Source organism: Draconibacterium sp. IB214405 (assembly GCF_033963885.1).
GTDB lineage: Bacteria > Bacteroidota > Bacteroidia > Bacteroidales > Prolixibacteraceae > Draconibacterium.
Genome location: NZ_JAXBMA010000004.1, coordinates 865,070 through 921,144, shown reverse-complemented (window position 1 = coordinate 921,144; position 56,075 = coordinate 865,070). Strand labels below are relative to the sequence as shown.

At 40.6% G+C, this 56,075-nt stretch carries 66 protein-coding genes (2 of these 66 running past the window's edge); 50 read left to right on the top strand and 16 right to left on the bottom strand.

Annotation, left to right across the window (positions count from 1 at the left end):
• A protein-coding gene (locus tag SLH46_RS16420; RefSeq protein WP_320282290.1) for a DUF7544 domain-containing protein crosses the window boundary here: on the bottom strand, positions 1-835 show its 5' portion. Its footprint begins 104 nt before the window's first position; the window shows 835 of its 939 coding nt (coding positions 1-835); it begins with the start codon at positions 833-835; the stop codon falls past the left edge of the window.
• Positions 836-1,169: 334 nt separating this feature from the next.
• On the opposite strand from SLH46_RS16420, the gene SLH46_RS16415 reads away from it, so the two are divergent.
• Positions 1,170-1,772 carry a hypothetical protein gene (locus tag SLH46_RS16415; RefSeq protein WP_320282289.1) on the top strand — a complete coding sequence of 201 codons (603 nt, stop codon included), beginning with the start codon at positions 1,170-1,172 and terminating at the stop codon, positions 1,770-1,772.
• A 214-nt stretch (positions 1,773-1,986) separates the two neighbouring features.
• Here SLH46_RS16415 and SLH46_RS16410 read toward each other — a convergent pair whose 3' ends face one another.
• Together SLH46_RS16410 and SLH46_RS16405 are read right to left on the bottom strand one after the other, a co-directional pair.
• Complete coding sequence (locus SLH46_RS16410) at positions 1,987-2,223, bottom strand: putative signal transducing protein (RefSeq protein WP_320282288.1); 237 nt, start codon at positions 2,221-2,223, stop codon at positions 1,987-1,989.
• A 266-nt stretch (positions 2,224-2,489) separates the two neighbouring features.
• Complete coding sequence (locus tag SLH46_RS16405) at positions 2,490-4,646, bottom strand: elongation factor G (RefSeq protein WP_320282287.1); 2,157 nt, start codon at positions 4,644-4,646, stop codon at positions 2,490-2,492.
• 627 nt (positions 4,647-5,273) lie between these two features.
• Here SLH46_RS16405 and SLH46_RS16400 point away from each other — a divergent pair.
• The 6 genes from SLH46_RS16400 to cobA all read left to right on the top strand — a co-directional run bounded on the left by SLH46_RS16400 (position 5,274) and on the right by cobA (position 11,277).
• Positions 5,274-5,525: a DUF2061 domain-containing protein gene (locus tag SLH46_RS16400; RefSeq protein WP_320282286.1), complete on the top strand. Its 252-nt coding sequence runs from the start codon at positions 5,274-5,276 to the stop codon at positions 5,523-5,525.
• Between the two features lie 5 nt (positions 5,526-5,530).
• Complete coding sequence (locus SLH46_RS16395; RefSeq protein WP_320282285.1) at positions 5,531-5,983, top strand: precorrin-2 dehydrogenase/sirohydrochlorin ferrochelatase family protein; 453 nt, start codon at positions 5,531-5,533, stop codon at positions 5,981-5,983.
• A 39-nt stretch (positions 5,984-6,022) separates the two neighbouring features.
• Positions 6,023-7,837, top strand: coding sequence for an assimilatory sulfite reductase (NADPH) flavoprotein subunit (locus SLH46_RS16390; RefSeq protein ID WP_320282284.1), 1,815 nt, complete (start codon positions 6,023-6,025; stop codon positions 7,835-7,837).
• A 146-nt stretch (positions 7,838-7,983) separates the two neighbouring features.
• Positions 7,984-9,684, top strand: coding sequence for an assimilatory sulfite reductase (NADPH) hemoprotein subunit (gene cysI / locus SLH46_RS16385; protein WP_320282283.1), 1,701 nt, complete (start codon positions 7,984-7,986; stop codon positions 9,682-9,684).
• 25 nt (positions 9,685-9,709) lie between these two features.
• Complete coding sequence (locus SLH46_RS16380; protein WP_320282282.1) at positions 9,710-10,549, top strand: NAD(P)H-binding protein; 840 nt, start codon at positions 9,710-9,712, stop codon at positions 10,547-10,549.
• 2 nt (positions 10,550-10,551) lie between these two features.
• Positions 10,552-11,277 carry a uroporphyrinogen-III C-methyltransferase gene (gene cobA, locus SLH46_RS16375; protein WP_320282281.1) on the top strand — a complete coding sequence of 242 codons (726 nt, stop codon included), beginning with the start codon at positions 10,552-10,554 and terminating at the stop codon, positions 11,275-11,277.
• On the opposite strand, the gene SLH46_RS16370 is transcribed toward cobA, so the two are convergent.
• The 8 genes from SLH46_RS16370 to SLH46_RS16335 all read right to left on the bottom strand — a co-directional run bounded on the left by SLH46_RS16370 (position 11,274) and on the right by SLH46_RS16335 (position 20,447).
• Positions 11,274-11,726, bottom strand: coding sequence for a hypothetical protein (locus tag SLH46_RS16370; protein ID WP_320282280.1), 453 nt, complete (start codon positions 11,724-11,726; stop codon positions 11,274-11,276). The genes cobA and SLH46_RS16370 overlap by 4 nt on opposite strands.
• A 142-nt stretch (positions 11,727-11,868) precedes the next feature.
• Positions 11,869-12,900, bottom strand: a complete 1,032-nt coding sequence (gene hemE / locus SLH46_RS16365) for a uroporphyrinogen decarboxylase (RefSeq protein WP_320282279.1) — start codon at positions 12,898-12,900, stop codon at positions 11,869-11,871.
• 136 nt (positions 12,901-13,036) lie between these two features.
• Positions 13,037-14,332, bottom strand: coding sequence for a glutamate-1-semialdehyde 2,1-aminomutase (hemL, locus tag SLH46_RS16360; protein WP_320282278.1), 1,296 nt, complete (start codon positions 14,330-14,332; stop codon positions 13,037-13,039).
• A gap of 3 nt (positions 14,333-14,335) precedes the next feature.
• Complete coding sequence (gene hemB / locus SLH46_RS16355; protein ID WP_320282277.1) at positions 14,336-15,319, bottom strand: porphobilinogen synthase; 984 nt, start codon at positions 15,317-15,319, stop codon at positions 14,336-14,338.
• Between the two features lie 10 nt (positions 15,320-15,329).
• Entirely contained in the window at positions 15,330-17,042 is a 1,713-nt protein-coding gene (hemC, locus tag SLH46_RS16350; RefSeq protein ID WP_320282276.1) for a hydroxymethylbilane synthase, read from the bottom strand.
• Entirely contained in the window at positions 17,039-18,292 is a 1,254-nt protein-coding gene (hemA, locus tag SLH46_RS16345) for a glutamyl-tRNA reductase (RefSeq protein WP_320282275.1), read from the bottom strand. Before hemA ends, hemC begins: the two co-directional genes overlap by 4 nt.
• Positions 18,293-18,455: 163 nt before the next feature.
• On the bottom strand, positions 18,456-19,739 hold the full coding sequence (porY, locus tag SLH46_RS16340) for a sensor histidine kinase (protein WP_320282274.1): 1,284 nt from the start codon (positions 19,737-19,739) through the stop codon (positions 18,456-18,458).
• Positions 19,740-19,763: 24 nt separating this feature from the next.
• A complete protein-coding gene (locus tag SLH46_RS16335) occupies positions 19,764-20,447 on the bottom strand; it encodes a response regulator transcription factor (protein WP_320282273.1) in 684 nt (227 codons plus the stop codon).
• A gap of 91 nt (positions 20,448-20,538) precedes the next feature.
• Between SLH46_RS16335 and SLH46_RS16330 the strand changes: the two genes are divergently transcribed.
• Complete coding sequence (locus SLH46_RS16330) at positions 20,539-20,829, top strand: hypothetical protein (protein ID WP_320282272.1); 291 nt, start codon at positions 20,539-20,541, stop codon at positions 20,827-20,829.
• A gap of 85 nt (positions 20,830-20,914) precedes the next feature.
• Here SLH46_RS16330 and SLH46_RS16325 read toward each other — a convergent pair whose 3' ends face one another.
• Both SLH46_RS16325 and SLH46_RS16320 read right to left on the bottom strand, forming a co-directional pair.
• Complete coding sequence (locus tag SLH46_RS16325) at positions 20,915-21,415, bottom strand: hypothetical protein (protein WP_320282271.1); 501 nt, start codon at positions 21,413-21,415, stop codon at positions 20,915-20,917.
• Positions 21,416-21,462: 47 nt separating this feature from the next.
• On the bottom strand, positions 21,463-21,942 hold the full coding sequence (locus SLH46_RS16320; RefSeq protein ID WP_320282270.1) for a hypothetical protein: 480 nt from the start codon (positions 21,940-21,942) through the stop codon (positions 21,463-21,465).
• Positions 21,943-22,170: 228 nt separating this feature from the next.
• Here SLH46_RS16320 and SLH46_RS16315 point away from each other — a divergent pair, with 228 nt between their 5' ends.
• The 34 genes from SLH46_RS16315 to rplQ all read left to right on the top strand — a co-directional run bounded on the left by SLH46_RS16315 (position 22,171) and on the right by rplQ (position 43,240).
• Positions 22,171-24,360 (top strand): peptidase domain-containing ABC transporter, encoded by a 2,190-nt coding sequence (locus SLH46_RS16315; protein ID WP_320282269.1) that lies wholly within the window; start codon positions 22,171-22,173, stop codon positions 24,358-24,360.
• Between the two features lie 13 nt (positions 24,361-24,373).
• A complete protein-coding gene (locus tag SLH46_RS16310) occupies positions 24,374-25,678 on the top strand; it encodes an HlyD family secretion protein (protein WP_320282268.1) in 1,305 nt (434 codons plus the stop codon).
• Between the two features lie 274 nt (positions 25,679-25,952).
• Complete coding sequence (gene rpsL, locus SLH46_RS16305) at positions 25,953-26,327, top strand: 30S ribosomal protein S12 (RefSeq protein WP_297089561.1); 375 nt, start codon at positions 25,953-25,955, stop codon at positions 26,325-26,327.
• Positions 26,328-26,462: 135 nt separating this feature from the next.
• The gene (gene rpsG / locus SLH46_RS16300) at positions 26,463-26,939 is read left to right on the top strand and encodes a 30S ribosomal protein S7 (protein ID WP_320282267.1); all 477 of its coding nucleotides are present in this window, start codon (positions 26,463-26,465) and stop codon (positions 26,937-26,939) included.
• Between the two features lie 43 nt (positions 26,940-26,982).
• Positions 26,983-29,097 (top strand): elongation factor G, encoded by a 2,115-nt coding sequence (gene fusA, locus SLH46_RS16295; protein WP_320282266.1) that lies wholly within the window; start codon positions 26,983-26,985, stop codon positions 29,095-29,097.
• Positions 29,098-29,116: 19 nt separating this feature from the next.
• On the top strand, positions 29,117-29,422 hold the full coding sequence (rpsJ, locus tag SLH46_RS16290) for a 30S ribosomal protein S10 (protein WP_038558987.1): 306 nt from the start codon (positions 29,117-29,119) through the stop codon (positions 29,420-29,422).
• Between the two features lie 22 nt (positions 29,423-29,444).
• The gene (gene rplC / locus SLH46_RS16285) at positions 29,445-30,074 is read left to right on the top strand and encodes a 50S ribosomal protein L3 (protein ID WP_320282265.1); all 630 of its coding nucleotides are present in this window, start codon (positions 29,445-29,447) and stop codon (positions 30,072-30,074) included.
• The gene (gene rplD, locus SLH46_RS16280) at positions 30,065-30,694 is read left to right on the top strand and encodes a 50S ribosomal protein L4 (protein WP_320282264.1); all 630 of its coding nucleotides are present in this window, start codon (positions 30,065-30,067) and stop codon (positions 30,692-30,694) included. The genes rplC and rplD overlap by 10 nt, the downstream gene beginning before the upstream one ends.
• Positions 30,695-30,707: 13 nt before the next feature.
• Positions 30,708-30,998: a 50S ribosomal protein L23 gene (rplW, locus tag SLH46_RS16275; protein WP_320282263.1), complete on the top strand. Its 291-nt coding sequence runs from the start codon at positions 30,708-30,710 to the stop codon at positions 30,996-30,998.
• Positions 30,999-31,020: 22 nt separating this feature from the next.
• The gene (gene rplB / locus SLH46_RS16270) at positions 31,021-31,845 is read left to right on the top strand and encodes a 50S ribosomal protein L2 (protein ID WP_320282262.1); all 825 of its coding nucleotides are present in this window, start codon (positions 31,021-31,023) and stop codon (positions 31,843-31,845) included.
• A 16-nt stretch (positions 31,846-31,861) separates the two neighbouring features.
• Complete coding sequence (gene rpsS / locus SLH46_RS16265) at positions 31,862-32,131, top strand: 30S ribosomal protein S19 (protein WP_038559002.1); 270 nt, start codon at positions 31,862-31,864, stop codon at positions 32,129-32,131.
• Positions 32,132-32,157: 26 nt separating this feature from the next.
• Positions 32,158-32,577 (top strand): 50S ribosomal protein L22, encoded by a 420-nt coding sequence (rplV, locus tag SLH46_RS16260; protein WP_038559005.1) that lies wholly within the window; start codon positions 32,158-32,160, stop codon positions 32,575-32,577.
• 6 nt (positions 32,578-32,583) lie between these two features.
• Entirely contained in the window at positions 32,584-33,300 is a 717-nt protein-coding gene (gene rpsC / locus SLH46_RS16255) for a 30S ribosomal protein S3 (RefSeq protein WP_320282261.1), read from the top strand.
• Between the two features lie 28 nt (positions 33,301-33,328).
• Complete coding sequence (rplP, locus tag SLH46_RS16250; RefSeq protein ID WP_320282260.1) at positions 33,329-33,751, top strand: 50S ribosomal protein L16; 423 nt, start codon at positions 33,329-33,331, stop codon at positions 33,749-33,751.
• A gap of 13 nt (positions 33,752-33,764) precedes the next feature.
• Positions 33,765-33,968: a 50S ribosomal protein L29 gene (gene rpmC, locus SLH46_RS16245; protein WP_320282259.1), complete on the top strand. Its 204-nt coding sequence runs from the start codon at positions 33,765-33,767 to the stop codon at positions 33,966-33,968.
• 7 nt (positions 33,969-33,975) lie between these two features.
• Complete coding sequence (gene rpsQ / locus SLH46_RS16240) at positions 33,976-34,239, top strand: 30S ribosomal protein S17 (protein WP_038559018.1); 264 nt, start codon at positions 33,976-33,978, stop codon at positions 34,237-34,239.
• A gap of 2 nt (positions 34,240-34,241) precedes the next feature.
• On the top strand, positions 34,242-34,607 hold the full coding sequence (rplN, locus tag SLH46_RS16235) for a 50S ribosomal protein L14 (RefSeq protein ID WP_320282258.1): 366 nt from the start codon (positions 34,242-34,244) through the stop codon (positions 34,605-34,607).
• Between the two features lie 17 nt (positions 34,608-34,624).
• Positions 34,625-34,948, top strand: a complete 324-nt coding sequence (rplX, locus tag SLH46_RS16230; RefSeq protein ID WP_320282257.1) for a 50S ribosomal protein L24 — start codon at positions 34,625-34,627, stop codon at positions 34,946-34,948.
• Positions 34,948-35,505 carry a 50S ribosomal protein L5 gene (rplE, locus tag SLH46_RS16225; protein WP_320282256.1) on the top strand — a complete coding sequence of 186 codons (558 nt, stop codon included), beginning with the start codon at positions 34,948-34,950 and terminating at the stop codon, positions 35,503-35,505. Before rplX ends, rplE begins: the two co-directional genes overlap by 1 nt.
• Positions 35,506-35,507: 2 nt before the next feature.
• On the top strand, positions 35,508-35,777 hold the full coding sequence (gene rpsN, locus SLH46_RS16220; protein WP_320282255.1) for a 30S ribosomal protein S14: 270 nt from the start codon (positions 35,508-35,510) through the stop codon (positions 35,775-35,777).
• A gap of 20 nt (positions 35,778-35,797) precedes the next feature.
• Entirely contained in the window at positions 35,798-36,205 is a 408-nt protein-coding gene (gene rpsH / locus SLH46_RS16215; protein ID WP_320282254.1) for a 30S ribosomal protein S8, read from the top strand.
• Between the two features lie 15 nt (positions 36,206-36,220).
• Complete coding sequence (rplF, locus tag SLH46_RS16210) at positions 36,221-36,775, top strand: 50S ribosomal protein L6 (RefSeq protein ID WP_320282253.1); 555 nt, start codon at positions 36,221-36,223, stop codon at positions 36,773-36,775.
• Between the two features lie 22 nt (positions 36,776-36,797).
• Positions 36,798-37,154, top strand: coding sequence for a 50S ribosomal protein L18 (gene rplR, locus SLH46_RS16205; protein WP_320282252.1), 357 nt, complete (start codon positions 36,798-36,800; stop codon positions 37,152-37,154).
• A gap of 6 nt (positions 37,155-37,160) precedes the next feature.
• Positions 37,161-37,676, top strand: a complete 516-nt coding sequence (rpsE, locus tag SLH46_RS16200) for a 30S ribosomal protein S5 (RefSeq protein WP_320282251.1) — start codon at positions 37,161-37,163, stop codon at positions 37,674-37,676.
• Between the two features lie 5 nt (positions 37,677-37,681).
• A complete protein-coding gene (gene rpmD / locus SLH46_RS16195) occupies positions 37,682-37,864 on the top strand; it encodes a 50S ribosomal protein L30 (RefSeq protein ID WP_320282250.1) in 183 nt (60 codons plus the stop codon).
• Positions 37,865-37,953: 89 nt separating this feature from the next.
• Entirely contained in the window at positions 37,954-38,400 is a 447-nt protein-coding gene (gene rplO / locus SLH46_RS16190; RefSeq protein ID WP_320282249.1) for a 50S ribosomal protein L15, read from the top strand.
• 6 nt (positions 38,401-38,406) lie between these two features.
• Positions 38,407-39,744 (top strand): preprotein translocase subunit SecY, encoded by a 1,338-nt coding sequence (gene secY / locus SLH46_RS16185; RefSeq protein WP_320282248.1) that lies wholly within the window; start codon positions 38,407-38,409, stop codon positions 39,742-39,744.
• A 62-nt stretch (positions 39,745-39,806) separates the two neighbouring features.
• Positions 39,807-40,028 carry a translation initiation factor IF-1 gene (infA, locus tag SLH46_RS16180; RefSeq protein ID WP_038559066.1) on the top strand — a complete coding sequence of 74 codons (222 nt, stop codon included), beginning with the start codon at positions 39,807-39,809 and terminating at the stop codon, positions 40,026-40,028.
• Positions 40,029-40,096: 68 nt separating this feature from the next.
• Positions 40,097-40,213: a 50S ribosomal protein L36 gene (gene rpmJ, locus SLH46_RS16175; RefSeq protein ID WP_074780216.1), complete on the top strand. Its 117-nt coding sequence runs from the start codon at positions 40,097-40,099 to the stop codon at positions 40,211-40,213.
• Between the two features lie 23 nt (positions 40,214-40,236).
• Positions 40,237-40,614: a 30S ribosomal protein S13 gene (gene rpsM / locus SLH46_RS16170; protein ID WP_320282247.1), complete on the top strand. Its 378-nt coding sequence runs from the start codon at positions 40,237-40,239 to the stop codon at positions 40,612-40,614.
• Positions 40,615-40,626: 12 nt separating this feature from the next.
• Positions 40,627-41,016 (top strand): 30S ribosomal protein S11, encoded by a 390-nt coding sequence (gene rpsK / locus SLH46_RS16165; protein WP_045032531.1) that lies wholly within the window; start codon positions 40,627-40,629, stop codon positions 41,014-41,016.
• 18 nt (positions 41,017-41,034) lie between these two features.
• A complete protein-coding gene (gene rpsD / locus SLH46_RS16160) occupies positions 41,035-41,643 on the top strand; it encodes a 30S ribosomal protein S4 (RefSeq protein WP_320282246.1) in 609 nt (202 codons plus the stop codon).
• Positions 41,644-41,662: 19 nt separating this feature from the next.
• The gene (locus tag SLH46_RS16155; protein ID WP_320282245.1) at positions 41,663-42,655 is read left to right on the top strand and encodes a DNA-directed RNA polymerase subunit alpha; all 993 of its coding nucleotides are present in this window, start codon (positions 41,663-41,665) and stop codon (positions 42,653-42,655) included.
• 6 nt (positions 42,656-42,661) lie between these two features.
• Positions 42,662-43,240, top strand: a complete 579-nt coding sequence (gene rplQ / locus SLH46_RS21730) for a 50S ribosomal protein L17 (protein ID WP_442873564.1) — start codon at positions 42,662-42,664, stop codon at positions 43,238-43,240.
• Positions 43,241-43,361: 121 nt separating this feature from the next.
• Here rplQ and SLH46_RS16145 read toward each other — a convergent pair whose 3' ends face one another.
• Together SLH46_RS16145 and SLH46_RS16140 are read right to left on the bottom strand one after the other, a co-directional pair.
• Positions 43,362-44,630 carry a replication-associated recombination protein A gene (locus SLH46_RS16145; RefSeq protein WP_320282244.1) on the bottom strand — a complete coding sequence of 423 codons (1,269 nt, stop codon included), beginning with the start codon at positions 44,628-44,630 and terminating at the stop codon, positions 43,362-43,364.
• A gap of 267 nt (positions 44,631-44,897) precedes the next feature.
• Positions 44,898-46,877, bottom strand: a complete 1,980-nt coding sequence (locus tag SLH46_RS16140; RefSeq protein ID WP_320282243.1) for a tetratricopeptide repeat protein — start codon at positions 46,875-46,877, stop codon at positions 44,898-44,900.
• Between the two features lie 138 nt (positions 46,878-47,015).
• Between SLH46_RS16140 and SLH46_RS16135 the strand changes: the two genes are divergently transcribed.
• The 8 genes from SLH46_RS16135 (at position 47,016) to SLH46_RS16100 (ending at position 54,732) form a co-directional block, all read left to right on the top strand.
• Positions 47,016-47,579 carry a DNA-3-methyladenine glycosylase I gene (locus SLH46_RS16135; RefSeq protein ID WP_320282242.1) on the top strand — a complete coding sequence of 188 codons (564 nt, stop codon included), beginning with the start codon at positions 47,016-47,018 and terminating at the stop codon, positions 47,577-47,579.
• Positions 47,580-47,719: 140 nt separating this feature from the next.
• Complete coding sequence (locus tag SLH46_RS16130) at positions 47,720-48,925, top strand: aminopeptidase C (RefSeq protein ID WP_320282241.1); 1,206 nt, start codon at positions 47,720-47,722, stop codon at positions 48,923-48,925.
• A 163-nt stretch (positions 48,926-49,088) separates the two neighbouring features.
• The gene (locus tag SLH46_RS16125) at positions 49,089-49,988 is read left to right on the top strand and encodes a hypothetical protein (RefSeq protein WP_320282240.1); all 900 of its coding nucleotides are present in this window, start codon (positions 49,089-49,091) and stop codon (positions 49,986-49,988) included.
• A 118-nt stretch (positions 49,989-50,106) separates the two neighbouring features.
• Positions 50,107-51,054, top strand: coding sequence for a glycosyltransferase family 2 protein (locus SLH46_RS16120; RefSeq protein WP_320282239.1), 948 nt, complete (start codon positions 50,107-50,109; stop codon positions 51,052-51,054).
• Between the two features lie 75 nt (positions 51,055-51,129).
• The gene (locus SLH46_RS16115; RefSeq protein WP_320282238.1) at positions 51,130-51,816 is read left to right on the top strand and encodes a TonB-dependent receptor plug domain-containing protein; all 687 of its coding nucleotides are present in this window, start codon (positions 51,130-51,132) and stop codon (positions 51,814-51,816) included.
• Between the two features lie 30 nt (positions 51,817-51,846).
• The gene (locus SLH46_RS16110; protein ID WP_320282237.1) at positions 51,847-52,281 is read left to right on the top strand and encodes an SRPBCC family protein; all 435 of its coding nucleotides are present in this window, start codon (positions 51,847-51,849) and stop codon (positions 52,279-52,281) included.
• Between the two features lie 10 nt (positions 52,282-52,291).
• Positions 52,292-52,519, top strand: a complete 228-nt coding sequence (locus tag SLH46_RS16105) for a DUF2007 domain-containing protein (RefSeq protein WP_320282236.1) — start codon at positions 52,292-52,294, stop codon at positions 52,517-52,519.
• Between the two features lie 89 nt (positions 52,520-52,608).
• Positions 52,609-54,732, top strand: a complete 2,124-nt coding sequence (locus SLH46_RS16100) for a prolyl oligopeptidase family serine peptidase (protein WP_320282235.1) — start codon at positions 52,609-52,611, stop codon at positions 54,730-54,732.
• A 9-nt stretch (positions 54,733-54,741) separates the two neighbouring features.
• Here SLH46_RS16100 and SLH46_RS16095 read toward each other — a convergent pair whose 3' ends face one another.
• Positions 54,742-56,075 carry the end of a S9 family peptidase gene (locus tag SLH46_RS16095; RefSeq protein ID WP_320282234.1) on the bottom strand. Its footprint extends 1,414 nt past the window's final position, so only the last 1,334 of its 2,748 coding nucleotides appear in the window; its start codon lies off the right edge, out of view — the gene reads right to left on this strand; its stop codon occupies positions 54,742-54,744.

The following is a 56,075-nucleotide window of genomic DNA, read 5'->3' as shown; positions in this document are numbered from 1 at the left end:
ACGTGTAGCTGATGGGAAGTAGCACCACTGCACCAATGTATGGAATTGCGATAAGCAGGAGGCCAATACAACAAGTCATTACTGCAAATAATATTACTGCAATCATTACTCCAATTCCAAGTACAAAAATAAAAAGACCGTAAATAATAAACGGCAGTGCTCGTTTACTAAATAGAATCAGGAATTTCCCCCAGGCTCGGATAACACCCACCTTTTGTTTATACATAATTTGTACTACAAAGTCTTTTAACAGCAGCGAGATATATCCAAATACCACCATGTAGGCTATAAAAAGCAGTACCATTTGTGTTATACCTGCAAAAATCACCGCCTTTGGAGCGTGTGTTTCATAAAGGTTTTTGCCGGTAACAAAACTATAAACTAATATCAATGCAAATACAGCAAAGGCAAACCAGCCAAAAAAGAACTCGAAGAAAAAGAGTGAATTTCCCTGTTTGCGGAATTCGTGCCACGGTTTGCTGATTTCGGCTTTATCGTGAATAACATTGTGCAGAAACATAAACTTGCCCCGCGAGCTCAGCCATAAACACACCGTAATAATCAGAAAAAGGATAATTAATCCAACAATAATGAGGTTTGCCCACAGCGGATTGTCGAGCAGCCAGTCTTTTGCTGTTTGCGGAAAACTGAAAAATTCATCCCAGTTGTTTTGCCCACTGTTGTTTCCCGAACCGTTTCCTTTGCAGTCGGTGAGTCCGGCCAGCCAGGCAGTAAATCCTACCCGAATCCATTTGTTTAAATCGAAAGGTTGAAATAAGGCTTTTTTCATGCGGTTCCAGCCCGCTGAAAGTGGTTGGCTGTAGCTGATTTGCATGGCAGTAGTTTTTGGTTTCCTGCAAGTTATAGTATTCGGGAAAAAATACCAAACACCTAAGAATTAAATCCGGCTAAAAAATTGCCGCTTCAGCTTGCAAAAGTTTATTTGTAATAACTATATTTGGCCCCTCAGGCAAACCTTATTTAATTTTTTATGCTTTTATAAGCGGAAGGTGCTATTATTGTAATCGTACGGTCCGTTTTAATCTTTACATGTAAAATAACAAGTGTAAGGATTCTGCGTTAGTTGAATAGTTTTTCTAATTTTAGAAATTAATCAGATTATGGGTCATTAAAGACAATTGGCCGGTTAATCGAAATTTAGTGATTTTATGAAGAAGATGTTTGCTGTGGTGGTGCTGATGTTTATGGTTTTCAGTACGTTTGCGAAAAAGGACGTTAATGCCTGGAAGAGGGAGCAATCCATGTCGGATCAGTATCGGGTTTTTAAGGAGAATCTGAATTTCTGGAACGGATCGTACTTTATGAAGGAAGATCAGTTGGATGATTTGTACGATGCACTTACCGATACCATTGATGTGTTGAACAAAAGTGTTGAACAGAGAAATGCACAAATAGGAAACCTGAACAATGAAATGAGCTCGAAAGATGAGCAAATGAATACGTTGCAACAAGAGCTCGACGAGAGTTTAAAATTGCAAAACTCTATCGTGTTTTTGGGGATGAAAATTAACAAAAGTGCCTACTCGGTAACCATGTATATACTCATTGCCGGAGTGCTGTTACTTGCCGGATTTGTTTTTCTGTTATACAAACGAAGTCTTGTTGTTACCAGCCGTACCAAAAAAGATTACAACGAATTAAAAGAGGAATACGAAGTGCACAAAAAGAATGCCTTGGATCGTTATACCAAAATAAATATGGAATTGCATCAAACGCGTTTGGAGTTGAAAAAAGGTTCGATAAAATCGTAATTCGTATCAACGAAAAGTAAGATATTATTAAAACACAAAGTCCTGCACTGTTTTCGTGCGGGACTTTGTATTTGGTAACGGTCACCTCTACGTGGTCGGGCGGTCCCGATGAAATCGGGAGTGTCAGACCCGCAGGAAAGAGGGCTCAAGGTCCGACTTGTCAAACTAAAAAAATCCCGACAATCGTATTACAGGTGGTTGTCGTCAGTGATGCTTATTGTTTCTTCTCCATCAAGCCATTGATTATCGGAGTGGCTTTCTCAATATCGCTACTTTCAATATAAAGGTCAATCGCAGAAGGAACTCCTCCCGAGAATCCGGCAGCCACTCCGGAATTGAAATCACTTTTAATTAATGAGCTTATGCCTTGATTTTCCAATTCTCCTTTTATCAAGGCTATCTGTACCTCACTGCCGGTAAATACTTTAATTGTTTTATTCATTTGTGTCATGTCAGGAATTTTGAATTAGTTACAAATTCGGTTGTTATTTTGATTCTTTTCTTGTGCTCTCTAATAAACTGTGATCAGAAGTCTGGTTTCCAGATGCGTATTCAACGATTATTAGCTCCTTAAAGTTAATATTCCTGTTCAAGAAAAACAATATGTTATATAGTGGGCAAAGTGGAAGTGGATTCAGGTCCTTAAAAACAAAACCCCGATCCGTCAGCTGACGAACCGGGATTTTTTAGTTATAGTAAAATGGATTAGAAAATGGTCTATTCTTCTTCCTGCTCGGCTTCGTAAGCTTTAAGCAGTTCGTCCTGTACATCGGCAGGAACTTTTTCGTAGCCATCGAAACTCATGCTAAATACGCCTCTACCACCGGTAATAGAACTCAGCGATGTGGTATATTTAAACATTTCTTTCTGTGGTACTTTGGCCGTAATTTTTTCCAGGCCTTTTTCCGAGCCCATACCCATAATCATAGCGCGGCGTCCCTGCAGGTCACTCATGGCATCACCCATTCGGTCAGAAGGTACCCAAACATCCAGATCAAAGATCGGTTCCAGAATTTTAGCTCCGGCATTTTTAAAGGCCATACTAAAGGCATTACGTCCGGCCAGTTTAAACGAAATTTCATTCGAGTCAACCGGGTGCATTTTTCCGTCGTACACATAAACGATAATATCGCGGGCATACGAACCGGTTAGCGGACCTTCTTCCATTTTTTCCATAATCCCTTTCAGGATAGCCGGCATAAAACGGGCATCAATCGATCCACCAACAATACAGTTGCAGAAAATGAGTTTTCCACCCCACGCCAATTTGTGTTCTTCAACGTTACGAACAGATAATTTCTGTTCTTTCTCGCCAAACTTGAACATATTTTTCGGAGCAGCTCCTTCTTCGTAAGGCTCAATAATCATGTGTACCTCACCAAACTGGCCCGATCCACCCGATTGTTTTTTGTGGCGGTAATCAGCTTGTGCAGGTTTGGTAATTGTTTCGCGATAAGGAATCTTTGGTTTTAGGTATTCAACTTCCAGTTTGTGTACGTTGTCGAAATACCATTTCAAGATATTCAGGTGATATTCACCTTGTCCGTGTACCAACAATTGTTTTAACTCGCGTGAGTATTCAACAACATAGGTTGGATCTTCGTATTTTATTTTGCTTAAGATTTCGCCTACTTTTTCATCGTCAGAGTCGGCAGCAGCTTTTACTGCAACGGTGTGACGCGGAGTAGGGAATTCGATCGGAGCAAATACAGTTCCGGCTTCTTTAGTAGAAAGCGTTTGGTTGTATTTGGTTTCTTTAAGTTTAACGGTACAACCTAAATCGCCGGCATGTAGTTCGTCCACTTTTTCGCGGCTTTTTCCATCCGGAACAAATACCTGCGATAAACGTTCTTTGTTGCCCGATTTTGAGTTGATGAGGTCGAGTCCTTCTTTTACTACACCCGACATTACCTTAAAATAAGTAATCTCTCCAACGTGTGGCTCAACTGCAGTTTTAAAAACGAAAAGGCTGGTAGGCTGCGAGGAATCCATGGTTACCTCTTTTCCTTTTACAATTTTACCCATTTTCTTTTCGCTTGGTGCCGGTGCAATGTTTGTAATAAACTCGAGCAAACGACCGATACCTACACTTTTTTTGGCGCCTGTACAAAATACAGGATACAAGGTACGGTCTAACATTCCCAGTTTAATCCCTTTGCGCATTTCGTCTTCGGTAAGCGTTCCTTTGTCGAAATAAAGCTCCATTAAAGCTTCTTCGTTTTCGGCCGCCTTTTCAACCAATTCGTTGTGCAATTCTTCTGCTCTTTCCTTTTCTGATTCCGGAATGTCAGAGATCTCAGGTTTTCCACTATCATCTTTAAATGTGTACATTTTCATTTTTAACACATCGATGATGGTGGAAAAATTAGTTCCTGCATCAACCGGGTATTGTATAATTGTGGCTTTGCTGCCAAATGTATTTTTACACTGATCTAATGTGCTGTCGAAATTTGAGTTTTCGTGGTCGAGTTGGTTGAACACCAAAACGAGAGGAGTTTCGGCATGGTCGGCATGGCGTGCAGCTGCTTCTGTTCCGGCTTCGATACCGTTTGATGCATTAACAATAAGCAAGCCCAGTGCGGTAACACTTAACGACGAAACAACACCTCCGCAAAGATCGTCCATCCCGGGGGTGTCCATTATATTTATTTTTTTTCCGTTGTATTCAGTGTGCATCAGGGTTGAAAAAACAGAATTGCCATAATCTTGTTCAATTGGGTTGTAGTCTGATACGGTATTCTTTGCACCTACATCTCCTTTACGTTTTATAACTCCACCCTCGAACAGCATAGCTTCTGCAAGGGTGGTTTTCCCACTGCCGGCATTACCAACTAAAGCAATGTTCCGAACTTCATCGGTTTTGTAAACTTTCATATTATCTCAGTTTTATTGATTTATTAGTCTCGTAATCTTCGTTATTTTGAAGCGAGGTCACCAAATTTAGTAATAATTTGTTAACAATCAAGAGGTAGAAATCAGCTCGGAAAATTATATTATCCGGCCCCTGTTTTTGGAGGGTGTTAATGCTCATCAATCCAGCTGTTTAAGCCGCTTTTGTTAATAATTGTTATAGGCTGAAATCATTCTAAATAAGGGCTTGTGATGAATCATTAGAATAGGATAACAGTTATGTCAATTAAAAAACAGTTTCAAGTATTTACAGGTGATAAAATTAGCGTCAGTGTGTTAACTTATTTAGACTGATTTTAAAAAACTTCAATAAAAGTCTTTTTAGTCTGAAATATTCATTTATATTTGCGGTGTGTGACAAAGGTCACATTGAAACAATTCGAAAAAATAATGGTGAAAAGTTTTTCTAAAATAACAATGAACGAAATGACATGTATGATGTGTATGTGTTGTGATGATATTGTTGTGCAGAGGAACTGACCATAGATTGAAAATATAACTCGATTTGAAAGGCTCTTCTGTATTTGCAGAAGAGCTTTTTTTTTGAGGATAACGAACAAGGGAGATAATGATTTTACAGGATTAAGTCGTATGGCAAGGGAAAAAGGAAATACGGTTGAGCGAAAACGAAGAAGTATCGTAAAAACGATTTCGTGGCGCACCATCGGCACCATCGATACCATTTTGATTTCGTGGTTGGTGGTGGGCGACATAAATTTTGCAGTAACTATTGGCGGCGTTGAGCTCTTTACAAAAATGACCTTGTACTTTTTTCACGAGCGTGCCTGGAACAAAATCAGCTTCGGAAGGGTTAAAGATACACCTATTGAATACGAAATTTAAAGAGCATGGCAGACAAGAATTTTTTACCGATTGCAATTGATATTGCCAACCAGAAAATACTGATCGTTGGCGGCGGACAAAGTGCTTACAGTAAACTTAAGATTTTGCAGCGCCACAATGCCGAGGTTGAAATTCTGGCCATTACAATTTGCGATGAAATAAAAAACAGCGGGGTGAAATATACAGAAGCAGCATACGACAGAAAATATTTAAAAGACTATTTAATGCTTTATTCCTGCTCGAATAACGAAGAGCTCGACCGGCAAATTGAAAAAGATTGTCGCGAAGAAAAGGTATTAGTTAATATTCACGATAAACCATCTCGCTGCCAGTTTGTTTCTCCTGCTATCTACCGGCATGGAAATATTTCGGTGGCGGTGAGCTCGAATGGCGAGAATGTTTATGAATCGATTCGAATAAGAAATTTAATAAAAGATAAGTTGCAACTTAAAGATTGACTTGAATTATCAACTCAGTCTCTTAATTAAAAATCAAAAATGAGTTTAAAAACAAATCCATTAAATGATGCACAGCTAAGTGCTTTAAGTCAGTTGGTTGAAGGCTTGAATAAAGAGCAAACCATTTGGCTGAATGGTTATTTTGAAGGGAGATTGGCAGCCCTTGGAGGTGTTGAAGTTCCAACTGCGGTTAGTACATCCGCAGCTGCTCCGGCACCTCAAAGTTCGATAAACCTTACAGTTTTGTATGGTACCGAAACCGGACATTCGCAGGGTCTTGCCGAAAAATTGGGAGAGAAAGCTTCGTTTAAAGGAATTAATGCCCAGGTGTTGAGTTTGTACGATTACAATTACAAAAAGCTGAATGAAGAAGACAATGTAGCGATAATTGTGAGTACGCACGGCGAGGGCGATCCGCCGGATATGGCTGAAGATTTTTACAAATATGTAACCGGACCGCGTGCTCCTCAACTCGAAGGAGTAAACTATTCGGTGCTGGCTTTGGGCGACAAAACCTACAAGCATTTTTGTAAAACAGGCGAAGAAATTGATGAGGCATTAAAAAGCCTTGGAGGTTACCGTGTTACGCAAGCTGCAAAATGCGATGTGGATTATGAGCAGCCGGCAGAGACGTGGATGAACCTCTTTTTGTTGAACCTTACTCCTGCTGAAACTCCGGAACCGGTAGTTGCAAGTGCGCCGTCAGTAGCTACACCATCAGTAAGCACAGGTGGTTTTGGAGAGGAGTTCTCGAAATCAAATCCATACATGGCAACAGTGTTGGAGAAAGTACGGATTACCGGAGATGGTTCGGACAAGGAAGTGTACCATGTTGAACTTTCGCTGGAAGGTTCGGGACTGGAATACGAGCCGGGCGATTCGTTGGGAATTTTCACAAAAAATCCTGAAGCTTTGGTAGAAGATATTCTTGCCTTTACAGGTTTCGATCCTGAGCAGAAAGTTGATGTTGGTGAAGAAGAGATGAGCATAAAAGAGGCTTTGTCGCATCACCTTGAAATTACAATGCTGACTTTCGATCTGCTCAAAAAATACCAGGAGAAAACAAAGAATGCCGAGCTGGCAAAACTACTTGCCGACGATGAGGCGCTCGACGAATATTTGTATGGCCACGATGTGCTCGATTTGTTGGAAGACTTCCCGTACGAGTGGAATGCACATAAACTGGTAGAGGTTTTGCGTCCGATACCGCCACGTTTGTATTCAATTTCATCGAGTATGGAAAGTGTTGGCGAAGAAGTTCATGTAACTGTTTCGGTTGTTCGTTACGAACGTAAGAACCGCAAACGCAACGGCGCATGTTCGTCGCACCTTGCCGACAGTATTGAAATTGATGAGCAGATTCCGGTTTACATCGACAAAAATCCATCATTTAAATTACCGGCCAACGGTTCAAAAATTATCATGGTTGGTGCCGGAACGGGTGTAGCTCCGTATCGCGCATTTATGCAGCATCGCGAGAGTTTGGGCATTAAAGGCGAGTCGTGGTTGTTTTTTGGAGACCGTCGTTTTAACTCCGATTTCCTTTACCAAACCGAGTGGCAAAAGCTATTAAAGAACGAAACACTAACCAAAATAGATGTAGCTTTTAGTCGCGACCAGGAAGAAAAAGTTTACGTACAGCACAAACTGAAAGAGCAACAAAAAGAGGTGTTCGACTGGCTGGAAAACGGTGCACATCTTTATTTGTGTGGCGACATGAAATACATGGCTAAAGATGTAAATAAGGCTTTGCTTGATATCATTCAGACTCAGGGTGGAATCAGCGAGGAACAAGCCGAAAAATATGTAAAGAATTTGAAACGTGAAAAGCGTTTCCAGACCGATGTTTATTAGTGAGACTCAACTTTTAAAAGTGTAACGAATTAAAAGTTGCCAATCGAACTAATCCCGATAATAAAGTTAATCGGGATAAATTAAAATAGCAGGAACGGCTGCAACCACCTTCATGTGGTCGTTCCTGAAACTATAACCCAAAAATTATGAGTGAAAGTATTAACTGGCTTGAGCTTTCAGAAGTTGAAAGACTCAAGTACGATAGTAATTACCTACGCGGAACTTTGCCCGAAAGCCTGGCGGATCCGATCACCGGGGCCATCTCGCAGGGCGACACGCAGATCTCGAAATTTCACGGAATCTACCAGCAGTGGGACCGCGATGTTGACAAAGTACGTAAGCGACAAAAGCTTGAACCAGCTTTTTCTTTTCTGATCCGGTTGCGCATGCCTGGCGGGAAATTCACTTCGCAGCAGTGGCTGGCAATGGACGAATTGTCGGAGAAATATGCTAACGGTACGTTAAAACTGACTACACGTCAAACCTTTCAGTTGCATGGTGTGCTGAAGCGGAACCTAAAGGCGACTATTAAAGAAATGAACGACAGCCTGATGGATACCATTGCAGCTTGTGGCGACGTAAACCGTAATGTGATGAGCCATGCCAATCCGGCGCAGTCGCCATTTCACGCCGAGGTGATTGAGACCGCTAAAAATATCAGTACGCATCTTTTACCCAAAACAGGTGCGTATCACGAAATCTGGCTGGATAAAAAACTGGTTGCCGACAGTAAAGAAGAAGTGGAGCCTTTGTATGGTAATCGTTACCTGCCGCGTAAGTTTAAAATCGGGATCGTTATTCCTCCACATAACGACTGCGATGTGTTTTCGCAGGATTTAGGTTTTATTGCCATAATTGAAAACGACAAAATTGTTGGCTACAATGTTGCTGTTGGTGGCGGTTTGGGAACTACTTTCGGAAAATCTGAATCCTATCCGAGAACCGGAACTGTAATTGGATTTTGTACGCCCGATCGAATTATTGACGTTGCTGAAAAAGTAGTTGCAGTACAACGCGATAATGGTAACCGCAAAGATCGTAAACAGGCCCGTTTGAAATACACCATCGACAGGATGGGAGTGGAGGAGTTTGTGGCAGAATTGACAAAATATTTGGGTTATGAGCTGGAGCCAGCACGCGAATACATTTTAGACCGAAACGGCGATGATTTTGGCTGGATAAAAGGTAGCGATAAAAAGTGGCATCTCACTTATTTCGTTGAAGGCGGACGTGTTCTTGATCGGGGTGAATTCAAACTCAAAACTGCCCTTCGCGAGATTTCAAAAGTGATCGACGGTGATATTATTCTTACCGGAAACCAAAACCTGATCATCTCGGGAGTGAGCACAAAGGTGAAAAACCAGGTTGATGCTTTGCTGAAAACTTATGGCGTATCACCTGAAGATATTTCCGGCTTACGAAAGAACTCTATTGCCTGCGTTGCCCTGCCAACTTGCCCACTGGCTTTTGCTGAAGCCGAACGTTACTTACCTGATTTAGTTTCGAAAATTGAAACAATACTGAATGAACACGAGTTGGGTAAAGAAGAAATTGTAATTCGCATGACGGGCTGCCCGAATGGTTGCGGGCGACCTTATTTAGCCGAAATTGGCCTAATCGGGAAATCGCCTGGTTACTACAACTTATACCTTGGTGGAAGTTTTAACGGATCGCGTTTGAATACGCTTTACAAACAAACCATCAACGAGGAAGAGATACTAAACGAGCTGCGTCCGATTATTTCTGATTTTGCAGCAAATCGTGAGGACGGCGAGCATTTTGGCGACTTCGTAATCCGCAAAAACTACGTGGAGGAAATCAAAGAAGGCCGGGAGTTTAAACACTAATTTCAAAACTTAAATTCAAGAGAACATGAAAACAAACGTATCGATATTAGGTTGCGGATGGTTAGGAACAGCGTTAGGACGATCATTACTCCGAAAAGGATGGAAAGTTAAAGGTTCTGTGGCATCTACGCAAAGTTACAACCAGCTTGAAATGAGTGGGATTAGTGCGTTTTATGTGAAGGCCAAAGCACAATCGCTTACGGTGGATTACAATAGCTTTTTTAATACAGATGTGCTGATTATTTCTATTCCGCCAACGCGAACAGATTGTGTGGAAGACTCATTCCCTAAGAAAATTGAGCAGGTGATTGCCAAAGTTGAGGAGCTGAACATCAAAAAAGTACTTTTTATTTCTTCAACATCGGTGTACGAATCGAAAAATGCAGAAGTGAAGGAAGGTGATGAGGGAACTCCTGAAAAAGCAAGTGGCAGGGCTCTTTTGAAAGCTGAAAAATTGTTGTTGGAGAATCCGGAATTTCAAACTACTGTAATTCGTTTTGGAGGGTTGATCGGTTACGACCGAAATCCGGCACGTTTTGTTCAGAACCGAAATACTGCGGTTTTTGATGCACCTGTAAATTTGATCCATCGCGACGACTGTGTAAATATCATCACTCAAATAATTGAAAAGGATATTTGGGGCGAGGTGTTTAATGCATCTAGTCCGGAGCACCCCGGGAGAAATGAGTTTTATGCAAAAGCGGCAAAGATCAGTGATTTGCCAATTCCGGTGTTTTCAAAAGACAAAGGAACTTACAAGGTAATCAACAGCGATAAACTTATTGAAGCCCTGGATTATAAGTTCGTGTATCAAAGTCCAATGGACTATTTAAAAGAAGTGGAAGAGTGGGCCTACAGAATTTAGCGATGGAGCAGATTGGAAAAGTATATATTGTAGGAGCTGGCCCCGGACCGGCAGATTTGCTTACCGTAAAAGCGCATAACTGTATAAAAGCGGCGGATATTATTCTGTATGATGCCTTGATATCGCGCGATGTTCGGGAGCTTTTTCCTGAAGAGGCAGAACTTATTTTTGTGGGGAAACGTGCCGGCGATGGCGTTGATGTGACAGAACGGCAAAACTCAATCCACCAAAAAATAGAAAAGTACGCGAAACTCGGGAAAGTGGTGGTGAGGGTGAAATCGGGTGATCCGATGATCTTTAGCCGGGGTGCAGAAGAAACCTCGTTTCTAAAAGAAAGAAATATTCCTTTTGAAGTAGTACCGGGAATTTCGGCGTTTAATGCTGCGTCGGCAGAGTTTGGTATTCCGTTAACTGACCGACGAGGAAGCAATTCGCTGCACCTGCTTTCGGGGCGCGATGTTGCCGGGAAGCTTCTTAGCGTAAAACAACTGATAAGTATTGTTGGGAACCGTGGAACGGCAGTAATTTACATGGGTACCAAAGTGTTGGAGGAAATTTACGAGGCGCTGGATACTGTTCACCGCGAATGTATTCAGACTACAATTGTGTCGCGCTCCGGCCGGTGGGATGCGCAAAAGTTTAATGGAACCTTGGAGGAAATGGTTACTTTGAATAGTGAGACTCCGGTTAAAACACCGGCTTTGATTTATCTCCGGATGGAATGTTAAGCGTAGATTGATAGCAACGAAATCGCGATAAGAACTACCGCTATAGAATAATAGATCAAAACTTTCTTAAACCGGCTCTGGCTTTGTTCAGTAAGAAACGATGATATCAATCCAAGGTTGGCAATAAAAAGAGCAAACAGCATAAGAACGATGTGCTCAACCGGCCAAAGCCTTTTCGATACCATGTTGGTGCCTTCGTCGGGGACGTATTGAAAATCGAAGCCCGCACCGAGGTTGGTAAACATTATTAGTCCTAAAATAAGTTGCAGGTACAAAGCCACAATAAAAGCAATGGCAACATACTTGTCGGTTTTGGTGTAGGGGAGGTGGTTTTTTATACCACGAACCGAGCGGTAAATCAAAGTCACCGCAAGAAGTAAAAATGATACACTAACAATGTCGTGTATTATTTTTACTACGTCGGATGTGATTATAGCGCTCAGATTCATTGTTCTTAGTATTCAGTCTCAGTTTACAGTCGCAATTTTTAAATTCTCAAATTAATTGTTTGGTATCCTGTTGCCGGTTTTCATTGGTGAAACTTTTCTCTTATCCTTCGCCAATCGAAAATCGTTAATCTTCATTCACAAATCAACTGTTCCAGTTTGCACTTTTGATCCAGTCGACAACGAATTTAGCATTTTCAACCGGAATGCCGGGAACAAAGCCGTGACCAACATTAAAAATCCATTTGTCATTCTCGGCTCCAAACGAAAGGTATTCCTGCAATTTTGCTTCAATTACTTCCTGGCTGGCAAATAAAATACGCGGATCCAAATTTCCCTGGATTCCCATATCCGCCGGAATCATTTCGCGTGCTTCTTTAATTGGTACCTGCCAGTCGACACTAATAAAGTCGGCGTCGCCAGGTTGCAGCTGTTTTAAACCCGTTCCCAAACCTTTTGGTAAGAAAATAGTTGGCGTGCCCGTTTCCATTACTGCCGCCGATATTTTTCGGACAAACGGCATAATCAATTCCATGTACAAATCGGCAGGAATAAGTCCGGCGTGCGTTTCAAAGATCTGAAAAGCTGCAATGCCGTGTTTTACCTGATTCAGCGCATATTCAATCGAAAGTTCTGTAATGGCACCAAGCAGTTGTTTTGCCAGTTTTTTGTCTTTATATAACAGCGAAACTGCATCAGGGAAAGTGTGGTTAGTTCCCAATCCCTGCACCATATAACAAAGCGTTGTAAATGGCGCTCCGCAAAATCCGATCAACGGAAAGTCCGCAGGTTTCGTTTCCTGTATTTTATCGATAACATCGTAAATGTATTCCAGTTTTGTGGCGTCGGGATTGATGAGTGACATCGGATTGTCAAGATCTTTCAGGGCCGTAGCAAACCTTGGCCCTGAATCGGTGAATGTCAATTCCATTCCCATCGCCTCTGGAATAACAAGAATGTCGGAAAAAAGAATGGCTGCGTCAACACCCAAATCGTAAACCGGGAGCAACGTAACTTTGGCTGCCAGTTCCGGATCGCGCATGAGTTCTTTAAAACTGTATTGCTTCCGCATTTCAAGATACGACGGCAAAACTCTTCCCGCCTGACGCATAAACCACACCGGTGGCCGTTCTGTTTTTTGCCCTTCAAGTGTTTTTATAAATATTCCTTTTTCCATCTATTTTGGTATTTCTTTCTTATCTACAAGATTTGTGTAACTGTCTGCAAAATATTTCCAACTGGTTTTAGATTGAAATGATTGAATGGATTGAAGAGATTGAGCCAATCTCCATCAATCTGTTTTCAATCTTCTCTCAATCTTTTAGTTCTTTTAAGGCGTTTAAATTGGCGCTGATGATGTTGTCAATGTCTTCTTCGGTGTGTGCATACGATACAAACAAACACTCAAACTGCGACGGTGCAATGTACATTCCACTCTCCAGTGACATTTTGAAATATTCTGCATAACGTGTTGTGTCTGCACTCATCGCTTCTTCATATGTGCTCACTTTTTCTTCGTTGGTGAAGAACAAGGTCATCATCGATCCAACACGGTTCAACACTGCTTTGATACCTGTTTCTTTCAGGTTGTTGAGAATTCCTTCTTCCAGCTTTTTAGCTTTTCGTTCCAGCTCAGGGTAGAAGTCCGCATTGTTCTTGATCAATTTCAGCATTGTGCTTCCGGCGGCCATCGCCAGCGGATTTCCCGACAGGGTTCCTGCCTGGTAAATTGGGCCGTTTGGCGCCAATTGATCCATAATTTCTTTTTTACCACCGTAAGCCCCAACCGGAAGTCCTCCGCCAATAATTTTACCCAGCGTGGTAATATCGGGCATTACATTAAAGTATTCCTGAGCACCACCTTTGGCCAAACGGAAACCGGTGATCACCTCGTCGAAAATTAGCAATGCTCCATTTTTAGTGGCAATTTCGCGCAGGCCTTCCAAAAATCCTTTTTCAGGAAGAACAACACCCATATTTCCGGCAACCGGTTCAACAATAATTGCTGCTATATTTTCTCCGTCTTCATTGAAAAGTTGTTCAACAGAAGCCAGATCATTATAGTTGGCCAGTAATGTATCTTTTGCATTTCCGGCAGTTACTCCCGGGCTGTCGGGTAATCCCAAAGTGATGGCTCCTGATCCTGCTTTGATCAGGAAACTGTCGCCATGTCCGTGGTAGTTTCCAACAAACTTTACAATTTTCTCGCGGCCTGTGTAGCCGCGTGCCAAACGAATGGCGCTCATTGTGGCCTCGGTTCCCGAGTTCACCATTCGCACTTTCTCAATCGAAGGCACCATTTCAACGATCAGTTCTGCCATCTCGGTTTCGTACAATGTTGGAGCGCCGTAACTGGTCCCTTTTTGTGCAGCTTCGTTAATAGCCGAAACAATTTCAGGGTGTGCGTGACCAAAAATCAGAGGTCCCCACGACGACACAAAATCGGTGTATTGATTCCCGTCGAGATCAACAACTTTTGCCCCCTTGGCACAGTCGATAAAAACCGGATTTAAGTTTACACTTTTAAAAGCCCGAACCGGAGAGTTTACGCCTCCCGGAATACTTTGCTGAGCTTGTTCAAATGCTTCTATACTTTTTGAAAACTGCATGTCCTATCCTTTTATTCCATTCAAAATTTTCGCTGCGTCAACAGCTGAATACGTAATAATAATATCGGCACCGGCTCTTTTTATCGAGGTAAGAATTTCCATCATAACGCGCGGTCCGTCGATCCAGTCTTTCTCTTCAGCTGCTTTAAGCATCGAGAATTCGCCACTAACATTATAGGCTGCTGTTGGCATTTTGAATTCTGTTTTTACGCGGTAAATAATATCGAGGAAAGAGAGCGCCGGTTTTACCATAACAATGTCGGCACCTTCAGCAATGTCGAGTTCTACCTCGCGCATAGCTTCGTCTGAATTGGCCGGATTCATTTGATAAGTGGCACGGTTGCCGAATTTTGGCGCACTTTCGGCAGCTTCGCGGAATGGCCCGTAAAAACCCGATGCATATTTAGCTGAATAAGCCATGATCGGTATTTTTTCGAATTTATTGTCGTCAAGCGCTTCACGAATTCGTCCAACGCGTCCGTCCATCATGTCACTTGGTGCGATCATATCGGCACCGGCTTCTGCCAACGATACTGATTGAGCAGCCAGCGTTTCGAGTGTTGTGTCGTTATCTACGTCGCCGTCAATTATGGTTCCGCAGTGTCCGTGTGTGGTGTACTCGCAGTTACACACGTCGGCAATAATATACAATTCCGGAAGTTCAGCTTTTATGGCACGAATGGCTTGCTGTACAATCCCGTTGTGCTGACAGGCAACTGTTCCGTCCTCATCTTTTTCGGCGGGAATACCAAACAAAAGAACTGCCTTCACGCCTGCTGAAACAACATTTTTACATTCTTCAACCAGGTTCTCAACCGACAATTGAAAGTTGCCCGGCATTGAGCTGATCGGGTTGCGAATATTGGTTCCGGCACAAACAAAAAGTGGCATCACCAAATCGTCAACCGATAGTTTCGTTTCGGTTACCATCTCGCGTAAAATTGAATTATATCTTAATCTTCTTAATCTTGTTTCAGGAAACATCATAGCGTAGTTTTTATTTGGTTTGATAATAGTCGATTATTGCTTTGTAAAGTCCTTCAGCATTTGAATTTTCTGCTGTCACCAACGGTTCTGTACCACCTTGTCGGATAGCTTCTGAAGTTACTTCTCCAATGCTGGCCATTTTTACTTTCGAAATGTTTTCAGTGCCATAAAACTGGCAGAAATTAATAAAAGTGGATGGACTTGTAAATACGATAAGATCGTAATTGTCTGCTGAAATCGCATCCAGTATTTTCGAATCAGCACCCGAAGGTTTTACCGTTTGATAAGTATTGATACGGGTAACTGAATTTGTTTTTGATAATTCTGTTTCCAGTTTATTACCGGCCAGGTTTCCAAGGGCCAGTAAAATATTTTGGTTTTGCAGATTGTGCTTCTCTGCTAATTCCTTTAGCAGGCCGTCAGAAGAATTTTCATTGGCTGTAAAATACGGAGCATAACCATAATAGTCCAGTTCGGCCGCAGTGTTTTTGCCGATGACAGCAATCTTTAAATCGTTGGGCAAAGTCGTATTGCCTACTGTTTCAATCAGTTGTTTAAAGAAACTTACAACGCCATTTTTGCTGGTGAAAATAACCCACTGATACTGATCAAGATTCTGTATCGATTGCTCTTCTGTAGCAGTAAGTTTTGTCTGCTCAATTTGAATCATGGGTAGCGAAACAACCGAAGCACCGGCTTTTGTTAGTAGCTCAGGAAGATCATCGTGAATATCGGCCGGACGTGTAGAAATTATAACCTTGTCTTTTAACGGAAGCGCTGTTTTAGTAACAGGTAAATTCTCCGTGTGAATGGCATCAAGAATTTCTTTTCCGCCGGCATTGAATAATTTGTTGGCCAGGTTTCTCGCCATTTCATTGGCATTTTCAACCGGTCCGCTTACTGTTTCTTTCAGGAATTTACTTCCGTCGATGCTGGCAACAAAACCGGTAATTATTACCTGATCGCCTTCAACTTTACAAGTACTTCCAACCGGAATCTGGCAGCCACCTTCCAGCGTGTTCAGAAATACACGTTCGGCCGAACTGGTTATCATCGTTTCTTGGTGATTGATCTGAGCAATTATTGCTTCAATCTCCGGATCGTTGTCTTTTATTTCTATGGCAATTGCACCTTGTCCACAAGCCGGAATCATAGTTTCCGGATCCAGAATTTCGGTGATCGCTTCAGCCATTTCAAGGCGTTGTAATCCTGCACCTGCCATAATCATGGCATCGCAGTAACCTTCATTCATTTTGCGGATACGCGTGTTTACGTTGCCTCTGATCTCAACGATGTTAAAATCCGGATTCAAGCGCAGTAGTTGTGCTTTGCGTCGTAAACTTGATGTTGCGATTGTGTGCTCCAAAGTGAGTTCCGAAAGTTTTAGATGATCTTTGCTGACCAATGCATCGTTAACGGTGCCTCTTTCCAATACGGCACCCAGTTTTGTTCCTTCAGGAAAAATGGTGGGAAGGTCTTTTAAACTGTGCACGGCCATGTCGATTTCGTCGTTGAACATCGCCACTTCCAGCTCTTTTGTAAAAAGTCCTTTATCGCCAATTTTTGACAACGGGACATCCAAGATTTTGTCGCCTTTTGTTTTTATAACGACAATCTCAAATTGCTTTTCAGGGAATTTTGGTACCAGTTCGTCTTTTACCCTATAAGCCTGATATAAGGCAAGCTTGCTGCCTCGTGTACCAATGCGAATCGTATTTTTCATGGAGCAATCTTGAACAGGTCGTTAACCAATTCGATGTATTCTTTTTTACGCCCGTTATCGGTGATCGATTTTACGTTTTTGATCATCAGGCGAATAAATTTATTGGTAATATGATCGGCATACATCGAAGCTTCATCGGTATTGTCTTTCGACTGACGTTTGATAAAACCTTCCAGTTCTGCTTCATTTATTTTTTTGAAATTATCGCTGATGCTTTGGAAAGTCGGAGTAAGATTACGGGTGTGTTGCCAGTCGCTAAAATCAGTAACAAACTCGGCAATAATTTTTTCTGCCTTTTCGATTTCACCTTTGCGAATGTCAAATGTTTTATCCACAACAGCATTTAAATCATCGATATCGTTAACAAAAACATTTTCAATTTCGGCTACGTCCGGTGCAACATTATGCGGTACGGAAAGATCGACAAAAAACATTGGTTTGTTTTGACGCTCGGTCATCACTTGTTCCACCATTTCTTTTGTAATAAGTGGCTTTTTCGACGCGGTTGATGTAACTACAATATCGTTGTGAACCAGTTCGTTTTGTAATTCCGAAAACTCTTTTGCAGCTCCCTTGTAGCGTTTTGCCAATTCCTGAGCTTTTTCCGCAGTACGGTTAATGATAGTGAATTTGTCGCAACCTTTTTTCAGCAAGTTTTGTAGAGTTAGTTCGCCGGTTTGACCTGCTCCAAGCAGCAATGTTGGATGCGAACTCAGACTGTGTAGTTTTTTGTTAGCCAGTTCAACAGCTGCGTAGCTGATAGAAACTGCTCCTTTCGAAAGAGCTGTTTCTGTTCTTACCTTTTTACCGGCTTCGAAAGCCTTGTTGAACAAACGAATTAAAGTTGGGCTGTGCAGCTCATATTTGTCGGCAATGGCAAAAGCATCTTTAAGCTGACCAACAATCTGGTACTCTCCCAGCGCCATTGAGTCGAGCCCTGATGCTACACGGAATAAATGCAACGATGCTTCTTCCTGGAATTTGTGATAGAAGTGCGATCCCACACTTTTATCCGCTTTTCTCCAGTCAAAAAGCATCTTGGCTAATGTTGATGTACAATCAAAAATGTCATTTTCTGTGTAATCAAAATATATTTCGGTACGGTTACATGTCGAAACAACGATAGCACCGTTTATTCCTGCCTCGATTAATTGCGGCACAAAACGCTTCACATCTTCTTCGCAAAAAACGAATTTCTCGCGAACTTTAATCGGCGCCGTTTTGTGGTTTAATCCAAGTAATCCTATCATGAATGATCTGCTTAAGTCTTGATTTTGAAACAATACTATTAAAAGAATCTGTAGAAAATCTGTAGAAAAAATCAGATTTGGGTGTGTATTGAACAAAGGGTTGTAAAATGAGTATTTATATGGAAGAAAAAGAGGAGTTTATGTGCTAGTGTGGCTTGCTGAATTATGCTTCAGAATTGTTGGTTTCAGGATGAAAAATGATGCTGAAATTGTGCAGATTTTTCTCATAGGAATAAAGGGCCTTAAAACCTGAAACTTCGCATATTTTCTGAACAATAGCAAGCCCCAATCCAACCGAACTGTCGGATGATGAAGATTTGTAAAATCGTTTGAAAATATCATTGGCGCTTCCCTGAATTTTTTCGCCGCTGTTGGCGATCGTAATTTGTTTTTCGCTTGTAGTGATAGAAATGAAACCGCTTTTATTATTATGGCGGATGGCATTCTTTAACAGGTTAGCAATCAGGATGTCGGCCAGGTATGGATTCATCTCTACAAAATTGGATTTATCGGGAGATTCAATCGTAATATTTTTACTGTCGATGACATCTTCGAGGAACGATAGTTGTGTATTTATAATCGCTGTCAAGTCAATTTTTGCCACTTCCGGAAATTGTCTGTTTCCAATTTTTGAAAGCAATAATAATGTATTTGTTAGTCGCGAAAGTCGGGTGGATGCTTCATAAGCGTCGCTGATTGTTTTTAGCTCTTTTTCCTGCATGCAGTCCGATTGCAAAAGCAGCTCCATTTTCGAAATAATTACCGCAATTGGAGTCTGTAATTCGTGCGAGGCATTTTCGGTGTATTCTTTCAGGTTGTAATAGTCGTTTTTTATTCGCTCAGTCATCGAAATTAACACCTTGTTCAGGTCGTTAAATTCTTTCACATCGGTTTCTTTTAGTTGAAAATCCTCGTGGGTGTTCAGGTCGTATTTTTTGATTTTATTAATAGTGTCGTAAAACGATTTTAAGGTTTTTTGCGAAATGTGCCGGTTCAGCACCAAGAGCCCGATAATAAGGGCAACCACAAGCAGTGTCATCGATAAAATAATGCGCACCATCAGGTTGTCTGTTTCGGCGTGCGATTTAAATATTTTGACCAGGAATTTTTGCCCGTTAACTTCAGAAACAAACTGCAACTGACGATAAGCGGTGTAGGCACCTGTTGTCTTGTCGAGAATCAAAGTATCAGAATAACCTTCAACCGGATTCAGGTTTGGTGAGAGAGGTGTAATTTCAACCTTTTTCTCAAAGTCGGTTGGTGCTGTTGTTGTTGAGTGTGCCGACTTTAATTCATTCTGAATGCTGGTTTGGCGTTTTTGTAATTCAACGTTTATGTTTTGATTTACCTGTTGACGAAGTACAAAATAAAAAACGATCAATCCCGAAAGGAAAATGAAAAGTGAAATGGAGAGGAAATTGAGACTTATTTTGGTGAGTAGTTTCATTGTTTTTCCTTTGTGTCGATGGCTTTATTCCTGTGTTAAATCGAATTTGTAACCAACCCCGTAAATGGTTTTAATATAATCGGTGCATCCTTTTTTAATCAGCTTTTTGCGGAGGTTTTTAATGTGCCCGTAGATAAAATCGTACGAATCGGCAATGTCCATGTAGTCGCCCCAGAGGTGTTGTGCCAGGCCGGTTTTTGTAATTACCTTGTTTTTGTTGGCGATAAAAAACTGCAGCAATTCGTATTCTTTTTTGGTGAGTTGTAATTCGTTGTCGTTTACAAAAACCTGGTGCGAGTCGGGCAGTATTTTAATTTCGTTTACCAGAATCTGGTTATCGCCGTCAAAATTTATTCGCCGGTGTATCGATTTCAGATGCGCATTTAATTCGGCCAGATGAAACGGTTTTGTGAGGTAGTTGTCAGCCCCGATTTCGAGTCCTTCAATTCTGTTCTCCACCGAATCGCGTGCCGAAATAATAATGATCCCCATCTTTTTATTGTCCTTTTTTACCTGTCGGATAAGATCGAGTCCACTGCCGCCGGGCAAGTTTATATCCACGAGAATACAATCATAAAAATGTATGTCAAGATGTTCGGCCGCTGTGTTGTAATCGTAGGCAGTTTCACAAACATAACCTTCATCGGTCAGGTACTGAAAAATGGCGTCGGATAAAGCTATTTCGTCTTCAATAATGAGAATCTTCATGCATGCATATTTTCAAATTGCAATATAATAACTTTTCATACGATTGCTGTGGTTTGTTTCAGATGAGTTGGTTTTATGGTTATCTTGCAGCATGCTAAAAAATAATCTTTGTTGCCGAATATATCCCGTTGTTATCCTGCTCATTTCTGCTCTGATAAGCTTTGGCATTTTATATTTAAAAGAAGCGACAACTGTTGTAAAAGTATTTTCTGATCGTGGAACTTTTTTTGATTTTCTGGGAATTGCTTTTGCCATTGCAGTACTTCCGGTTGCTTTGTTTTATTATTTAAGCGACAAGGAGAAATTTGAAAAATCGGCGCGGCCATTATCAATGTTGGGATTTATTCCTGCGCTTATTTATATGGGATTTCTTATATTTTGATTTGAAGAAAGAGGTGCTTTTGGAGATTTGGACAAAATTAAGACTCACCGATATTAAATGGCAAGTCTTTATTATTCACGATAAATTATTCAGGAATTGAATCGTTGGAACTTGGTGCTCCTTCAACTTTGAGTCGTTTAAAAATATAACGCGTAATAAAAATACCGTTAGTGTCATCGGCGCCTCCATAACTTTCAACACCTGTATTTACAAAAGACAGTTCCCAGCCCTGACTCATCATGTCGTTAATTTTCGAGGTTAACAGAGCGTCGTTCGAAGCAATGTTTTGAAAACGAATACCTCCAACATTAAAAAAGTTGAGCAGTTTTGTTTCGTCGTAATCCTTGATGCGGATTTCTTCACGGTCGCTTTTGTTTCGGTCGCCGTTATCCGCTGTTTGACGTGTTGTGAATTCTTTATAATCCACTTCGGCATCGGTAGAAATTAACCGTGAGCGACCAATTCCATTCGGAATGATCGATTCGATTGTGGTAATGATTTTTACCTCGTATTGAGGCGTTTCCTGTCCTTTTGCTGTGGGCAATAATAACACTGCAAGAAGGGTGAAAATAAGTGCTTGTTTCATTTGTATAAGTTTTGTGATTTTTAACTTGTTTTGAATTTGTTCTCGGGTTATTCAATCTCTTTTCGGAAGAAATACCGGGTAAGGAACAATCCGTTCGGATCGTTAGGGCTTTCGCTGTCGTCGTCGAGCAGTGCTTTGAAAATTTCTTTTTTTACACTTGCGTTTGCCATTTTGCTTTCAACGCCGGTTTTTACGTCGTACAATTCCCAGCCATTGGCCAGCATGTCGTTAATTTTCGATGTCATCAGCGCGTCATTCGAAGCAATGTTCTGAAACCGGATTCCGCCTTCGTTATAAAAGTTCAGTAACTTGGTTTCTTCATACTCCTTAATGCGGATTTCGCTTCTTTTACTTTTGTTTTTGTCCTTTTTTGCTGCGGTTTGTTGCGAGGTAAAATCCTCATAATTTACATCAACAACGGGTGAGATCATTCGCGATCGGCCCACGCCATTTGGTACCAGGGATTCAATACAACTAACGATTTCAATGTCGTATTTTGGTTGTTGAGCCAGTGCAAAAACAGGCATGCAAAAAAGGAGTGAGAATAAAAATCGATTTTTGAGGTGCATTCTGTTTGAATTATGTTTAACGGAAACAAATATACTTAAATCTTTTATTCGACATGAAGGGCGAATGTTAAATAATAAATTAGAAGACTAAGTTTGAGTTATTCACAAATAGTTGTGTATTCAAAAAGTCAAGACTGGCGCATCCAACAAGAATTTTTTTCTATCTTTCCGCAACAAAAGAAAACTATGGCAAAGTTCCCGTTTTATCAACAATTTGATGCAATGGATTGCGGCCCTACGTGTTTGCGTATGGTGGCTAAATATTACGGGAAACACTTCACCACCGAATTTCTCCGCGAAAACTCATATATCACCCGCGAAGGTGTGTCGTTGTTGGGAATAAGCGACGCTGCCGAAGCCATTGGGATGCGCTCGATGGGTGTAAAAATCACTTTTCAGCAATTACAGAATGAGGCCCCGCTTCCTTGTATTGTACATTGGGGGCAGGAACATTTTGTTGTTGTTCATCAATTTAAAAAGGGGAAAGTTTGTGTGGCAGATCCTGCTTTCGGGCGGATTGAATACACCGAAAAGGAGTTTTGCGAAAAATGGATTTCGACCGTTTCGGGTGGTGAAGAAAAAGGAATTTGCCTGCTTTTACAGCCAACACCCGATTTCTACCAAAGCGAAGATGACAAAGTAAAACGCACCGGTTTTCAGTTTGTTTTTAATTATCTGAAACCATACAAAAAACTGGTGGTTCAGTTGATTCTCGGGTTTTTCCTTGGAAGTTGTATTCAACTGGTGTTGCCATTTTTAACGCAGAGTGTAGTTGATATTGGTATCAATAACCAGGACATTGGTTTTATTTATCTTGTTCTTATAGCTCAGCTGGTATTATTCATCAGCCGGATGTCGGTTGAGTTTATCCGCTCATGGATTTTATTGCACATCAGCACACGTATTAATATTTCCATTATTTCCGATTTTTTGATCAAGTTGATGAAATTGCCGTTGGGCTTTTTCGACTCAAAAATGATCGGCGATATTTTACAGCGTATTGAAGATCATGACCGAATTGAGCGGTTTTTAACTGCGCAGTCGATCGGGGTGTTGTTCTCGGTTTTTAGTCTAGTGGTTTTTGCCATTGTGCTGGCCATTTACAGCTGGACTGTATTTTTGATTTTCATAATCGGTTCTGTTTTGTATTTCGTGTGGATCTATGTTTTTATGAAACGCCGTCGCGAACTCGACTTCAAACGTTTTAATAAATTGTCGGAAAATCAGAGTAAGCTCATTCAGATCATCAACGGGATGCAGGAGATAAAACTGAACAACTACGAAAAACAAAAACGCTGGGAGTGGGAGCGTGTTCAGGCGGGGTTGTTCAAGGTAAGCGTAAAGAGTCTTTCGTTGCAGCAGTATCAGGATGCCGGTTCTGTATTTATTAATGAAACAAAAAACATTCTTATAATAATCATTTCTGCTACCGCGGTGGTTAATGGCGAATTGACGCTCGGTATGATGCTGGCTATACAATATATAATAGGGCAACTAAATACACCTTTGCGACAGCTCATTAGTTTTATGCACACAGCACAGGATGCAAAAATCAGTTTGGAGCGTCTGGCCGAGATTCACGATAAGAAGGATGAAAGTGAAGCCGGAAAATCGTATGTGCGAAACTTACCCGAAAATAAAGGAATTAGCGTTCATGATCTGGTTTTTCAGTATGAAGGGCCACGTTCGCCAAAAGTTCTGAATAATATCAATCTTGATATTCCGGAAAAGAAAACAACTGCGATTGTGGGAACGAGCGGCAGTGGAAAAACCACCTTGATTAAATTATTGCTTGGTTTTTATCCACCGGTTGCCGGCGATATAAAAATTGGAGGAACACGGTTGTCCAATTATTCTCCGCAAATGTGGCGCGACAACTGCGGCGTTGTAATGCAGGATGGTTTTATCTTTTCCGATAGTATTGCAAAAAATATTGTGGTGAATGACGAACTCATTGATCAGGAACGTTTACTGAATGCTGTAAAAATGGCCAATATTCAGGATTATATTGAAGCTTTGCCATTAAGCTATAATACAAAAATAGGGCAGGAAGGTGTTGGCTTAAGCCAGGGGCAAAAGCAACGGATATTAATCGCCCGTGCAATTTATAAATCGCCGGAGTACCTGTTTTTTGATGAAGCAACCAATGCGCTTGATGCCAACAACGAGAAAATGATCATGGAAAACATGGATAAGGTGTCGGCGGGTAAAACAGTGGTTGTGGTGGCGCACCGTTTAAGTACGGTAAAAAATGCCGATCAGATTGTGGTACTCGAAACGGGTGAAATTGTTGAACGTGGTACACACGAAGAGTTGATCGCAAAACAAGGGAAATATTATCAATTGGTGAAGAACCAACTGGAATTGGGGAATTAATGACAAGTGACCAATGACTGATGACAAAAAAATAGAGTTGCGTTCCGGAGAAGTGCAGGAGATACTTGGCGGAGTTCCGTCGCGCATTGTGCGATACGGAATCCTCATGTTTGTTGCCATCTTTTCGCTCATCATTATTTTTAGCTTTATTTTTTATTATCCCGACATTTTGCGCTCGAACATTGTTGTTACTACCGAAAATCCACCGGCTACATTGGTCGCCCGGGCAACCGGCAAAATAGACAAGTTGTTTGTTGAAGATAAAGATCATGTAGCCGCAGGGCAAACCATCGCCTTAATCGAAAATCCTGCAGATTATACAGATGTGCTGGAATTGGAGCAAATGATAGACAAAGTTCAGCCGGCTTTTGATACGCTTAATTTTACTGTTTCGTACCGTTTTAATAAGAGTTTGCAATTGGGTGCGGTGCAGGAATATTATTCGCAGTTTTTAACGCGTTACGAGGAATTGAATGAATTCTACCAGCGCAACTATTATATGTTGAAAGAGGAGTCGTACAAAGAGCAGTTAAAAAATGCCCGGATTCTTTACGACAGGCTTTGGGAACAAAAAGTTGCTATCGATAAAGAATACCAAATTAAACAACGCAATTACGAACGCCAGAAAAAGTTACTGGCAGGCGAAGTTGTTTCTTCTACAGTTTTGGAGCAGGCCGAATCGGAAATGCTAAGTAAAAAATCGGAACTCGACGGAATACGCTCGACATTGGCTGAGCGTCAGATCAGTATCAGCGAGCTGGATCAGAAAATTATTGAAAACGAAAAAGAATACCACGATTATAAAATTCAGTACGAATCAGCTTTGATTGAAGCGTTCAATAATCTGAAAAGCCAGGCCAGCGATTGGTTCTTAACTTATGTGTTGCGTTCGCCAATTGATGGGGTAGTAACCTTTAATAAATTTTACGCCGAAAACCAGAATATTACCGAAGGCGACCGTGTTTTAACTATTGTTCCTGAGGATGTAGGCGAGGTAATTGGAAAAGTGGAGTTGCCTGTTCGCGGATCGGGAAAAGTAAAAGAAGGTCTCGATGTAAATGTGAAATTTGATAATTATCCATACATGGAATATGGTTTGGTTCGTGGTAAGGTAAAAAGTGTTTCGCTGGTTCCTGAAGACAGTTTTTATATGGTAGAAATTGATTTTCCTAACGGTTTGGTAACCAATTACGATAATACACTGCAAATGCAAAGTCAGTTGATGGGACAGGCCGAAATTATTACCGAAGACCTGCGTTTGATTCAACGAATTTTTAATCCTTTAAAATCACTTTGGAAAGAGCGGGTAAATCAGTAAGCAGTTGCAGTGCGCAGTAATCAGTGGTGCTGCCTCGTTCTTGATTTCTGCCTTTGGGCTTCCAACCTTTTCTTTCTCAATCATTTTCAATCTTAATTTTTTGAAAAAAAAGATTAAATCTTATTGTAATTTAATTTAAAATCGTACTTTTGCGAGCCGTTTTAAGGGGAAAGTGTGCATTTTCGTCTCGAAACGATTGATAATTAAGGATTTTTGCATAATTTTGCAGTCCATTTTGAGAAAAGATTATTAACTATATAAAAAACAGGTAGTTATGCCAACTATTTCACAGTTAGTTAGAAAAGGAAGACAGACTAAAGTGGAGAAAAGTAAATCTCCGGCTTTGGATTCATGCCCACAACGTCGTGGAGTATGTGTTCGTGTTTATACCACTACACCAAAGAAGCCTAACTCGGCAATGCGTAAAGTTGCAAGGGTAAGGTTAACCAATGGTAAAGAGGTGAATGCTTACATTCCGGGTGAAGGACACAATCTTCAGGAGCACTCAATCGTGCTTGTTCGTGGAGGTAGAGTAAAAGACCTTCCGGGTGTACGTTATCACTTAATTCGCGGTGCGCTTGATACTGCGGGTGTTGAAGGACGTTTACAACGTCGTTCGAAATATGGTGCGAAAAAACCGAAAAAATAAGAAAGTAAAAAAGAGTAATTAACTACGTTATTTTCAGTGGTTTGGTTGAGTAAGGAATTCTCTCTATTGTCTTCCGGAGATGAACTGAAGACCGCCTTAGGGCAGCCGATTTAGATAACACTAAAAAGTTTTAAAATGAGAAAGTCGAAACCAAAGAAGAGGATCCTTTTGCCGGATCCAAAATTCAACGACACATTAGTAACCCGTTTTGTAAACGACCTTATGGTTGACGGGAAAAAATCAACAGCCTATACCGTATTTTACGAGGCTATTGATATGGTAGAAAAAAGAATGAAAGACACTGAGTTGTCTGCTCTTGATGTTTGGAAAAAAGCATTAGAGAACATTACTCCAAATGTTGAAGTAAAGAGTCGCCGTGTTGGTGGTGCTACTTTCCAGGTTCCGATGGAAGTTCGTCCGGAAAGAAAAAACGCCATCAGTATCAAAAATATGATTTTGTTTGCCCGTAAACGTTCGGGAAGATCTATGGCTGATAAATTATCTGCTGAGATCATCGCTGCTTTCAACGAAGAAGGTGGAGCATATAAAAGAAAAGAAGATACGCACAGAATGGCAGAAGCTAACCGTGCATTCGCACACTTCAGATTCTAGTACATAGTTTAGTAAAATTGGTAATAGAAAATAGGTTTAAAAAATGGCTAAACAAGATCTGAAATATACCAGAAACATTGGTATTATGGCGCACATCGACGCCGGTAAAACCACAGTAACAGAGCGTATTCTGTTTTATACAGGTTTGACTCACCGTATTGGTGAGGTGCACGATGGTGCTGCTACCATGGACTGGATGGAGCAGGAGCAGGAAAGAGGTATTACTATTACTTCTGCTGCAACTACTACATTCTGGAAACACAAAGACCAGGAGTATAAAGTAAATATTATTGATACTCCGGGACACGTTGACTTCACAGTTGAGGTTGAGCGTTCATTGCGAATTCTGGACGGAACTGTTGCATTGTTTTGCGCCGTTGGTGGTGTAGAAGCACAGTCGGAAACTGTATGGCGTCAGGCTGAAAAATACGGTGTTCCACGTATTGCATTCGTAAATAAAATGGACCGTCAGGGGGCCGATTTCTTTAACGTTTATGGCGAGATTAAAGAAAAATTAGGTGCTAACCCTGTTCCAATGCAAATTCCTATTGGTGCTGAAGAAAGTTTCGAAGGGGTTATCGACCTTGTAGAAATGAAAGCAGTTCGTTGGGAAGATGACGGAGCTATGGGAACAAAGTATGTAATGGACGAAATTCCTGCAGACCTTGTTGAACAAGCTGAAGAGTGGAAAGAAAACTTGGTTGAAGCAGTAGCAGAAGTTGACGATGCTATTTTAGAGCGTTACTTCGAAGATCCTGATTCAATTACTAAAGATGAGATGATGGCTGTTATCCGTAAAGCAACTTTGGAAGGAGTAATCATTCCAATGATGTGTGGATCGGCTTTCAAAAATAAAGGTGTACAGCGTTTGCTTGATGCCGTTTGTGAGTTCTTGCCATCGCCACTTGATAAAGGTGAAATTACAGGTGTGAATCCAGTTATCGATAAAGAGGTAACACGTCAGATTGATGCTGAAGAGCCACTATCTGCATTAGCATTTAAAATTGCTACCGACCCATTCGTAGGTCGTTTGGCATTTATTCGCGTATACTCGGGAACGTTAAATGCAGGTGATACTGTATATAATTCTCGTACAGGTAAAAAAGAGCGTATCTCTCGTTTATACCAGATGCACTCTAACAAACAAAATCCAAAAGACTCTATCGAAGCTGGAGATATCTGTGCAGCGGTAGGTTTTAAAGATATTCGCACCGGCGATACATTAGGAGATATTAAAAATCCGATCGTTCTGGAAAGTATGGACTTCCCTGAGCCGGTAATTGGTATCGCTATTGAGCCTAAGTCGCAAAAAGACGTTGACAAACTTGGAAACGGTTTAGCGAAACTTGCTGAGGAAGACCCAACATTCGTTGTTAATACCGACGAAGATTCAGGTCAGACTGTAATCCGTGGTATGGGTGAGCTTCACCTTGAAATTTTGATCGACCGTTTGAAACGTGAGTTCAAAGTTGAATGTAACCAGGGAGCACCTCAGGTAGCCTATAAAGAAGCGATTACTGAATCTGTTGAATTACGTGAAGTATTCAAGAAACAGACTGGTGGTCGTGGTAAATTTGCCGACGTTATTGTAAAAGTTGAGCCTGCTGAAGAAGGAAAAGAAGGTCTGGAATTTATCGATGCTGTAAAAGGTGGACGTATTCCTCGCGAATTTATCCCTTCAGTTGAAAAAGGTTTTAAAGATGCATTGGCAAATGGTCCGTTGGCAGGTTTCCCTGTTGACAGCTTGAAAGTAACTTTGCTCGACGGTTCGTTCCACCCTGTGGATTCAGACCAGTTGTCGTTCGAAATTTGTGCGCGCCAGGCATTCAAAAGCGCTGCATCAAAAGCAAAACCTGCGTTATTAGAGCCAATTATGAATGTTGAGGTTGTTACTCCTGAAGAGTACATGGGTGATATTATTGCCGACCTTAACCGTCGTCGTGGCGAAGTAGCGGGTATGGAAACCAAAGGTAATGCAAAAGTAATCGAAGCAAAAGTTCCACTTTCGGAGCAGTTTGGTTACGTAACAGTATTGCGTACGCTTTCTTCAGGTCGTGCAACTTCTTCAATGGAATTCAGCCATTACGCAGAAGTGCCACGTAACCTTGCCGAGAAAGTATTGGCAGATTGTAACGGAAAAGTTGATTTATTAAAATAATTTATAACAATTTTCTCTTATGAGTCAAAAGATCAGGATTAAGCTTAAATCGTACGATCACAACTTGGTAGACAAGTCGGCTGAGAAAATCGTTAAAACTGTAAAAACTACAGGTGCAGTAGTAAGTGGTCCTATTCCACTGCCTACTCACCGCAGAGTTTTCACTGTTTTACGTTCAACCTTCGTAAATAAAAAATCGAGGGAGCAATTTCAGTTGTCATCTTACAAACGTTTGATCGACATTTACAGCTCAACCGCTAAAACAATCGACGCACTAATGAAGCTGGAGCTTCCAAGTGGCGTTGAAGTAGAAATTAAAGTTTGATAATTTAAAGTAGTCGAAAAAAATGGCTGGTATTATTGGAAAAAAAATCGGAATGACATCCGTATTCAGTGTTGAGGGGAAAAACATCCCATGCACTGTGATTGAGGCCGGACCTTGTGTAGTAACACAAGTGAAGACGGCAGAGACCGACGGCTACGAAGCGCTTCAATTAGCTTATGGCGACAAGAAAGACAAGCACGCCACTAAAGCTGAAGTTGGCCACTTTAAAAAGGCTGGTGTTTCACCAAAGCGCAAAGTAGTAGAGTTCCACAACACCTATCAGGAAGAATTTGAATTGGGACAAGAAATTGACGTTAACATTTTCAACGAAAAAGATTATGTTGACATCATTGGAGTTTCAAAAGGTAAAGGATTTCAGGGGGTAGTAAAACGTCACAATTTCCGTGGTGTTAACGATGCAACACACGGACAGCACAACAGGCTGAGAGCACCAGGTTCTATCGGTGCATCATCATGGCCTTCACGCGTATTTAAAGGTATGCGTATGGCTGGTAGAGACGGTGGAAAAACAGTAACAATTGAAAACCTCGAGGTTGTAAAAATTGTACCTGAAAAGAATGTAATAGTGGTAAAAGGTTCAGTACCTGGAGCCAAAGGTTCATACTTAATTATTAGAAAACAATGGAACTAAGTGTACTGAACATCGAAGGAAAAGAAACCGGAAAGAAAGTCACTTTGAACGACACTATTTTCGGTATTGAGCCAAGCGACCACGCCATTTACTTGGATGTAAAACAATATATGGCTAACCAACGCCAGGGTACTAGCAAGAGTAAAGAACGTGGTGAAATTACCGGTAGTACAAAAAAGATTAAAAGACAAAAAGGTACAGGTACAGCACGTGCCGGTAGCATCAAGTCTCCGATCTTCCGTGGCGGTGGTACAATTTTTGGCCCACGCCCGCGTAACTACGGTTTCAAGCTGAACAAAAAAGTGAAGCAATTGGCCCGTAAATCGGCTTTAACTTACAAAGCAAACGAAAAAAGCATCATGGTAGTTGAAGACTTCAACTTCGAAGCTCCAAAAACCAAAGAGATGGTAGCCTTGCAAAGCAATTTGCAAATCGCTGAAAAAAAGGCACTTTTCGTTTTACCAACTGAAAATAATAATATATATTTGTCGTCGCGAAATTTGCAGGACGTATCAGTTGTAACTGCTTCAGAGTTAAATACTTATCAGATTTTGAACGCAAAAGCCATTGTGCTTTGTGAGGGATCTGTTGCGAAAATTGAAGAAGCATTTAAACTTTAACGGATAAAAAAAGATGGAAATTTTAGTAAAACCATTAGTTACAGAAAAAATGACCGACCAGTCGGAACGTTTTAACCGTTACGGTTTTGTTGTGGACAAAAGAGCAAGTAAACCTGAAATTAAAAAAGCGGTTGAAACCCTGTATAACGTTTCTGTAGAAAGCGTGAATACCATGGTTTACGGTGGTAAGGTAAAATCGAGATATACTAAAGGCGGTATCATTACCGGTAAAACAGCGGCTTACAAAAAAGCCATTGTTACTTTGGTTGAAGGAGATAGTATTGACTTTTATAGTAATATATAATAGTATATAATTAATTAGTATTATGGCAGTAAGAAAACTGAAACCAGTAACTCCGGGTCAAAGGCACAAAGTAATCGGTGCTTTTGATACCATTACTGCATCTACGCCTGAGAAATCATTGTTAGAGCCCATTAAAAAGTCCGGTGGTCGTAATAACCAGGGACGAATGACAATGAGGTATATAGGTGGGGGACATAAACGCAAATACCGTATTATCGATTTTATGCGCGATAAAGACGGTGTTGCAGCTGTTGTCGATTCAATTCAGTACGATCCAAACCGTACTGCTCGCATCGCCCTTCTGAAATATGAAGATGGTGAGAAACGTTACATGTTGGCGCCTAACGGGTTGCAAGTTGGCCAGACTGTAATGAGCGGTACAGGAGCAGATCCTGAAGTTGGAAATTGTCTTCCATTGGCTGAAATACCTCTGGGTACGTTGGTTCACAACATTGAACTTCACCCTGGACAGGGTGGGGTAATGGCACGTAGTGCAGGTGCTTATGCACAATTGACCTCACGTGATGGCAAATATGCAATTTTGAAATTGCCATCAGGCGAATCTCGTATGGTACTTACGTCCTGCAGGGCTACAGTAGGTACGGTTGGAAATACAGAACATAACATCGAGAAATCGGGTAAAGCCGGTCGCTCTCGTTGGTTAGGAAGAAGACCTCGTGTACGTGGTGTTGTAATGAACCCTGTCGATCACCCAATGGGTGGTGGTGAAGGAAGAAATTCAGGAGGACACCCAAGATCTCGTAAAGGTTTGCTTGCGAAAGGTTATAAAACCCGTTCGAAGAAAAAAGCTTCCAACAAGTATATTGTAGAACGTAGGAAAAAATAGTAAAGAGGAATAAATTATGAGTCGTTCATTAAAAAAAGGTCCATTTATCGATTTCAAGTTAGAGCGTAAAGTTTTAGCTATGAATGAATCGAACAAAAAATCGGTTGTAAAAACCTGGGCCAGAGCATCAGTAATTTCTCCTGATTTTGTAGGACACACTATTGCAGTACATAATGGAAACAAATTCATCCCGGTATATGTCACCGAAAACATGGTGGGACACCGTTTGGGCGAATTTGCTCCAACCCGTACATTCAGGGGGCATGCTGGTAATAAGAAAAGATAGGCATTAATATTTAAAAAGTAAGTACAATGGGTGCCAGAAAAAGACTAGCAGCTGAGAAAAGAAAAGAAGAGAAAAAACAACAATATTTTGCTGTTTTACGCAACTGCCCTACATCGCCAAGGAAAATGAGGTTAGTAGCCGATATGATCCGCGGAATGGAGGTTAATAAAGCCTTAGATGTATTGAAGTATTCTTCAAAAGAAGCATCACGCAGGGTAGAGAAACTTCTGCTTTCAGCCATTGCCAATTGGCAGGCTAAAAACGAAGGAGTTCGTTTAGAAGAAAGTGAGCTTTACGTATCACAAATCATGGTAGATTCAGGTCGTATTTTGAAACGTTTGCGCCCGGCTCCCCAGGGTCGTGCACACCGCATCAGAAAACGCTCAAATCACGTGACTATATACGTAGATAGTAAAGAAAGTGTTGTTGAAGAAAACCTTAATTAATAGTACATGGGACAAAAAGTAAATCCGATAGCAAATCGTTTGGGTTTCATCAAAGGATGGGATTCAAATTGGTTCGGTGGTGATAACTACGGCGATAAGCTGGTTGAAGACCAAAAGATCAGGAAATACCTGAACGCTCGTTTGGCCAAAGCCAGTATCTCAAGAATCGTTATTGAACGTACCTTGAAGCTGATCACCATTACCGTTCATACTTCTCGCCCAGGTATTATTATTGGTAAAGGCGGTCAAGAAGTTGACAAACTGAAAGAAGAATTAAAAAAGATTACCAAAAAAGAGGTTCAAATCAACATTTTCGAGATCAAACGTCCTGAACTTGATGCTAAGATCGTTGCAAATAACATTGCACGTCAGATCGAGGGTAAGATTGCTTACCGCAGGGCAGTGAAAATGGCCATCGCTTCAACCATGAGAATGGGTGCCGAAGGAATCAAAGTATTGGTTTCTGGTAGGTTAAACGGAGCAGAAATGGCTCGTTCTGAAATGTATAAAGACGGCCGTACACCGCTACATACTTTGCGTGCAGATATTGACTACGCATTGGCAGAAGCTTTAACAAAAACCGGTTTGGTTGGCGTAAAAGTTTGGATTTGTAAGGGTATGGTTTACGGAAAACGCGACCTTTCACCGAACTTAGGACAAAAGTCCGGACGTCCGGGTGGAAACAGAGGTGGTGGCGGAAATCGTAACCGTCGTAGAAAATAGTGGTTTAACACTCACAATTTAAAAAAGGATGTTACAGCCAAGAAAAGTAAAATTTAGAAGAGTACAGAAGGGCCGAATCAAAGGAAACGCTCAACGCGGAAACCAGTTAGCGTTCGGTTCATTTGGAATAAAGTCGTTGGAAGAATCGTGGCTTACCGGTAGGCAGATTGAAGCTGCCAGGGTTGCGGTAACACGTTATATGCAACGTCGAGGTCAAATTTGGATTCGTGTATTTCCCGATAAACCAATTACCAAAAAGCCAGCCGAAGTAAGGATGGGTAAAGGTAAAGGTGCTCCTGAAGGATTTGTTGCTCCGATAGCTCCGGGTCGTGTAATTATTGAAGCAGAAGGCGTTTCTATGGAAATTGCAAAAGAAGCTTTAAGACTTGCCGCTCAGAAACTACCGGTAAAAACAAAGTTTATGGTTAGACGTGATTATGTTGAAGAATAAAATTAGGTGAATCATGAAAGTAAGTGAAATCAAAGAAATGACGAACAACGAAATCGTTGAACGTCTACAGATTGAAAAAGAAAATCTTGTTCGCCTAAGATTGAATCATGCAGTATCGCCGCTTGAAAATCCTAACAAATTAAAGGAAGCTAAAGCAACGATCGCACGTTTGAATACAATTCTTCGCGAAAGAGAATTAAACGAAAATCAGAAGTAATTCAACGATGGAAAATAAAGTAAGAAATCTCAGGAAAGAGAGAATCGGTGTCGTTGTAAGTGATAAAATGGATAAATCGATTGTTGTTGCTGAAAAACGCAAAGAAAAACACCCGATTTATGGTAAGTTCGTTAACAAGACTACCAAATTCCATGCGCACGATGAGAAAAATGAATGCAACGTTGGCGATACAGTAAGGATTATGGAAACTCGTCCTTTAAGTAAAACCAAATGTTGGAGAGTAGTTGAAATAATTGAAAGAGCTAAGTAATCATGATACAACAAGAATCAAGATGTTCGGTAGCCGATAACAGTGGAGCAAAAGAAGTTTTAGTGATCCGTGTATTAGGCGGAACACGTAAACGTTACGCTTCATTGGGCGACACTGTAGTGGTTACTGTAAAAAGTGCACTTGCCGGAGGCGAGATGAAAAAAGGTACTGTATCACGCGCAATCGTTGTTCGTACGAAAAAAGAAAATCGTCGTCAAGACGGTTCTTACATTCGTTTCGACGATAACGCAGTAGTACTTCTTAACAACGCAGGCGAAATGCGTGGAACACGTATTTTCGGGCCGGTAGCACGTGAATTACGCGAGAAGAATATGAAAATCATTTCACTCGCACCAGAAGTATTGTAATAAGAAAAGAGCTCAAAATGCAGAAAAAGTTACACATAAAAAAAGGTGACACTGTGGTTGTGATCGCTGGAAACAGTAAAGGCCAAAAAGGTCGTGTACTGGAAGTGATCCGTAAAACCGACAGAGCAATAGTTGAAGGTGTTAACATGATGAAAAAGCATACCAAACCTAACGCAACAGCGCCACAGGGAGGTATCATCGAACAGGAAGCACCGGTGCATATTTCTAACCTAATGTTGGTTGATCCTAAAACAGGTGAAGCTACACGTGTAGGAAGGAAATTGAATGACGATGGTAAATTAGTTCGTATTTCGAAAAAATCAGGAGAGGAGATTAAGTAATGGCTTACGTACCAACTCTTAAAAAGAAATATCAGGAAGAAATAATCCCTGCACTAAAGAAAGAGTTCGATTACTCTTCTGTAATGCAGGTTCCGAAATTAGAAAAGATCATCCTTAACCAGGGTGTTGGAGCAGCAATCGCCGACAAAAAACTGATCGACGTAGCTCAAACCGAAATGACAATGATCGCCGGCCAGAAAGCCGTACAAACTTTGTCAAAAAAGGATATCTCTAATTTCAAATTGAGAAAGAAAATGCCAATTGGCGTGCGTGTAACATTGCGTCGCGACCAAATGTATGAATTCCTAGATCGTTTAATTGCTGTGGCACTGCCACGTATTCGCGACTTTAAAGGTATCGAAAGCAAAATGGACGGCCGTGGAAACTACACACTTGGCGTTCCGGAACAAATTATTTTCCCGGAGATCGTACTTGATAAAGTAAGTAAGATCAACGGAATGAATATTACCTTTGTCACTTCTGCGCAATCCGATGAAGAAGGATTTGCTTTGTTGAAAGAATTAGGTTTACCATTTAAAAACGTTAAAAAGAACTAGTAATGGCTAAAGAATCAATGAAGGCACGCGAAGTAAAACGTGCAAAATTAGTTGAGAAATACGCCGAGAAACGTGCCCAGCTGAAAGCCGACGGCGATTGGGAAGGTTTGCAAAAACTTCCTAAAAACTCGTCGAAAGTACGTTTGCACAATCGTTGTAAACTTAGTGGCCGTCCGAAAGGGTATATGCGCCAATTCGGTATCAGCAGGATTGATTTTAGGGAAATGGCTTCAAACGGCTTAATTCCCGGAGTTAAAAAGGCAAGTTGGTAATCGTTAAAAGAACTTGAAAAATGAGTAAAGTAACAGATCCAATAGCAGATTATCTGACAAGGGTAAGAAATGCAATTATGGCGAAACACCGTGTAGTTGACATTCCTGCTTCAAACGTAAAAAAAGAGATGACTAAACTTTTGAAAGAAAAAGGTTACATCTTAAACTACAAATTTGAAGAAGGTGTTGGCGTTCAGGGTAACATTAAAATTGCATTGAAATACAATCCAGAAACAAAAGTATCTGCAATAAAAGCGTTAGAACGCATTAGTAAACCAGGTTTGCGTCAGTACTGTGATACCACAAGTATTCCACGCGTACTAAATGGTTTAGGCATAGCAATAATCTCTACCTCAAAAGGTGTTATTACCGATAAAGAAGCTCGCGAGCTTAACGTAGGTGGAGAAGTTTTATGTTACGTGTATTAATAGGGAGGAACAGTCATGTCAAGAATAGGAAAATTACCCATTTCAATCCCAGCCGGAGTAGATGTTAATGTTAACGACAATGTTGTTAGCGTAAAAGGACCTCTGGGTGAATTGACTCAGCAAATTGATCCGTCAATCGAAGTTGCCATCGAAGATGCAAACATCGAAGTAAAAAGAAACGGAGAATCAAAACGCGAAAAGTCAATGCACGGACTGTACCGATCTTTGATCAATAACATGGTGGAAGGCGTATCGAAAGGATACGAAATTAAATTGGAATTAGTTGGTGTAGGTTATCGTGCAGAGGTTTTGCCAGATAACGTACTTGACCTTGTTTTAGGTTTTGCTCACCACACTTACCTGCAACTTCCATCAGAAGTTAAAGTTGAAGCACTTTCTGATAAACGTAGTAACCCAATCGTAACTTTAAAAAGTCACGACAAACAACTGATTGGTCAGGTTGCTGCAAAAATCAGATCGTTCCGTAAACCTGAACCTTACAAAGGAAAAGGTATTAAGTTTGTTGGCGAGGAATTGAGGCGTAAAGCTGGTAAAGCCGCCGGTAAATAATTTTTTAAAAAGATTAATTATTATGGCATTAACAAAAGTTCAAAGGCGAGCAAGAATTAAAAGTCGCATACGCACAGTTGTTTCCGGCACAGCAGAACGTCCTAGATTAAGCGTTTACAGAAGTAACAAACAAATCTACGTTCAGGTTATCGACGATGTACAAGGAACAACTTTATTAGCAGTTTCATCATCAGATAAAGGAATCGCTGATGCCAGCGGAACAAAAACTGAAAAAGCTGCAATGGTTGGTAAAGCAGTTGCCGAAAAAGCATTGGCAGCCGGTATTACTGAAGTTGTATTCGACAGAGGTGGTAGCTTATACCACGGAAGAGTAAAACAATTAGCTGACGCTGCCCGTGAAGGTGGCCTTAAATTCTAATACATTATGGCGAAAGTAAGTAACAAAGTAAAAACAAGCGACCTGGAATTAAAAGACAGGTTGGTAGCCATTAACCGTGTAACCAAAGTAACAAAAGGTGGACGTACATTCAGTTTCTCTGCTATTGTTGTGGTTGGCGACGAAAAAGGAATCGTAGGTTGGGGCCTTGGAAAAGCAAGCGAAGTAACTACTGCAATTGCTAAAGGTGTTGACGCAGCTAAAAAGAACCTGGTAAAAGTTCCTGTAATCAACGGAACAATACCACACGAACAAACCGCTAAATTCGGCGGAGCAAACATCCTGCTTAAACCTGCTTCATCAGGTACCGGTCTTAAGGCTGGTGGTGCGATGCGTGCTGTTCTTGAAAGTGCTGGTATTCACGACGTATTGGCGAAGTCGAAAGGCTCATCCAATCCTCACAACCTGGTAAAAGCAACAATGGGAGCTTTAACCGAGTTAAGAGATGCATATACAGTAGCTGCACACAGAGGTGTTTCAATGGAAAAAGTTTTTAAAGGATAACAGTTATGGCGAAATTAAAAATTACACAAGTAAAAAGTGGAATCGGTTCAACAAAACGCCAAAAAGCTACGCTTGAAGCGTTAGGTTTGAAAAAATTGAACCAGACTGTTGTACACGAAGCTACTCCTCAAATTGTTGGTATGGCTAACAAATTGAGACACTTACTTAATATTGAAGAAGTTAATTAATAGTTCAAACTATTGAAATTATGAAACGGGTCTTGAGCACTCGAGACCCGTTCCATCTTATTCAATTGAATATAAAATTATTTAATAAGATGAATTTAAATAACTTACAACCTGCAGAAGGATCGACTAAAACATCAAAACGAATTGGTCGTGGTCAGGGCTCAGGCCGTGGCGGCACATCAACTCGTGGACATAAAGGTCAGAAGTCACGTTCAGGTTATTCAAGGAAGATCGGTTTCGAAGGTGGTCAGATGCCTTTGCAACGTGTTGTTCCTAAAATGGGTTTTAAAAACATCAACCGTGTTGAATACAAAGCAATCAACCTTGATGTATTAGAGAACATTGCAACAAAGAATAACCTGACTGTTATTGACAAAACATCCTTAGTTAACGCAGGTATCGCGTCGAAAAATGATAAGATTAAAATTCTTGGCGGAGGAACTTTAACTAAAAAATTAGAAGTTAAAGCCGATGCATTTTCAAAAAGCGCGAAAGAAGCAATAGAAAAATTAGAAGGAACAACCGAAATAGCTTAAACCGTAATGAAACGATTTATAGAGACCCTAAAGAATATTTATAAGATTGAAGATCTAAGATTCAGAATTGGAACAACATTATTTTTCCTGTTAATATACAGGTTAGGATCATTTGTTTCGCTTCCGGGAATTGATCCGGCACAGTTACAAAACCTGCAAAATCAGACTTCTGATGGATTGTTGGGATTGATTAACATGTTTTCGGGTGGTGCGTTTGCACAGGCTTCGGTCTTTGCTTTAGGAATTATGCCGTACATTTCTGCCTCAATTGTTATCCAGTTAATGGGTATCGCAGTTCCCTATTTCCAGAGGTTGCAGAAGGAGGGAGAGTCAGGAAGAAGGAAAATTAACCAGATCACACGTTATTTAACTGTGTTGATTCTGATTCCACAAGCTTCGGCATATCTAACCAATCTTCATTACCAGTTGCCGGATTCGGCTTTTGCAATGAGTGGAATATGGTTTAATGCTCCATCAATTGTGATTTTAACTGCTGGTTCAATGTTTGTATTATGGTTGGGAGAGCGTATTACCGATAAAGGAATTGGTAATGGTATCTCGTTAATCATTATGATTGGTATTATTGCTCGTTTACCTATGGCGGTGGTACAGGAATTTGGTTCTCGTATCAACCAACAGGGTGGAGGTTTAGTAATGTTCCTTGTTGAATTTGTTATTCTGTTCATCGTATTCATGGCATCAATTGCCTTGGTACAGGGAACCCGTAGGATTCCGGTACAGTATGCGAAACGAATTGTGGGTAACAAACAATATGGCGGAGTGCGTCAGTACATCCCTCTAAAAGTTAACGCTGCAGGTGTAATGCCTATCATTTTTGCACAAGCGATTATGATGGTGCCTATTACAATTGTTGGTGTTGCTAATTCTGAAAATCTGCGTGGTGTTGCGGCTGCTTTATCTAACATCACCGGAGTATGGTACAATTTAACACAATTTTTATTAGTGGTAGCTTTTACGTATTTTTACACCGCTATTACTATTAACCCAACGCAAATGGCAGAGGATATGAAGAAAAACGGTGGTTTTATTCCGGGTGTAAAACCAGGAAAGAAAACCGTTGAATTTCTTGATACCGTTATGTCGCGTATAACATTACCGGGTTCTATTTTCTTAGGTCTGGTAACAATTATGCCGGCGTTTGCTATGATGATGGGAGTTAGCCAATCGTTTGCCCTGTTTTTCGGTGGTACATCGTTGCTTATTCTTGTTGGTGTAGTGTTAGATACCTTACAGCAGATCGAAAGTCACCTGTTGATGCGCCATTATGACGGTTTGATGCAATCAGGCCGAATTAAAGGACGTCCGGGTATCGGAGGAATGTAAGACAAAATTGTAAAAGAGATTATTAGTAAAAACTTATTCAAAAAAATTTAAAAGAGAATTTTATGGCAAAACAACCATCCATAGAACAAGATGGAACAATTATAGAAGCATTATCAAACGCTATGTTTAGGGTTGAACTGGAAAACGGTCACGTTATTACTGGGCATATTTCAGGAAAAATGAGAATGCATTATATTAAAATTTTGCCAGGGGATAAGGTTAAAGTCGAAATGTCTCCTTACGATTTAACTAAAGGTAGAATTACGTTTAGGTACAAAAACTAAAGATTGTATATGAAACGAGTCCCGGTTAAGGCCGGACATCGATACAAAAAATTAAAAAAATAATTAAGATGAAAACTCGTGTTTCAGTTAAAAAACGTAGCGAAGACTGCAAAATTATTCGCAGGAAAGGACGTTTGTATGTGATTAATAAAAAGAACCCTAAGTTTAAACAACGTCAAGGGTAATTAATCTTTAAAAAAAGAATTTTATGGCACGTATTACAGGTGTTGATATTCCAAGTAATAAAAGAGGTGAGATTGCACTTACCTATATTTATGGTATTGGCCGTAGCAGAGCTATCACAATCCTTGAAGAAGCTGGTGTAGACAAAGACATCAAAGTTCAGGATTGGAATGACGACCAGTTGGCAGCTATTCGTGGAGTTATCGGTGATAACTTCAAAGTAGAAGGCGAATTGCGTTCTGAAATTCAGATGAACATTAAGCGTTTAATGGATATTGGTTGTTACCGTGGTATCCGTCACCGTATCGGTTTACCGGTTCGCGGACAGAGCACTAAAAACAACGCACGTACCCGTAAAGGTAAACGTAAAACTGTTGCGAATAAAAAAATGGCCACTAAATAAGGAATTTGAGTTATGGCAAAAAAGACAGGATCAAGTAGAAAGAGAACAGTGGTTGTTGAAGCCAATGGTATGGCCCATATCCACTCATCTTTCAACAATATTATCGTAACGCTGACAAACATGAACGGAGAGGTTATCTCTTGGTCGTCAGCTGGAAAAAAAGGATTCCGTGGTTCGAAAAAGAATACTCCTTATGCAGCTCAGGTAGCTTCAGAAGAGTGTGCTAAAACTGCTTATGACCTTGGACTACGTAAAGTTAAGGTATATGTTAAAGGACCTGGTAACGGTCGTGAATCAGCAATCAGAGCTTTGGCTACTATCGGTATCCAGGTTACTGAAATTATTGATGTAACACCGCTTCCGCACAACGGTTGCAGGCCTCCTAAAAGACGTAGAGTTTAATTTTAAAACGAAAAGGAAATGGCAAGATATAGAGGACCAAAATCTAAAATCGCTCGTAAATTCGGAGAACCTATCTTCGGACCGGATAAAGTTTTCGAACACAAAAACTACCCTCCGGGGATGCACGGTTTAGCTTCGAAAAGAAGAAAAGTATCGGAATACGGGCAGCAGTTAAAAGAGAAACAAAAAGCAAAATATACTTACGGAGTATTGGAAAGACAATTCCGTACACTTTTCAAAAAAGCGCAAGCTGCGAAAGGTGTTACCGGTGAGGTTCTTCTTCAGTTGTTAGAGTCTCGTCTCGACAACGTAGTATTCCGCTTAGGTATTGCTAAAACACGTGCTGCGGCACGTCAGTTTGTATCACACAAACATATTACTGTTAACGGAAAATTAGTAAATATTCCATCGTACACGGTTAAATCTGGCGACGTTATCGGCGTTCGCGAGAAATCAAAATCTTTGGAAGAAATTACTGGCTCATTGCAATCACGCAGAAGCTCACAGTACGAATGGTTAGAATGGGATGGCGAACAAATGGCCGGAAAATTTCTGAACCGTCCGGAACGTGAAGAAATTCCTGAAAACATCAAAGAGCAACTAATCGTAGAGTTGTATTCAAAATAATAAAATTACTTAGAATATTATGGCAATATTAGCATTCCAAAAGCCTGACAAGGTAATAATGTTAGAATCCGATGACAAGTTCGGACAATTCGAGTTTCGTCCCCTGGAACCGGGATACGGTATTACAATAGGTAATGCACTTCGTCGTATTCTGTTATCGTCGTTGGAAGGCTATGCAATTACAACTGTTAAAATTGAAGGTGTTGACCATGAGTTTTCTACGATTAAAGGAGTTATTGAAGATGTAACTGATATTATCCTTAATCTGAAGCAAGTTCGTTTTAAAAACGAGGTGGAAGATTTTGACAGCGAAAAAGTATCTATTTCAATTACCGGACAGGAAGAATTAACTGCTGGTGACATTAACAAATTTATGACCGGTTTCAGAGTATTGAACCCTGAGTTGGTAATTTGTAGAATGGAACCGGATGTGAAAATTCAAATGGAGTTGAACATCAGCAAAGGACGTGGTTACGTTCCTGCTGTTGAAAACAAACCGGTTGAAGAAGAATTTGGTGTAATTCCGATCGACTCGATCTACACACCAATTAAAAAGGTGAAATTCGCCGTTGAAAACTATCGTGTTGAGCAAAAAACCGACTACGAAAAATTAGTTCTGGACATTGCTACCGATGGTTCTATCCATCCGAAAGACGCTTTAAAAGAAGCAGCTAAAATTCTTATTTATCACTTCATGCTGTTCTCAGACGAAAAGATCACTCTTGATACTGATGAGAAATTTGCAAACGAAGAGTTTGATGAAGAAGTACTGCACATGCGTCAGTTGTTGAAAACTAAACTCGTAGATATGGATCTTTCAGTTCGTGCTTTGAATTGTTTGAAAGCTGCGGATGTAGATACATTAGGAGACCTGGTTACCTACAACAGAAACGACCTGCTGAAATTCAGAAACTTTGGTAAAAAATCGTTAACCGAATTGGATGACCTTTTAGATAACATGGGACTGAATTTTGGAATGGATATTTCCAAGTATAAACTTGATAAGGAGTAAAAGGCAATGAGACATAATAAGAAATTTAATCATTTAGGCCGTAAAGCCCCACATCGTAAAGCGATGTTGGCAAACATGGCTAGTTCGCTTATCGCGCATAAGAGAATTTCGACTACTGTTGCTAAAGCGAAAGCTTTGCGTATGTATGTTGAGCCACTTATTACTAAGGCGAAAGAAGATACAACACATTCTCGCAGGGTTGTTTTTAGCTACCTGCAAGACAAAGAAGCTGTATCAGAATTGTTCCGTGAAGTAGCTGTAAAAGTTGCTGATCGTCCGGGAGGATACACACGTATTCTTAAAACCGGTAACCGTTTAGGTGACAACGCTGATATGTGTATCATCGAATTGGTTGACTTCAACGAAGCTATGTTGGCTGCAAAAGAAGAAGCTGCTGCACCTAAAAAACGTCGTTCACGTCGTGGTGGTGCTAAAAAAGCTGACGCTACTGCACCAGTTGCAGAAGCTGAAGTTGTTGAAGAAGTTAAAGTTGAAGAAGCTCCGGCTACTGAAGCAAAAGCTGAAGAAACAACTGAAGAGCCTAAAGCTGACGAGTCAGCTGATGAAGCTAAAAAAGAAGACTAAAAATTTTCTTTACCATATTGAAAAGCCGATCCGTCAACTGACGGATCGGCTTTTTCATTTGTATACGTTCGTAGATATAAACTCATGAATGTTTTAATTGTTTTTGCGGGCTTTTAAGCTCTTAAAACCGTTTTCCCCACCACTTCTTCAACCGCTCCAATATCTTCAACTCAGCAGCGTTATTTTGCGGCTGGTAAATACGATTGTTTTTAATCTCTTTCGGTAGGAAATCCTGCTCCACAAAATTACCGTCGTAGGCATGCGCGTATTTGTAGTCTTTGCCGTAACCGATTTCTTTCATCAGCTTGGTTGGGGCATTTCGTATGTGTAGTGGTACAGGTAGATCACCCGTTTGTTTTACCAGTGCAATGGCATTGTCGATGGCTTCGTAGGCCGAATTACTTTTTGGCGAAGTAGCCAGGTAAATGGTACATTCCGATAAAATAATTCGTGCTTCAGGCATCCCAATTTTATGTACGGCATCAAAAGTGTTTTGTGCCATCAGCAAAGCGTTCGGGTTTGCCAAACCAACATCTTCGGCAGCCAGTATCAGCAAACGGCGGGCAATAAACTTTACGTCTTCGCCACCTTCAAGCATTCGCGCCAGCCAGTACACCGCTGCATCCGGATCGCCACCACGAATACTTTTTATAAATGCCGAAATAATATCGTAATGCATTTCGCCTTTCTTGTCGTATATCGAAAGGTTTTTCTGCAGCTTATCGGTTACCTTTTTATCGGTAATAACAATGTTGTCGCCTTCTTCGCCAAGCGTAACCAGTTCCAGTACATTCAGTAGTTTTCGGGCATCGCCACCCGAGTAACGAAGTATCGCCGAATCTTCGCGCAGTGTTATCTTTTTCTCCTTAAGAACGGTATCTTTTTTTGTGGCTTGCTTAATAATCTTAAGCAAAGCAGCTTTATCAAGATGTTCCAAAATATACACCTGGCAACGCGAAAGCAGGGGAGAGATCACTTCAAACGACGGATTCTCGGTTGTAGCACCAATCAATGTAATAGTACCATCTTCAACAGCTCCCAGTAGCGAATCTTGTTGCGATTTACTAAAACGATGTATCTCATCGATAAATAATATCGGATTTGGGCGACTAAAAAACTGTTGCTTTTTAGCTCTGTCAATCACATCGCGAATATCTTTTACTCCCGAGTTAATAGCACTGAGTGTGTAAAATGGCCGGTCAAGCGTGTTGGCAATAATACGGGCCAATGTCGTTTTCCCAACTCCCGGAGGTCCCCACAAAATGAGTGATGTTATTTTTCCTGAATCGATCAGTTTGCGCAAAACAGCACCTTTACCAACGAGATGTTCCTGTCCGATGTAATCGTCTAAAGTTTTAGGTCGTAAGCGTTCTGCGAGTGGCTGATTCATAATTCAAGTAAAAAGTATAAAGTGACAAGGCAAAAGTAAAAAAATTACAAGGCAAAAGGAGAAAGTGTAAAAGCAAAAGGAGAAAGTTGAGAACAGCTACGAGCCACGAGGTACGAGCCACGAGCTACAAGTTTCAAGAAGCTAGCGTCTGGCATCCAGGTTCCAAGATTCGGTATCGCTGCTTATCTGTTTTGCAATTCAACAATTTATCAGTTTTGCATTCTCCAATGACCAATCTCCATCAATTCTCTCAATCTTTTTTAATCCCTAGTTACAATACCTTTTTATAATGTTGTAAGCTCCTTCAATTCCAAGCTCTCCGGCGCGGCTTAAGTCAAGTGCTCCGCCTTCAATATCGTCGAGGAAAATCTTTGTAAGACCGCGGTTAAAATACGCTTCCGCAAATTCTGGTTCCAGATCGATGGCACGATTTAAATCTTCCACCGCACTTCGGTACTCACCCAAACGTAGCTTGATAAATGCCCGGTTGTAGTAGCCGAAAAAGAATTCCGGATCGAGGAAGAGTGTAACAGCATAATCATCCAGAATTTCCTGGTACTCAATTGTTGCAGGTTTATTATTGCTGTTGTCGTTTATTTTTCTTTCGTTTAACGAGATCGATGCTGTTGAACCCGTTCCGGCTAAAAGTTCAACCTGTTCTTTTAATTTGTAGCGGGTGTTGGCGCGTGTAAAATACGCAATTGAAGTTTTTTCATCCAACTCGATGGCTTTACCCAAATCGTCGAAAGATTTATTGTAATCGCCGGTAAGACTGTAAAAAATACCACGATTCAGATAGTTATTCGCATTTTCCTGGATAGCGATTTTCTCGTTAAAAAACAGTATAAAGTTCTCGAAAACTGATTGGTAAGTGGATACCGGTTTATTCGTAATAGAAAGCAGTGGATCGTAATTGTTGAGCGCATTTAGTTCGTCGATTCCTAAATTGTAATACTGAAAGCGATCGTAATCGACAGCGTTTTTCTCAAAAGCTGAAATAAAGAACATCGGTTGTAAATCGATCACAATGTTTTTATTCTGAATACGGCCATCGTCAATATCCTCTTCAACTTCCTCCGGCAGATCTCTTGTATCTTCAATCACAAGATCCATGCGCATACGTCTTCTGCGTTTTTCAGCTTCCAGCTCTTCCTTCCTTTTTTCCTCTTCTGTTTTCTGGTCGATGGCCGAAGGTTTGTTTTGTGGCTGATTATTTTGTGCCAAAGCCTGTTGCGAACTCTGCGAATTTTGCTGATTATTGCTCGCTGATGAGTTGGTATTTTGTTGTTGATTTTGCTTTTGCTGGTTTTGTTGTTGCTGTTGTTGTGCAAGCTGCTCGGCATTTATCCTTCGCTGGCTAAGATCGAACTGCGGATTAAGTTGGGCAGCAACCTGGTAGTCCTGCTCATATCCCGGGCGGTTTAAAATTTCGCGAGCCATGGCGCGGTTAAAATAAGCACTTGCCATTTCCGGATTTAACGAGATAGCCATATCGTAATCCATTATGGCACTTTCGTAATCTTCCAGTTTGTGTTTTACAATTCCCCGGTTGTTAAAAGCGAGTGCATTTTGCGGATCGAACTTTATACTCTGATCGTAATCGCGCAAGGCCGATGCATAATCTTCCAGTTCGAAACGTGCCAGTCCGCGGTTTAGATAAGCGGCAGCATAATGTGGCCGGATAATAATTACCTGGTTTAAATCGCTTATTGCACCTTTAATATCGCCGCTTACAATTTTGGCATTGCTTCGGTTCATCAGCGCGTAGGTCGATTTTGGGTTTACCTCCAGCGCGTTGTTATAATCTTCAATGGCACCTTCCATGTCTTTTAGCGCCAGTTTTGCAATCCCGCGGTTGTTGTAAATCGACTCATCAGTAGGATCGAACTCCAGTGCCCGGTCGTAATCTTCAATGGCGCGTTTGTATTGCCTTAAGTTGTGGTAGGCCATTCCCCGGTTGTTGTAAGCCCTCGGATAATAAGGTTTTATTTCAATCGCTTTGTCGTAGTCGGCAATGGCTCCGCGGTAATCTTCCAACGAATGTTTGGCGGTTCCGCGATACAAATAAGCTTCGGCCAGATAGGGTTTAAATTCAATAACAATATTAAAATATTCGATTGCACCGGTGTAGTTGCCGATTGAAATCCGCGTTCTTCCAACCCTTATAAAATGGTTGATGTTCAGTTGCGCTTCGGCAAGAAAACTCATCGACAACAAGAGTGCAAAAAGTATGGTAAGTTTCTTCATTTATTAAGTTCTTTCATACGCCGTTTCTACCCACGGCTACTTCATCCTGTTTTACAAAACAAACAAAAATAGTATTTTCATAGTTGGAAGTAACAGGTAGAAAGTTTTTTTAACGAATAGACACTCAAATCTAAAATTATGTGTAAACGCTGCGAATGGGGAACAAAAAACGAGTTGATGATAAAGTATCACGACGAAGAATGGGGAGTGCCGCTTCATGATGATGATAAACTGTTTGAATTTTTTGTGTTGGAAGGTTTTCAGGCGGGATTAAGCTGGCAAATTGTATTGAATAAACGCGAGAATTTTCGTAAAGCTTTTGATCATTTCGATCCGCAAAAAGTGGCCGGTTATGACGAAGAAAAAATTCAGCAACTCGTTACTGATAAATCGATCATTCGCAATCAACAAAAAATTCGCGCCTGTGTAAATAATGCACAACGTTTTCTCGAGGTACAAAAAGAGTTTGGAAGCTTCGATAACTACATTTGGGGATTTGTAAATCATCAGCCCATTCAGAATAACTTCGAAAGTTTAAAGGAATTACCTGCAAAAACGGAGCTATCAGATTTAATTTCTGCTGACTTGAAAAAGCGTGGTTTTAAGTTTGTCGGATCAACCGTAATTTATGCGCACATGCAGGCAACCGGGATGGTAAATGATCACCTCGTTTACTGTTACCGCCATAAAGAGGTTCAGTAACTTAGCCATAAATTTATTACATAACTTTTATGGTGAATAACCGGGCTCAATTTTTATTAAGTCTACCTTAAATTCGCTTTCAAAAAAAGAATTAATTGTTAAATTTGACGCTATTCAAATTAAGAGGGTAATTATTTAAAATGAATATGAAGTTGCGTTTGATTTTTACTGCATTAATTGTGGTATACACATTTAGTGCGTTTGCAGAGGAGAAGAAAAAGGAAGAAGAGGCAAAAGGTTATGTCTTTGAGGATGAAATCGAATTAGCAGCAACGTCTGTTAAGGATCAATACCGTTCGGGTACTTGCTGGTCGTTTTCAGGGCTGTCGTTCCTGGAGTCGGAAATGTTGCGTCTGGGAAAACCAGAGGTCGATCTTTCAGAAATGTTTATTGTATGGCACACTTATTCTCAAAAAGCCAAAAAGCATGTGCGTGTGCACGGAAATCTTAATTTTACTGCAGGAGGAGCTTTTCACGATGTAACAAATATGATTCGTGAATTTGGAATCGTTCCTGAATCGGTTTACGATGGCTTGAATTATGGCGAAGAAAAACATGTTCATGGTGAAATGGATAATTTGTTAAAACAGAGTGTTGACGCCATTGTTAAAAATAAAAAGCTTAGCACCGCCTGGCTGGATGCTGTTGAATCAACTTTAAATTCTTATTTGGGAGATTTACCGGTAAAATTTGAATACGAAGGAAAACAATATACGCCACAAAGTTTTGCCAGCGATTATGTTGGTTTAAATATGGATGATTACGTTGAGATTTCATCGTATACACACCACCCGTTTTACGACAAGTTTATTTTGGAAGTTCCCGATAACTGGTCGTGGGATGAAGTTTATAATGTTCCGTTAAACGAGCTGGAAGAGATTATTGATTACGCTTTAAACAACGGCTTAACAGTTGCCTGGGCAACCGATATCAGCGAAAAAGGATGGGCAACAAGTAATAAAGGAGTTGCTGTTGTTCCTGAAACACCGGCCGAAGACATGAGCGATGCGGAAATTGCAAAGTGGGAAGCACTTCCTGAAAAAGAAAAACAAAAGGAATTGTATAAGCTGGAAAATCCTGTTCATGAGATGGTGGTAACTCAGGAAATGCGTCAAACAGCATTCGATAATTACCAAACAACCGACGATCATGGCATGCACATTATCGGAACGGCAAAAGACCAAAACGGGCACACTTTTTATAAAGTGAAAAACTCGTGGGGCGATTACAACAAATACGAAGGTTATTTTTACGCCTCGAAACCTTATGTGAATTACAAAACGATGTGTATTATGGTACACAAAGACGGTATACCCCAAAGTATAAGAGAAAAGCTTAAACTTTAAATGTAAGCCCTTCAGTTTTTCTGAAGGGCTTATTTTTTTCTTTGCCCTCACGTTTTTAGTCATCCTCCTTGGTAGCCTGAAAAAATCATTTACATTTGATGTCTCAGAATTTTACCGTGTAAAAACCGGCAAAAAACGATGCCGGATCAGGTTTAAACAAGCAATGAAACGACTTTTAATAATAGCTCTACTTTTAGTTGCAGTTCAACAATTGGTTTATGCCCAGGAAGACTGGTCGTGGTGGAACGATGCCCATGGTTGGACAAGTGACGATCCGGGATGGCGAAACTGGATGATTATTTCTCCTGGCTATTTAGGTCCAAATGCCTTGCCTGTGCCCGAAGTTAAAAAGGGATTTCTGGAAGGAAATACAGAGCTGGAAATTACGGTTTCGAACCATTTTTATTCGGGCGATCCAACACAGGATATTTCCGGACGCGCCTATATCCCTTTCGCTCAAAATAAAATTGCGATAGAAATGTATGGCGTATTTCTTGAGCACTATTCCTACACCGAGGAAATACGGGACGAACGTTTTTCGCGCGATAAAGACGGGAAAGGTTATGCAATTGGCGATTTTTACTTTTCTACATTAATTCAACTTTTTAAAGACCGGGCTTTTCCCAACACATTGTTCCGGGCAATTTTAAAGACGGCCTCAGGTACAAATTTCGAGGGAGCACGTTATGCCGATACGCCGGCTTATTCATTCGACTTTAGTTTTTCAAAAGATTTAGGCACACCGGAAACAACACTGATTCGCCCACATGTGATGTTGGGCTTTTACAGCTGGCAAACCAACGACGAACTCAATCTTCAGAACGATGCATTACTGTATGGAGTGGGAACTGATTTTGAAAAGAATGACTGGCGGTTTACACCATCCTGGTCGGGATATTTTGGTTATAAAAACAACGGAGACCGGCCAATGCAACTCAATTTTGAGTTACGCAGAGAATACAACAAAAAGGCGATAGCCATAAAATATCAGCATGGATTGCACGACTGGTTGTACAAAACAGTACGTTTTTCGTTTATATGGAAACTTAATGGTGTTGAGTAACTTATCCTAAAACAGAATTTATACCTTTGCAAGCGCAATTTGAGGGTTAAATTATTTCAACCTGTATTGCAATTCACCGGGACAAAAGTTCCTGATTCGAAACAGAAAAAGACAGATAATGAAAAAGCTTTCACTCGTAATATGTGTTTGGAACGAAGAGCCAAACATTAAACCACTTTCTGACGAAATCAAAGCAGCACTGGAAGGCATTGATTACGAAGCAATATTTGTTGACGACGGATCGACAGATAAAACGCGTGAAGAAATCCGAAAAATTAATGACGACCGGTTTTTGTTGGTTGAGCTGAAAAGAAATTACGGGCAAAGTTCTGCATTACAGGCAGGTATCGATCAGGCAGAAGGAGAGTATGTTGCATTAATCGATGGCGATCTGCAAAACGATCCGGCAGATGTGCCAATGATGTTGAAAATGATTGAAAAGGAAGAGTGGGATATGGTTGCCGGTGTTCGCGCCAACCGAAAAGACGGAATGTTCCTGCGCAAAGTACCATCGAAAATCGCCAATTATCTCATCCGTCGTACAACCGGAATTTATATGAAAGACCTGGGATGTACCTTGAAAATCTTTACGAATGAGACTATAAAAAATATTCATATTTACGGCGAACTGCACCGATATATTCCTGCTTTGGTAACGCTCGAAGGTGCTACAAAAATCACCCAGGTTGATGTGAATCACCGTCCACGTACGTTTGGAACATCAAAATACAATCTTAGCCGTACTACCCGCGTAATGAGCGATTTGGTGCTGATGCTTTTCTTTAAAAAGTACCTGCAACGCCCGATGCACTTTTTTGGTAACATCGGTATTTTTACCCTGGCAATTGGTGTGTTGATCAACTTCTATTTGCTTATTCTAAAAGTGCTGGGAAATGACATTTGGGGAAAGCCTTTGTTGTTACTCGGAATTTTATTGGTTTTGGGCGGTATTCAGTTTATTACAACGGGTATTATTGCCGAATTACAAATGCGGACTTATTTCGAATCGCAACAGAAAAAACCGTACCGGGTGAAGCGTGTTTCGCCAGCAAAAGAGGAGGTTTAATATGCTTTTTTAACATATTGGTATTTTATTGATTTATTGTAACTTTAACAAAATAATTCAATAAAAGCCGACAATATGAAAACTAAACTGGTCCCCTTTATTCTCTTTATTTTATGTGTATTTGTTTTTAGCCAGGGCATGGCTCAGGAGCACTATGTTAAAGGAGTTGTAACCACTTTCGATAGTATTACTATTATTGGAGCCGATGTAGCCGTTAAAAGTTCGAAACAAGTGGTACAAACCGATACACTGGGTCGGTTCGAGGTAAAAGTACTACCGAATGATAAGCTCAAAATATCAGCTAGAGGATTTCAGGGAAGAACTGTAAAACTGGAAGAAAACACTAAAATTGTTGCTGTTAATCTTAACCTGAAGGCGGGAGATAAAGCAAGAGAATACGCCATTGGTTATGGTTACGTAAAAGACGGCGAACGCCTGAATGCATTAGCTCAAATGACCAATGATGATGTAGATTTTTCGCAATACACCAACATGTACGATCTGATTCGCGGAAGATTTGCCGGAGTGCAGGTTCAAAGCAATGGCGAAATTATTATTCGCGGAATTAACTCCATAAATATGAGTAGTGCTGCATTGATTATCGTAGATGGTATGCAGGTTGATTATACAATAATGAGCACCCTTGTTCCGGCTCAGGTAAAAAGCATAAACGTTATTAAAGATGGCAGCTCTGCCATTTATGGAGCGCGCGGCGCAAATGGTGTTGTAATTATCGAAACAAAAAAAGGTCCGGATCAATAGAATTTGGACTTAAATACTATTATTTGACGAATGAAAAGCGGAGAGGAGGTTTGTGTTAGCCAATTGGTTGATGCTTCTATTGAAAAAGTGTGGTTGGCGCTAACAGATTTAGCACGAATGAAACAATGGTATTTTGAGAATATCGACCATTTTAAAGCAGAAATTGGTTCAACATCTCAATTTGCCGTTAATTCAGGCGATAGAATATTTACCCATTGTTGGAAAGTGATTGAGGTAGATGCGTCAGAAAAAATTTGCTACGCGTGGAAATACCTCGAATACCCGGGTGATTCTGTTGTTTGTTTTCAATTGAAAGCGCGTGACGGGAAAACAGAACTAACACTGACGCATACCGTTCGGGAAGATTTTCCGGATGATATTCCGGAGTTTAAGAATGAAAGTTGTGAGGCGGGATGGAATTACTTTCTTGGTGATCGACTACCGGCCTTTTTGAAAGAAAATTAAACTAAAACAAATGAGTAAAGCGGTAACTGTAGCAACATTCACAAGCAATTTTGACATGAAATACATGTTGTTTAAAGAAATGCTTGATGAAGCCGGCATCGAATTTATGCTGGTAAATGAGATCACAAGTACTATTGATGGTACTTTTAGGGGAAGTCCGACCAATATTGGCATCGAGCTTCGTGTGATGGAAGAAAACTTTGAAGAGGCTTTAGAGATTTATAATTCGATAAAATAGTAAGCAGAACCGTTAATATTCTACAAAACGGTTATTAAAATATATTGTTAATTAAAACTATATTTGGCTCCTAAATGAACTTGTTTGATATGTCCTCTCAATTACCTGAAAAACTTACATTTTTTTCAAAATACTGTTTATTAGCTTGTTTGTACATTTTTGTATCGGTACACGTTGGCACAGCCCAGGATTTTAAACCTGTAACGATACCAAAAATTCCTGTTTACGATACGTTTTTTGCTGATAATGTAATAGAAGATGATTATCGGTATCTCGAAGATTTTACTAATCCCGAGTATACACAATGGCTTCAAAGTCAAAAGAAAGAAGGTGCGAAATATTTAAATAAAACGTCTTCAAAAAGTAATTCATTCCAGGCTATCGATCGTTACTCTTACACCGACTTCAACAGACGGATAAAAAAGGGAGATTATTATTTCTTCTACGCCTATTATAACAACCAGGGAACCCCCGCTTTATATTATCAGACGGCTTTACACTCAAAACCCAAAATCTTGGTTGATCCAAATTATGGTGCAGGTAAAGACAATATTGTGTTAAAAGGATACTTTGTGTCGGGCGATTCAAAATACCTGGCTTATCAATTTAGCAGAAATGGAAGTGATTGGGCCGAGTTAAAAGTAGTTGAAATTGCAAAGGGCATTCACTTGGATGATGAATTAACCGGATTAAAATTTTCGAATGTTGAGTGGTTAAATGACGGTTTCTTTTATACCACTTACGATCAAAAAGGAGACTTTGGGAAAACGATTAATCAAAAGGTTTACTATCACAAACTAGGGACGGCTCAGAAAGACGATAAGTTAATATTTCACAGGAAAAGAAATCCAGATGCGGAGTTTGATTATGTTGTTACCTCGAACGAACGCTTTTTTGTTTTAAAGGAGGTAAATCCTCAGGCGAAGAAAATAAATATCTTTTATCTGGATTACCAGGCTGAAAATCCCGTCCTTCGCCCATTATTAACCAATCTTAAAGACGATGTTATTATTTTAGACAGTCATGAAGGTAAGTTTCTGGCCAAAACATCCTATAATTCGGAAAATGGGAAACTTGTTCTTATTAATCCCAAAGATCCACAAAACTGGGAGGTAGTAGCAGCCAATTACAATCAGGCGATTTTGTTAGCTACTCATGCTTTTCAGGACAGAATTGTGTGTGTTTACCAAGCCAATCAGCGACCACTTTTGGTGGTATTCGATTATAGTGGCAAAGCTTTATTTACAATGGAATTTCCGGTGGCAACCTCGTTAAGTGGATTCTATGGAGGTTATAACGATGAAGAAGTTTTGTTTAGCCTCCGATCCTTTACTGTCCCTCCGGTGATCTACAAGTTTAACCTCCTGACTTTTGAGCGGGAGTTGACAGAACGCACAACAGTTTCCTTCAATTTTAGTAAAATTAAATACGAGGAGCTGGAGTACATGACCGATGATAGTGTTATGGTTCCAATTGTGCTTGTTTATGAAGAAGGAATAAAACTCGACGGTAGCAACCTAACACTGCTTGAAGCGTATGGTGGTTTTGGATCAATCCTGCAACCTTCGTACGATCCCGGAATTGTGTATTTCATAAAAAAGGGGGGTATTTATGCCTTTGCCAATATTCGGGGTGGTGGCGACAAAGGACTGGATTGGGCGCGTGCCGGGCGTGGAATAAACAAACAACGATCGTTTGACGACTTCATAAATGCAGCCGAATTTTTAATTAATAACAAATACACCAGTAACGAAAACCTGGCCATTACCGGAGTGTCCAACGGGGGACTGGTTGTGGCTGCCTCAGTAGTTCAACGCCCTGATTTATTTAAGGTTGCTGTCCCAATCGTGGCTCCGCTCGATATGATTCGTTTTGAACACTTTACCGTTGGTAATTTCCATACTGATGAATATGGTTCGGTAAGCGATAGCCTAGGCTTTTTTAACCTGAAAAGTTATTCGCCCTACAACAACATTTCCGAAACTGTAAATTATCCATCAATGTTGGTCGTTACCTCTGAATTCGATGACCGGGTTCCTCCATTTCATTCGTATAAGTTCGTTGCAAAAATGCAAAATCGTCCCGCTCAAAAGAATCCTGTAGTTTTAAAGGTAGAAGAGAATTCCGGACATTATGGTGCCTCTACCTTGTATTCAAATGTAAAAGAATCCTCAGATATTATGGGATTTATTATGTACGAGCTAGATGAGTGAAATTTTTAATTACTCTACCAATTCATACCCCATATCAATACCTTTATTAACTGCCGGAATACCTTCGTCCATCCATTTGGGCATCGGTGCATCTTTTAGGTAATGATCAAAAAACTGGGCCATCCGAATCTGGAAATCGTGCATGTCGCGAAGTTTTGTTGGCCAGTGGTCGGCTTCGTTATAATTAAGTAACCACGATGGCTTTTGCATACGTCGCAAACCAATGAAGAATTCAATTCCCTGGTACCATGGCACGGCACCGTCATCGTCGTTATGCATGATCAGAATCGGAGTGTTTATCTTATCAAGTGTAAACAGTGGAGAATTCTCCAAATAACGCAAAGGCGATTCCCAAATCGATTTACCGATACGGCTTTGTGTGTGTTCGTACTGGAATGAGCGGTTTAATCCCGATCCCCAACGAATTCCACCATAAGCACTGAACATATTTACCACCGGAGCACCCGATTCAATAGCTGCAAACATATTTGTTCGTGTGGCAAGATAAGCAACCTGGTAGCCACCCCAACTGTGTCCCTGAGCGCCAATATGGTCTTCGTCAACAAAACCTTTGGCAATTAACGCTGTAACTCCGGGCATTACACAATTAAATGCCGATTCGCCAGGATAACCTTCTTTGTAATACACATCGGGATTAAAAATAATATAGCCGTTGCTTGTGTAATAATGATAATCGATTGTTGACCGATGATTTTCGGGCATACGATAACCAAGCAGGTTTTGCGAACTTTTTTCGTAAAAATTCACGATCATTGGGTATTTTTTGTTTGGATCGAAATCCTCAGGTTTGTGTAAAGTTCCTTCCAAAACTAAACCATCGAGCGAACGCCAGGTAACCAGTTCGGCGGTTCCCCATTTAAAATCTTTTTGCTGAGGTGCAGCATCGCTTAATTGTGTTTCTTTTTTAAATCGCAGATCGGTTGCAATCAGGTTCGGATAGGTTTCAAAATCTTCCTTGGTAAAAACGATCAGGTTGTCATCCTCAGCTTTAACAGGTCTTCCCAGTTTGTAATTCTGGCTGAAAATAGCTTCCGGGGTTTTTGTTTTACTCAGGTTGAAAGCGTAATAAGCATCAGCACGCGAAATTTCGTTGTGTCCGGTCAGGATAACTGTTTCCGAAGAATTGATACCTGTATTTGGTTCCGGATTAAATCGAACAAGGCGATAGTTGATTTTCTCACTTCGCCCATTTTTTGTAAGGTTTACCGGGGCGGTTGAATTGGTCGGATCAACTTTCCAGATATCATAACGATCGTAGATCAGAATGGCCGCATCATCTTCAAGCCAGCCGGCATTGCGATATGATCCCGGAAGGTTAGGAA

Bases quoted from the DNA above. Each gene is read 5' to 3' on its own strand.
- SLH46_RS16415 (WP_320282289.1), top strand. From the start codon at position 1,170: ATGAAGAAGATGTTTGCTGTGGTGGTGCTGATGTTTATGGTTTTCAGT.
- SLH46_RS16410 (WP_320282288.1), bottom strand. From the start codon at position 2,223: ATGACACAAATGAATAAAACAATTAAAGTATTTACCGGCAGTGAGGTA.
- SLH46_RS16405 (WP_320282287.1), bottom strand. From the start codon at position 4,646: ATGAAAGTTTACAAAACCGATGAAGTTCGGAACATTGCTTTAGTTGGT.
- SLH46_RS16400 (WP_320282286.1), top strand. From the start codon at position 5,274: ATGGCAAGGGAAAAAGGAAATACGGTTGAGCGAAAACGAAGAAGTATC.
- SLH46_RS16395 (WP_320282285.1), top strand. From the start codon at position 5,531: ATGGCAGACAAGAATTTTTTACCGATTGCAATTGATATTGCCAACCAG.
- SLH46_RS16390 (WP_320282284.1), top strand. From the start codon at position 6,023: ATGAGTTTAAAAACAAATCCATTAAATGATGCACAGCTAAGTGCTTTA.
- cysI (WP_320282283.1), top strand. From the start codon at position 7,984: ATGAGTGAAAGTATTAACTGGCTTGAGCTTTCAGAAGTTGAAAGACTC.
- SLH46_RS16380 (WP_320282282.1), top strand. From the start codon at position 9,710: ATGAAAACAAACGTATCGATATTAGGTTGCGGATGGTTAGGAACAGCG.
- cobA (WP_320282281.1), top strand. From the start codon at position 10,552: ATGGAGCAGATTGGAAAAGTATATATTGTAGGAGCTGGCCCCGGACCG.
- SLH46_RS16370 (WP_320282280.1), bottom strand. From the start codon at position 11,726: ATGAATCTGAGCGCTATAATCACATCCGACGTAGTAAAAATAATACAC.
- hemE (WP_320282279.1), bottom strand. From the start codon at position 12,900: ATGGAAAAAGGAATATTTATAAAAACACTTGAAGGGCAAAAAACAGAA.
- hemL (WP_320282278.1), bottom strand. From the start codon at position 14,332: ATGCAGTTTTCAAAAAGTATAGAAGCATTTGAACAAGCTCAGCAAAGT.
- hemB (WP_320282277.1), bottom strand. From the start codon at position 15,319: ATGATGTTTCCTGAAACAAGATTAAGAAGATTAAGATATAATTCAATT.
- hemC (WP_320282276.1), bottom strand. From the start codon at position 17,042: ATGAAAAATACGATTCGCATTGGTACACGAGGCAGCAAGCTTGCCTTA.
- hemA (WP_320282275.1), bottom strand. From the start codon at position 18,292: ATGATAGGATTACTTGGATTAAACCACAAAACGGCGCCGATTAAAGTT.
- porY (WP_320282274.1), bottom strand. From the start codon at position 19,739: ATGAAACTACTCACCAAAATAAGTCTCAATTTCCTCTCCATTTCACTT.
- SLH46_RS16335 (WP_320282273.1), bottom strand. From the start codon at position 20,447: ATGAAGATTCTCATTATTGAAGACGAAATAGCTTTATCCGACGCCATT.
- SLH46_RS16330 (WP_320282272.1), top strand. From the start codon at position 20,539: ATGCTAAAAAATAATCTTTGTTGCCGAATATATCCCGTTGTTATCCTG.
- SLH46_RS16325 (WP_320282271.1), bottom strand. From the start codon at position 21,415: ATGAAACAAGCACTTATTTTCACCCTTCTTGCAGTGTTATTATTGCCC.
- SLH46_RS16320 (WP_320282270.1), bottom strand. From the start codon at position 21,942: ATGCCTGTTTTTGCACTGGCTCAACAACCAAAATACGACATTGAAATC.
- SLH46_RS16315 (WP_320282269.1), top strand. From the start codon at position 22,171: ATGGCAAAGTTCCCGTTTTATCAACAATTTGATGCAATGGATTGCGGC.
- SLH46_RS16310 (WP_320282268.1), top strand. From the start codon at position 24,374: ATGACTGATGACAAAAAAATAGAGTTGCGTTCCGGAGAAGTGCAGGAG.
- rpsL (WP_297089561.1), top strand. From the start codon at position 25,953: ATGCCAACTATTTCACAGTTAGTTAGAAAAGGAAGACAGACTAAAGTG.
- rpsG (WP_320282267.1), top strand. From the start codon at position 26,463: ATGAGAAAGTCGAAACCAAAGAAGAGGATCCTTTTGCCGGATCCAAAA.
- fusA (WP_320282266.1), top strand. From the start codon at position 26,983: ATGGCTAAACAAGATCTGAAATATACCAGAAACATTGGTATTATGGCG.
- rpsJ (WP_038558987.1), top strand. From the start codon at position 29,117: ATGAGTCAAAAGATCAGGATTAAGCTTAAATCGTACGATCACAACTTG.
- rplC (WP_320282265.1), top strand. From the start codon at position 29,445: ATGGCTGGTATTATTGGAAAAAAAATCGGAATGACATCCGTATTCAGT.
- rplD (WP_320282264.1), top strand. From the start codon at position 30,065: ATGGAACTAAGTGTACTGAACATCGAAGGAAAAGAAACCGGAAAGAAA.
- rplW (WP_320282263.1), top strand. From the start codon at position 30,708: ATGGAAATTTTAGTAAAACCATTAGTTACAGAAAAAATGACCGACCAG.
- rplB (WP_320282262.1), top strand. From the start codon at position 31,021: ATGGCAGTAAGAAAACTGAAACCAGTAACTCCGGGTCAAAGGCACAAA.
- rpsS (WP_038559002.1), top strand. From the start codon at position 31,862: ATGAGTCGTTCATTAAAAAAAGGTCCATTTATCGATTTCAAGTTAGAG.
- rplV (WP_038559005.1), top strand. From the start codon at position 32,158: ATGGGTGCCAGAAAAAGACTAGCAGCTGAGAAAAGAAAAGAAGAGAAA.
- rpsC (WP_320282261.1), top strand. From the start codon at position 32,584: ATGGGACAAAAAGTAAATCCGATAGCAAATCGTTTGGGTTTCATCAAA.
- rplP (WP_320282260.1), top strand. From the start codon at position 33,329: ATGTTACAGCCAAGAAAAGTAAAATTTAGAAGAGTACAGAAGGGCCGA.
- rpmC (WP_320282259.1), top strand. From the start codon at position 33,765: ATGAAAGTAAGTGAAATCAAAGAAATGACGAACAACGAAATCGTTGAA.
- rpsQ (WP_038559018.1), top strand. From the start codon at position 33,976: ATGGAAAATAAAGTAAGAAATCTCAGGAAAGAGAGAATCGGTGTCGTT.
- rplN (WP_320282258.1), top strand. From the start codon at position 34,242: ATGATACAACAAGAATCAAGATGTTCGGTAGCCGATAACAGTGGAGCA.
- rplX (WP_320282257.1), top strand. From the start codon at position 34,625: ATGCAGAAAAAGTTACACATAAAAAAAGGTGACACTGTGGTTGTGATC.
- rplE (WP_320282256.1), top strand. From the start codon at position 34,948: ATGGCTTACGTACCAACTCTTAAAAAGAAATATCAGGAAGAAATAATC.
- rpsN (WP_320282255.1), top strand. From the start codon at position 35,508: ATGGCTAAAGAATCAATGAAGGCACGCGAAGTAAAACGTGCAAAATTA.
- rpsH (WP_320282254.1), top strand. From the start codon at position 35,798: ATGAGTAAAGTAACAGATCCAATAGCAGATTATCTGACAAGGGTAAGA.
- rplF (WP_320282253.1), top strand. From the start codon at position 36,221: ATGTCAAGAATAGGAAAATTACCCATTTCAATCCCAGCCGGAGTAGAT.
- rplR (WP_320282252.1), top strand. From the start codon at position 36,798: ATGGCATTAACAAAAGTTCAAAGGCGAGCAAGAATTAAAAGTCGCATA.
- rpsE (WP_320282251.1), top strand. From the start codon at position 37,161: ATGGCGAAAGTAAGTAACAAAGTAAAAACAAGCGACCTGGAATTAAAA.
- rpmD (WP_320282250.1), top strand. From the start codon at position 37,682: ATGGCGAAATTAAAAATTACACAAGTAAAAAGTGGAATCGGTTCAACA.
- rplO (WP_320282249.1), top strand. From the start codon at position 37,954: ATGAATTTAAATAACTTACAACCTGCAGAAGGATCGACTAAAACATCA.
- secY (WP_320282248.1), top strand. From the start codon at position 38,407: ATGAAACGATTTATAGAGACCCTAAAGAATATTTATAAGATTGAAGAT.
- infA (WP_038559066.1), top strand. From the start codon at position 39,807: ATGGCAAAACAACCATCCATAGAACAAGATGGAACAATTATAGAAGCA.
- rpmJ (WP_074780216.1), top strand. From the start codon at position 40,097: ATGAAAACTCGTGTTTCAGTTAAAAAACGTAGCGAAGACTGCAAAATT.
- rpsM (WP_320282247.1), top strand. From the start codon at position 40,237: ATGGCACGTATTACAGGTGTTGATATTCCAAGTAATAAAAGAGGTGAG.
- rpsK (WP_045032531.1), top strand. From the start codon at position 40,627: ATGGCAAAAAAGACAGGATCAAGTAGAAAGAGAACAGTGGTTGTTGAA.
- rpsD (WP_320282246.1), top strand. From the start codon at position 41,035: ATGGCAAGATATAGAGGACCAAAATCTAAAATCGCTCGTAAATTCGGA.
- SLH46_RS16155 (WP_320282245.1), top strand. From the start codon at position 41,663: ATGGCAATATTAGCATTCCAAAAGCCTGACAAGGTAATAATGTTAGAA.
- rplQ (WP_442873564.1), top strand. From the start codon at position 42,662: ATGAGACATAATAAGAAATTTAATCATTTAGGCCGTAAAGCCCCACAT.
- SLH46_RS16145 (WP_320282244.1), bottom strand. From the start codon at position 44,630: ATGAATCAGCCACTCGCAGAACGCTTACGACCTAAAACTTTAGACGAT.
- SLH46_RS16140 (WP_320282243.1), bottom strand. From the start codon at position 46,877: ATGAAGAAACTTACCATACTTTTTGCACTCTTGTTGTCGATGAGTTTT.
- SLH46_RS16135 (WP_320282242.1), top strand. From the start codon at position 47,016: ATGTGTAAACGCTGCGAATGGGGAACAAAAAACGAGTTGATGATAAAG.
- SLH46_RS16130 (WP_320282241.1), top strand. From the start codon at position 47,720: ATGAATATGAAGTTGCGTTTGATTTTTACTGCATTAATTGTGGTATAC.
- SLH46_RS16125 (WP_320282240.1), top strand. From the start codon at position 49,089: ATGAAACGACTTTTAATAATAGCTCTACTTTTAGTTGCAGTTCAACAA.
- SLH46_RS16120 (WP_320282239.1), top strand. From the start codon at position 50,107: ATGAAAAAGCTTTCACTCGTAATATGTGTTTGGAACGAAGAGCCAAAC.
- SLH46_RS16115 (WP_320282238.1), top strand. From the start codon at position 51,130: ATGAAAACTAAACTGGTCCCCTTTATTCTCTTTATTTTATGTGTATTT.
- SLH46_RS16110 (WP_320282237.1), top strand. From the start codon at position 51,847: ATGAAAAGCGGAGAGGAGGTTTGTGTTAGCCAATTGGTTGATGCTTCT.
- SLH46_RS16105 (WP_320282236.1), top strand. From the start codon at position 52,292: ATGAGTAAAGCGGTAACTGTAGCAACATTCACAAGCAATTTTGACATG.
- SLH46_RS16100 (WP_320282235.1), top strand. From the start codon at position 52,609: ATGTCCTCTCAATTACCTGAAAAACTTACATTTTTTTCAAAATACTGT.